Below are 57,671 nucleotides of genomic sequence, written 5' to 3'. Positions count from 1 at the left end.
GAAGAGAAAGAAAGGTTTATGGAAATTGCCGCAATACGCCAAGAGCAGCTAGATAATAACAAGCGCATTATGCTTGCAATGAAATAGCGACGACTAAATGGCAAAATATATTGGCCTGATGTCAGGTACTAGCATGGACGGCGTCGACGCCGTCCTGTGCGACATCTCGCAAACGTCTTGCACCACCCTCGCCGCCCATTCAATTCCTTATTCTGCCGAATTACTTACTGCACTCAATGCACTTTGTAGTGAAGGTCCTGATGAACTTAACAGTTTGGCCATCGCTGATAGACTGGTTGCTGAAACCTTTGCAAAGGTCACCTTAGCGCTGCTTGAGAAAAACAACCTACATCCTTCGGATATTACGGCTATTGGCTCGCACGGCCAAACCGTACGTCATCATCCGAATTCCGATGTATTGTCAGCACACTTTGCAGAATCATCCATACGCGGCTTCACCTGTCAAATAGGCGATCCTAATACCATCGCTGTTCTTACCGGCATTGATGTTATTGCCGACTTTAGGCGCAAAGATATTGCCCTTGGTGGTCAAGGAGCTCCCTTAGTGCCCGCTTTTCACAATGCAGTATTTGCCAGTGATGATAAACACCGAGCACTCGTTAACATTGGCGGTATAGCAAACGTTTCACTGCTTGCGCCAAAACAAGATGCTTCGCCACCTAAAGGGTTTGATACCGGACCCGGTAACACCTTGATGGATCAGTGGATAAGTCTTCATTTAAATAAAAGCTTTGATAAAGATGGAGCATGGGCTGCGTCAGGGCATTGTCACTCAGGTCTGTTAGACAGGCTCTTACTGGATGATTACTTCGCTTTGCCTGCGCCTAAAAGTACTGGCAGAGAGTATTTCAATATTAATTGGTTAAGCAATGCGCTCGCCGATTACTTCCCTTCTAGTGCAGAGCTGCAAAGCGAAGAAAAGAACAATAATTTAGCCCCTAAAGACGTGCAAGCATCCTTACTTTCGCTAACAGGTAGCACTATCGCTCAGGAAATTGTGAAGCATTTTCCTAAAACAAATAAAGAAGGCGCAAAAAGCGAAGTTATAGTGTGTGGCGGTGGCGCTTTCAATAAAGCATTAATGCATAACTTGAGCAATGCTTTAAGTGATTATGTAGTAACAGACAGCCATGCTCTGGGCATCCATCCACAGCACGTTGAAGGCGCAGCATTTGCGTGGTTTGCACATGCGTATATGAATGATATTCCAGGCAACGTGCCTGAAGTCACAGGGGCTTCGAAAGCCACGGTACTCGGAGCGTTATATAAAAAAGCATAAGGGCGACAGGCTATCACCCTCAAACGCTTTATTGGTTCTGTTTATAAAAGCAACGTCACCACCTTAACTTGCCGTAACAAACATATTCGCCATTACCAATACCAACGCGTAACCCACGCTATACGCTGCAAGAAGAAGCAACACGAACTTGCCGTATTTGGCGAACGTCAGGCCCTTAACCTTACTCATGGTAACAATACCTGCTGATGAGCCAATAATAAGTAACGAGCCCCCCACACCTACTGCATACGTGAACGCCATCCACTCAGCTGTCGACATGGCAATGTCCGCTTTTAACAACGCAGCTGTTAATGGCACATTATCTATCATGGAAGACAACACCCCCATCACAAAGTTGGCCCCTGTTGAAGGCATTACGCTATATACATGTAAAAGTGCGCCCAATGCGTCAATGTGATCGAGCATTCCGACAAGCAGCAACACCCCAAGGAAAAACAGAAGCGTGTCGAATTCTATTAGGCGAATATAGTCCAAGATAGGATCATCATATTTTTCTTCTCCCATAAAGGTTGCCACTAAAAACATAACCGCCATACCCGCTAAAAACGAAAGCATAGGTGGAATAGCAAAAAGCACATTGGCAATTAACGTCAGTACAATAGTGGACAGGAATATTCCCGCAATTACGTAATCAACCGGCCTAAGTTCATGGCGTGTTTTTTTTATTTTAACCTCCCCCTTCATACCTATACTCAACAGTAACGCTAGAAATAGTACTGCTGTGAGTGAAGGAATAATAAGTAAGAGCAGCTGAGTTATAGTGACCTTATCATCCAAGAAAATCATAAGAGTGGTGACATCCCCGGTTATTAGCGACACGCCCCCAGAGTTCACCGCAAATACCACTAGCACGGCAAATCGCATGGTTTGGTTAAAGGGCAAACCCAAGGATAAAACCATGGCAATAGACACCAAGGTCGCTGTGATGTTGTCAGCTAGCGAGGAGAAGCAAAAACTAAAAATAGCGGTAAAGAATATGAGTTTTTTGAGGGTTATTTTTTGCGGCATGATAATGTTTAACATGTTTTCAATCATGCCTTTGCGGTTAAGGTAAGCAACGAAAGTCATTGCCGCTACAAGGAATAACCAGAGGGTGGATATTTCGCTTATGTTTTCTATGAGGTGTTCATTGAGCTCTGCTAGGTGAGGGCCCCTATTCGCATCTATGAAAAGAAGGATCCATGCGAATGTTCCGAAAAATAATGTGGTTTTGGCTTTATTCACGTGTAGCACTTCTTCAAATACCACACCCAATAATGCCATTACCGCTATGCCAATGAGCACATAGTCCAGCATACGTTTTACTCCCAAATTGTCAGGGGTGAATTATACGATTGCTGTTCATGCTTTAGCAGGTGTTCTGCGCTATACAAGGGGAAAAATCAGTTATATTCAACATGCACTAAACTGATGAAAATACGGTGAAAAAATGCTGTTAACTAATTGAGTGCATTCATCAAAAAAGTGGAATACATAACGTATTCAATATACAAAAAAGGCCAGTGATAGAATCACTGGCCCCGTACACGTTTCTGAAGAAATACTATTTAGCTATTCCCATTTCCATCTTTTTAAGGGCATCTGCGTCTATATCGGACTGAGGCTTAGCGCTGCTCTTTTTAGCGCGCATATCGAAGTAGCCGTAGCCACCTACAAGCAAGAAGCAAATAGCTGGAACAATATATGATACAACAACACCTGCGCTATCAATAATGGCGGCTTGGAAGAGCGGCATAATGGCACCGCCGAGAATCGCCATCACAAGACCTGCTGCGCCTAGCTTGGTGTCTTCCCCCAGACCTTCAAGCGCAATGCCGTAAATCGTTGGAAACATGAGTGACAAACAGGCAGAGATAGATACCAATGCGATTACGCCTGCTAAATTAGGAGACTGTGTCATGAAGATACATAGCGCCATGGCAATCAGTGACATGATCATTAGCAGTCTAGCTGGATAGAGGTACTGCATAACCCACGTCATCACGAAGCGAGAAATTAGAAATACAATCATGCTGTATTGTAAAATTTCACCACCACTCACTTCGTTGCCACCTGTCGCTTTCATTGCATATTGGATGGTGAAGGTCCACACGCACGTTTGTGCTCCGACATTAAAAAACTGAGCCAAAACGCCAAAACGATAATGCTTGTTGGCTACTAACCGCTTAAGCGAAGCGCCCAACTTAACGTCTTCCACACTAGACTCAACCGATTCTTGAATTGGCGCTTTGATCAGGAAGATTGCAACCCAAACCAAAACGAGTACACATGCCATACCTACATAAGGAAGCATTACCGCATCAAGCTCAGCCCCTATCACGTTTTTAAGCTCGCTTACCGACATGGCGGCACGCTCTTGTGCAGATGCCTGATTCAGGTTTGGTAATATAAGCGTTGCAGCCAAAAACACACCTAAATTAGTACCAACGGGATTAAATGCTTGAGCTAGATTTAAACGGCGTGTCGCACTTTTTTGATTTCCCATCGCCATGACGTAAGGGTTCGCCGACGTTTCCAGAATGGATAATCCACCAGCCAATACAAAAAGTGCAGCAAGGAAAAAACCGTAAGTCATGGTTTGACTGGCTGGATAAAACAGAAATGCCCCCGCGGCCGCGCAGCCCAGTCCGGTCAATACACCTGTTTTATAAGAAAAGCGCTTGTTGATAAAAGCAGCAGGAATGGCTAAGCAAAAATACGCGCCATAATAGGCAAATTGAACCAATGCCGATTGCAAAGACGACATGGTAAATATTTTACTAAATACCTTTACCAAAGGGTCTGTCATGTTCGCAGCCACACCCCATGCAGCAAAGCAAATCGTTAACAATACAAAGGGAATCAATGTGTCTTTGGAAACCAAAGGGGCGTTGTTTTTCATAAGAACGGCCTTTCGCTTGTAAAAAATTAGTTAACCAATTTAAGCATTGCTCTTTACCCCTGTCAATAAATCAATTTGATTTACTTATTTCAAATTGCGTTAAAAATTAGACTTTATATGTAGACGACCGATAACAGACAATGCGTGACTGTTATTAAACGGATAAAACGTCCTTTGAAAATTTCTTAATAGACAATAATATAACCAAGATAGCAAGCCTCACTGAGCGCTTTCTACTCACCTTGAAATATTGCCATCGCACCTCCCCACTATTAACGAAAAACACACAAATGTAGCAAAAGAAATAAATAAACAAGGTTGATTTAATAACAAAGGTTAGTTAGATTTCGTTCAAAACAAGCATATGTTAACGCGTTGTAACGTTAGCTAACTCTGATTTATCTCGCGTCAACAAGGAGTTAGCAACAAATGCATAGATGTCATCAGTCACACGCTCATAACAAGCTGCGGTTGATAAACATTTTTAATTGAGAGAATAATGATGAAAACACCTACAATTACCCGTCGCTTTTCTGGATGTAAGACAGGCTTGCAAACAGCGCTCCTCGCAAGCACCGCCATTGTTGCCGCCACTGCGTCAGCATCACAAAGTAAGTTTCAAGACGCGTTTGACTTTCAAGCAAGTTATACGGGTGAGTCAGCCACCAATATTGACGGTGGTGAACGCAGAGGCAGTGCCTATGCTGGTCAGCTCTTTGTAGGTGGGGAATTAGATTTAAATACGCTAGCGGGCTGGAAAGACACCAAAATCCATATTGCCATGACAAACCGACACGGCAAAAACTTAGCCGAGCACTACATTGGGAACAGTACGTCCGTACAAGAAATCTTTGGCGGCCAAAATACCCGTCTTGCACGATTTACGATTTCTTCCTCGTTTTTAGATGGCGATTTAGAACTGGAAGGTGGCCGCACAGTAGCGAATATCAGCTTTTTAGGCTCTGAACTTTGTCAATATTTTCAAACCAATGCTGCTTGTGGGAACCCAACCTTTGTATTTAGAACCAGTAACTTTACTTGGTGGCCGGTTTCGAGTTGGGGTGGCCATGCGAAATACTGGCTTTCGCCAAAAACATATTTTCATACCGGCGTCTATGAAGATAACACCAGTCATCAAGACTTAGGCGATCACGGCTTCGATTGGGCGACTAATGAGGCTACAGGTGTTGTTGTGCCCTTCACTCTGGGCTATCAAACTACGTGGGACAATGACGAACTTCCAAGACGCTACGAAATTGGCGGTTGGTACGATGGCGCAGACTACACCGACCCAGTCTTTGATGAGGACGGCAACTATGCGGCGCAGTCAGGCAATGATTACGCTGTTAGAAACGGTCGTTCGGGTATATTCGCACGTTTTGAACAAACTGTTACTCGTCCTAACCCACTTACGAAAGAAGGGTTAACACTATTCGGTGCCGTGCTAACCGGTACTTCGGGCGAGCTGATTGAAGACTACTATATAAAAGCGGGCTTTGTATTGCGAGGCACACTGGCCTCACGCCCTGACGATACCATTGGCTTCGTATTTACCCGTCAACAGTACAGTGACGAAGCGCTAGAGGATCAGCGTATATTAAGAAGCATAAACGGCGGGGTTGGTACACCAGCAAGCAGCCAAACCATGTTAGAGCTAAGTTATGGTTATCAACTCAATGACCACGTAAGAATTCAGCCGAACGTTCACTACATTATCAACCCCGACCAATTCGCACAGCGCGACAGAGTCATGGCACTTGATGATGCGATTGTTCTGGGCCTAAGGTTCGACGTAAACCTAGCGGCTTTGATACTTTAAATCTCCCTGCAATACACTTTACAGCGCCTTCGGGCGCTTTTTTTCAAACCGATGCCATTCCCTGCCGTTGTGTTTAATTAGTTTCAAGGACAACTTTCCACAAATCCTACTTCTCGCTATCTCTGTATTCACTACTATCTTATAGCGTTTTGAGCACCAATACGCTTAGCGCTTCAACATCAATCTATTCTACGTTGAATAAGGAATAAGAATGACAGACTCAGTACTTTTTAGCTCGTTTGATTGGGCAGAGAATACATTGCAAAACCGCATGGTATTAGCCCCTATGACGAGAGGTAGAGCTGGCGCCGACCGCATACCCAATAAAATTATGGGCGATCACTATGTACAACGCGCAGATGCAGGGCTCATTATTACTGAAGCAACGGCCATTTCAGAAGAAGGCATAGGCTGGGTTGATACCCCTGGAATTTATACCGACAAAATGGTCGAGGGCTGGCGCTCGGTGGTCAATAGAGTGCACGAGGCAGGGGGAAAAATCGTTTTGCAGCTCTGGCATACTGGACGCGCATCACACAGCGATTTCCACAATGGAAATTTGCCCCTGTCTGCATCAGCAATAAAAATTGAAGGGGACGAAATTCACACGCCTAAAGGCAAGAAGCCCTACGAAGTGCCGAAGGCGATGACCTTTGACGATATAAAACGCACAGTGCAAGACTACAAAGAAGCGGCCGTTAACGCCAAGGCAGCCGGATTCGACGGTGTGGAAGTTCATGCTGCAAATGGCTATCTCATCAATCAATTTTTGGATAGCCGCAGCAATCAGCGCACCGATAATTATGGTGGTAGTGTCGATAACCGCTACCGCTTTTTGGCCGAGGTGATGGACGCAGTATTGAGCGTGTGGGATAAAGAGCACGTTGGCGTGAGATTATCGCCAAACGGGGTGTTTAACGATATGGGGGCCGATGATTTTCGTGAAACCTTTACCTTTGTTGCCCAACAGCTAAACAAATTGGAGATAGGTTATTTACACGTAATGGATGGCTTGGCCTTTGGCTTCCATGAACGAGGCGAAGCCATGACCCTTGCTGAATTTAGAGCACTATTCGACGGTATGATCATTGGAAACTGTGGCTACACCAAAGAAGAAGCCGAGAAACGTTTATCTGATGGCGATGGTGACATGATTGCGTTTGGAAGACCTTGGATCACGAATCCAGATCTTCCGACACGATTTAAGCATAATTACCCTCTCGAGTCCTTTGACGATCCATCATCGTGGTACGGAGGTGGTGTTGAAGGCTACAACGATTTTGAAACCTACCGCGAGAAGAGTGGGAAGGACGCGATGACTTCGCTGACCTGATTGTCTTTGGGCAGAGCCTAGCGCTCTGCCCTTTTCAAAAGCGTTATTTGAAATAACACGATGCGTAATGCTAACGCGTTCTCACTATTTAAATATGGCCTTAGTTAAACGACTTTTTCTTAGCGGCTAATACGGCAAGTTTTTCTAGGCACGACATCCACGCGTAGTTGTGCTGATCGCACTCTTGCTTATTGAGAAATCCTTGCTGAATGAGAACCAACCTTACATTCCCCTCTTCAGTCTTTTCGAAGTGAATGTCCACTGATGTCATCACCGACTCTTCCATATCATCTTCCCACGCCCAAGAGAACGACAGCTGCTCGTTCGCTAAAATAGTCACGTACTCACCAGTCAATGACATTTCAATACCGCTGGGATCCATCATCTTTATGCGATAGCGACCGCCTTCCTTGAAATCACTCATGATTTGTGTGACCGAACAATCGCCCGGCGCAAACCACTCACTAAGATATTCAGGCTCGTGAAATGCTGCAAAAACAAAGGGCAATGATGCATCTAGCGTTACATCAATTTTAAACTCGTGCATAAGGCTGCCTTAGATATTCTTTGACGTTAAAGATCTGTGTCTATCTTACCTTATAACAAAAGTTAGGCGCTCTAGCGTCATTTACCTTTGCTATAAATAAAAAAATCCCGAGCCCGCGTAAGGAAAGGCCCGGGAGAAGGAGAACATCCTCAGTATTTTTTATCGACAGCTCAAAGCAACTTCTTGAGCTAAAAAATGAACCTACGCACCTTTCATCAGTGAATCCATACTGGCCTTGCTGCCAAAGTGCTGTGAACTTACTCTTTCACTTACCGACAAATACAGATTGTCGATGTCGGCATTTGCCATAAACTTTTCACAAATTCCTGGAACATGAGGCTCGATAAAATGTTTGGCGGCTAGCATAAAGTGGGCAATGAGCTGTTTAACGTTGTCGGTACCCATGGCGATACGCATAGTGGTCAGTTCTATCCCTGCTTTCTTCTGCTCGTCTGAGCTGAGCTCAGAGTGAGAGGTCAGCGCCGGGCATAAAATTATCGTATTATTCTGGCCAATACTCACTTGGTGGCTGAATGCAGGCTCTAGGGCATCGAAGAACCGCACAAATACATCGCGAGGAAGGTTTGCCGGCGCCATATCAACCGTGAATAAAGTACACGGCCAGCCGTGTGTATGCTGCTTTTCACGCAAACCGGCATTACTGTGTTCAGGCAGTGCGTGACAGTTAACGCGAATTTGATCGTGGGCATTCAAAAATGCAGTAAACACTTGCGTATTGATGACCTTGGTCATCATGCGCTGCTCTAAGGTCTTCATGCCGTTTAATACATCAAAGGCCTTTTCAGAATCTAAGAACGCACCTTTGATGTAGTACACATCCCAAAACATGGTCTGTGACCAATCAACACCATTTGCTGAACTGCCTTTTGGCTGGAACATGCGGTGCCCTTCGCCAATAACTACGCCTGCTGTGGTAGCACCGCTACCACACAAATCTTTAGTGTAGCTGTGGATCACATAGTCAGGTCGTGCAGCTTTGTTTTTATGCTGAAGTGGCTGGTGCAGTACAGGTGTCGCAAGGGTGGAGTCCAACATTACCAACGCATCTTGTGCATGCGCTAATTCACAGATCCCAGGCACATCCAATACGTAACCATGTGGGTTACAAGGCGACTCTAAATACACGTGCATTTTCGCACCATTGCTTAAGCGTGATGCATGCTCGGCTTTAGTTTGCTGCATGAAAGCTGCAAAGCTCTGCACATCATAATCGTCAAACCACGCAATCTGTATGTCCATTCGGTTGCTGCGGGCGAAATAATCATGAAGTAGCTGGTACACTCCGCCGTACACGTTCCTCGAAACAATCAGTACATCGCCATGGCTAAGAACATTTGATAAACACGCATCAATGGCAGCCATGCCCGAGTTGAAGTTCCACGCTAGATATTCGGCGGCATACGGACCCGCTTCCATATCCACAATGGCGTTAGCAAGGGATATATTCGTAGGGTTTAATAGGCGCGAATAAATTTGGTGGGTAAATTCTTTGCCTTGAAACGCGTCGTCGACCCATTCAGTACAGGCATACACATAAGTCGCTGTTCTTACCACCACCGGTGTTGCAGAAAAAAGTGCCGTAACATTGTCGAACAGTGGATAGTGTCCTTGCGAGCCATTGCCACTCGACAAACTTTGGTACGTGGCACGAAATGGGTTTTGCAACGTATCCAGTATCTTGGCAATTTGAAAAGACAGAAACTTTTTAGCGTTGAAATAAGCCAGTCTGTCTTCTTTATCAAGTCCTTGTAGCGTATTACTCGTAATATCCCATAGCTGCATGACGCTGGCTTGAGCACCATATAAGTGATGAGCGGTGTTGGCGAGTGCCCTACCGTAGTCGCTCTCAGCATTTATACCGAAATGAGATAATTGTTCCTCAACCAAAGCTTGCGTGGTTTCCGCTTGGGTCGTGTTACGCTTAGGTGAAAGTACCTTGGCGTGCGTTACATCAACATCTGTTGAGTTTTGGAATTTGTTTTCTGACTGCATAGCGATTCCGTTGCAAATTGACTTCTGGTGCATGCACATGACACCAACACCGTTTGCAAAAATGTAAAACTTAAATCACATTTTTAGAACAATTAGCATTACAATTGTGCAGTCAGACAGAGGAAAGAAAAGTTTACTTTAGGAGTGTTAAGCGAATGACAATAAGGAGTTCAAAGAGAATTGAACTGACTATTTTAAGCGATGAGGCGAATGATATTGCCGAAGCGATTCGCCAAAGAATAGCGGATAACAACGACTTCATAGGCGCTGATGGTCTCCCGCTTTTAACGCTTAAACAAATTGCTCAATGCCCTGAAGATGTAAATTCAGAAGCCGTTACGGTACTGCTTGCAGACCCCGACCTTGCGTCTCGTATTATTGATACATGTTCAGCACTCACCTGGTGTCAGTCTACCTGGGCAGGCAATGCTCCCCTTCTAAATGCCGATAAGAAGAACTACGTACTTACCGGACTAAAGGGAATTTTTGGTAAGTTAATGCGGGAATATGTTTTTGCTTACTTGCTTGGGCATGCCAGAAACGTAAAGGCTTTTGAGCAAAACCAGCGTACCGCTCCGCCAATATGGGAAGCATCAAAGAGAATGCCGCTAAATAGTCAGACGCTTGGCATTGCTGGACTGGGCAGTATTGGGCAAGCATTGATCCCCGTTGCTCACGCATTGGGAATGAGCGTTGTGGGTTTAACCCGAAGCGGGCAAGCAGTGGAAGGTGCCGATGCTGTTTATACACCCGATACTATCGAAGCGTTTGCCAGAGCATGTGACCACGTGGTGAATTTAATGCCCGACACGCCATCTACGCAAAACATGCTTTCTCACGAATTTTTTAGTGCGCTGAAACCCCACAGTGTATTTATTAACGCAGGGCGAGGCAGTGCAGTTGACGACGATGCGCTCTTGCAAGCTTTAGACAACGGCGCATTGGCTCATGCAGTATTGGACGTCTTTCGTGACGAGCCTCTCGACCCAGCTCATTCGTTTTGGCAACACCCTCGTATTTCAGTAACCGCTCACACTGCCGCGGAATCACAGCCAAACGACGTAGCTGACGTGTTTTTAGAAAATGCGCTGCGTTACATCAACGGTGAATCGCTTAATTACCAGTTTGATTTTACAAAGGGCTATTAGCGTTTAAATAGCCCTTCTCGTCATCCATTCAAGGCTAAAATACAGCCTGTCTGTAGCGGGTTACGCTGACGCTTAAATTCTAGGGTCAGTTGCCGTTATCTCAATGCGATCATGGTGCTTTTCATGAAACGATAACAGCTGAGGATAATCCTTCATGCTGTGTAGCTCACGGAAAAGTACCCAGTCAATCATACTGTACAAACAGATTTCGGGATAAGTCCAACCACTAAATCCCCCCGCATCAAGCTGGTTTGACAGCGCATCTAACACAGCTTCAATTCGCTCGTTTTGAAGACGGTAATACATTTTGTCTTCGCTAATATCAAAGTCTGAACGTTTCAGCAGCATAAGCTGAACAAAGGAGTCGTTAGCTGCATCAATCAGCGTTAGTTGATTCTCTTCTTCCCAACTTAACCCTTCGTGATCAAGCTTATCGGCAAGGTAGCTATAAATAATGCGAGAGTCGAAAATCATTTGGCCGTCATCTTCAAGACAAGGCACTTTAAGCGTCGGGTTGCGAGAGGCGAGCAACTCGCGATCTTCACTTGAAAAAATTTGAAGATTCAGAAATTTATGTTCTGTAGACGCAAGTACGATGCGAATGCGGCGCACGTAGGGAGAAGTAGTTGAGCCATATAATTTCATAAACGCTGTCCTAAATCTTAGTCGTTCTATGAAATTAGTGTAGCCGGAATTTGAAAATAAAAGGAAGTGTTGAGAACAAGACAACCGACAGGCATACAAAATGATGCGATGTATGCCTATCGTATTAACATCAAGCGCTCAAAGCTGAGCGTTCAATGCTTAAAAAGCGTAGTAGCGCTTAGCTCAAGCCCTTAAACGCTAAAGCTTGCACCACAGCCACAAGTCGTCGTGGCATTTGGGTTTTGAACTAAAAACCGTGAACCTTCCAGACCATCTACATAATCGACAATGCCACCGACCAAGTATTGTAAGCTCATCGGGTCGACAACCATAGTTACGCTGTCTTTTTCAATGGTCATATCGCCTTCGTTCACCTTCTCATCAAACGTGAAACCATATTGGAAGCCAGAACAACCACCACCTGTTACGTATACACGTAATTTCAAATCAGGATTTTCTTCTTCTGAAACAAGGGCTTTCACTTTCGCTGCTGCAGCGTCTGAAAACTCAATTGGCAACGCCGTTTCTACAGACATACCCACCTCTACATTAACCTCGTGCTTTCGCACTTTGTGCTTGGTCGCAATTATCTAATACTTGCGGATAGTTAGCAATTATTGGGGCAAAACTTAACGATTCAAGTTACTGCACATTAACGGCATTTCTGTTAAGTGACACGTTGAGATAGAAAAGTTAAGTAAACTAGTTAACACTAACAGATAGAAAATAGCAGTGTGGTCAACGTATCTAAAATATTGACGATACACGAATAAAGGGGCGGCATATGAGTACAACCGACAACTCCCAATTACCTTCTTCTACCCCAGTGCTGTTTGACGATTTCGGACAGTCTCGCTTTACGAGCAAAGAAGAATACAAAGACGCGTTAGTGAAACAGCAAGAAAAACTCTTTCACGTTCAGCAATCTTACTTTCATCAGAAAAAACGAGCACTTATTGTGTTTGAAGGATGGGATGCGTCAGGGAAAGGCGGCGCTATAAGGCGTATTACTGAGAAATTAGACCCTCGTGGCGTGAGTGTATTTCCTGTGGCAAAGCCCGCAAAAGAAGACCAAGACAAACACTTTCTCTATCGCTTTTGGCAACACATCCCCTCCCCTGGCACACTTAAAATATTTGACCGCTCACATTACGGAAGAGTGCTTGTAGAAAGAGTAGATAAGTTGGTTGATGAAGAGGTATGGCAGCGCGGTTATGAAGAAATAAACGCATTTGAGAAAACGCTCAGTGACAGCGGGGTTCGTATTATCAAACTCTTTATGCATATTTCGTCAAGCGAGCAGCGCGAGCGATTTGAAGAGCGGCTGCACAATCCTTTCAAGCGCTGGAAGTTAACCGAAGAAGACTTGCATAACCGCAAGATGCGAAACGCCTACGTAGAAGCTACAAATGACATGTTCAAGCACACCCACACGCGTTATGCGCCATGGCATGTAATTAACGGAGAGTTTAAGTGGCAAGCAAGGGTTAACGTACTTGACGCCGTTATCGACAAACTCAGTGAAGGCGTAGATATCTCTCCGCCTCCACTTGATGAGCGTTTAATCGCGCTAGCCTCCAAACAACTAGATGTCGATGAAGATCTAATGAGCGGCTAAAGTGAAAGAACGCTGGCAGGCAGCCATAACTAATTAAGCGATTAAGCCTTAGTTATTGCTGTCTGGCAAAGTCACGTTCAATTCAAGTACGCTGCAATCATCGTTATTGTCTAGCTGTACTGATACTTGATCGTCAGCAATCGTCACGTATTTGCGAATTACCTGAATAATTTCCTGCTGCATCATTGGCAAGTAATCAGGCTCTGTCCGCTTTTTACGTTCGTGCGCAACAATGATTTGTAACCGCTCTTTGGCGACCGCTGCGGTGCTTGGCTTTTGCTTCTTTTTGAGCAGGTCGAAAATTCCCATTACTTCCCTCCTAGCAGACGCTTAAAGAACCCTTTCTTCTCTGCTTCTAGGAAACGATGTGGAACAGTTTCGCCTAGCAGACGTTTTACAGCGTCAGCATAAGCTTGTCCTGCATTAGCTTCTTCGTCAAGAATAACCGGCTGACCTTGGTTAGATGCTTTCAGCACCGATTCAGATTCTGGAATAACACCCAATAGTGGAATCGCCAAAATTTCTTCAACGTCTGCAACACTTAGCATTTCAGCACTTTCAACACGACTTGGGTTGTATCGGGTTAATAAAAGGTGTTCTTTAACCGGTTCGCCCTTTTCTGCGCGCATCGATTTACTTTGAAGAATACCCAAAATACGATCTGAATCACGTACAGACGACACTTCAGGGTTAGTAACCACAATGGCTTCATCAGCGAAATACAACGCCATCTGTGCGCCTTGCTCAATCCCCGCTGGCGAATCACAGATAATAAACTCAAAGTCTTTCTTAAGCTCATCTAATACGGCCTGCACACCATCAACGGTAAGCGCGTCTTTATCGCGAGTTTGTGATGCCGGAAGAATGAAAAGGTTTTCCGTTCTTTTGTCTTTAATTAGTGCCTGTTTAAGTGAAGCCTCTTTATTAATGACGTTTACAAAATCGTAAACAACGCGGCGTTCACATCCCATGATAAGGTCAAGGTTTCGCAAGCCCACATCGAAGTCGATCACTACCGTTTTATGGCCTGCTAACGCAAGTCCCGTACTTATTGCTGCACTCGATGTAGTTTTGCCTACACCACCTTTTCCTGAGGTTACTACGATAATCTTTGCCATCTATTCTTTCCTATTAGTGCGTACAAAGCATTAAGCCAACGGCTCTATACGTAATGTTTCTTCTTCTAAATATACTTGTGCAGGTTTCTTCCAGCATTCACCTTTCACGGTTTCGTGCATAATGAATTGCCCTGCAATTGAAATAAGCTCCGCGTCTAACGACTGGCAAAATACACGGGCTCCCGTATTGCCTTTTACGCCTGCCAGCGCGCGGCCGCGCAGGGTGCCGTAAACATGAATATTACCATCGGCAAGCAGCTCAGCCCCCTCGCTTACAGAAGCCGTTACCACCAAGTCTCCGCCTTCGGCATAGACTTGCTGACCAGAACGTACCGGACGGTTAATTACTTTGGCAGGTTTGAGCGTGGTTGCGGCTGCAGGAGCCGGTTCACTTTTTGGCGGCGCTGAAACGGTTTGATCTTGTTGTGCGGTTTGAGACGCGTTTTCGCCGCTACCATTATTGTTTTCACTTCCGCTCGCTTTGTTCGAACGAAGTGCGCTGTCTGTAAATTTGCTTTGGCTTACATCGGCTAACCCCAAATCATTGATAGTGGGCTTCAGCTCTGCCACCTCACCTTTCACGGCCATGGGCTGTAATTGCAATCGACGACATAGCGCCACCAGCAGCTCGAACTCTGTAGCAGATAAAGGCTTTATCAAATGTAAAATCAGTGAGGAACGGGTAAAGAACTGCGGCGCGCTCGCGACCTTCTGAGATAACTGAGCTTCAAAATTATCTGGCTCAAAATCTATTACTTCTAACACAATACTGGTGAGCGTAGTGCCCTTCATGCGAAAGCAAGTTTCTGTCATTTTTTCTTCCCGAAAAGGCGTCACTTTCCTCATAGCAATTAGCCATGACAATAAGCAAAACCTATTAGCGCTAGTGTCTGTTGCTGTCTTACGCAGCTATACAATTTATTTATTGTGTCACTGTATCAAAAATCCCGTTCGCATACAGCAACTGTATACCGGTTAAAACACGTTTTACCCTGATAATAACCCTAGAACAAGCCAAGAACGTGCCAATCATTGAGCAGTTTTTAATCAAGCGTGGATCATGCGAGTTTTTAGTGCGTCCTGTTTGTATAAAAACGTCTCTTTCACCACAAAAAAATGCGATCGTAGATCGCACTTTTTATCATCTTCGTTTTCTCACGGCGCTTAAGGTGTGGTAAGTTTTTTCGGGTCTAGTAGTGATTCTAGCTCGCCTCTGGGGATATCTGTCATCGCTTCAGCCACATCAATAACAGGCTTGTTTTCTTTGTAGGCTGTTTTTGCTATTTCTGCGGCTTTAGCATAGCCAATAACAGGGTTGAGCGCGGTGACGAGCACGGGGTTTCTGTAAAGCGCAGCTTCAATGTTATCTTGATTTACAGTAAAGCCCTCGATCGCCTGCTCGCCGATTAGCGTCGCACTGTTGGTCATTAGCGACAGACTTGAAAGCAAATTGCTGGCAATCATTGGTAGCATTACATTTAACTCAAAATTCCCAGACTGCCCACCTACAGTAATCGCCGTATCGTTACCTATTACCTGTGCTGAAGCCATCGCCACTGCTTCCGGAATAACCGGGTTTACCTTGCCGGGCATAATCGATGAACCTGGCTGTAGCGCAGGCAGCGCAATCTCACCTAAACCAGCCAAAGGCCCAGAATTCATCCAGCGCAAGTCATTAGCAATTTTCATAAGGGTGACGGCTAAACTTTTTGTCGCACCGGAAAGCGTCACTGCTGTGTCTTGAGAGCCAATCAATGCAAAGAAATTGTCAGCGGGCTTAAACGCAATGTCGGTCAGCTCCCCTAGCGCATCTGAAAATGTCGTAGCAAAATCCGCATGGGCGTTTACACCTGTTCCCACGGCAGTGCCTCCTTGGGCAAGGGTTTGAATAGCTGGCTGTACAGCGCGCAGGGTTTTAATCTGCTGCTTAAGCTGAGAAGCCCAAGCCAGTAAGCTTTGATCCATGCCTACAGGCATCGCATCCATGAGATGAGTGCGTCCGGTTTTGCAGTATTGCGCTACCGACTTTGCTTTAACTTCAATAGTACGAACTAAACTTTCAACGGCCGGTATAAGCTCGTTTGACAATGCAATAGCCGAGCTAACATGAATGGTGGTAGGGATCACATCATTTGAACTTTGCCCGTAATTTACATGATCATTCGGATGAACCTCTTCGCTGGAATAACGAGAGGCTAAGCGAGCAATGACCTCGTTGGCGTTCATGTTTGTGCTGGTGCCTGAACCAGTCTGAAATATATCAACGGGAAAATGCTGCATCACATCATCAAGTGCCAACAGCTCATCACAGGCTTTAACTATCGCTTGGCCGCGATCTTTATCCAGCACTTTGAGTTTCATGTTGGCTTGTGCTGCGGCTTTTTTTACTGTAATCAACGCGCGTACGAAGGCTTCGGGCATGCGCTGCCCGCTTACAGGGAAGTTTTGAATGGCACGCTGAGTTTGCGCGCCGTAGAGTGCATTTTCGGGGACCTGTAGCTCGCCCATACTGTCGCGTTCTGTGCGTGTTGCTGTCATGACTCGTATCCTTGTGTTGATATAGCTAGTTTTTCGGCGTGGTTGCCACGCTTTTATCAGAATTCTATTAGGGCTAGTGGCATTAGAAAACTAGGCCCTAGTAAGTGAATTATAAAAAATGGTGCACTAGCGCTTGCAGACCTTTGCTGTACATCAAAGATCAACAGGCTCTCTGGTGTTCATGTCTATTTTTATTCTCGCAAGCGCAATTCGATCACTCTCGTTACACGCGTAGCGCTCAGCTTTAAGTAACGGCTTGTACAAATGCTCTAAACAACTATGCCGCCATTGCTGACTGACCTGCGGATCGCACAGGGTTTCATAAAGCACCTCAACCGCATTTTTATAGATAGAAAATTTGTCTCTATCACTTGGCAATAAGTTGGCAACGAAAGTTACGCCATCTAGATAATTTCTTAAAAGCGTTGAGTTCAGCTCATTGTCGTTGTATCCAAATCGAACGTGTTGAACTGCATTTCGTATCGAAGACATGTGCATCCCTTGTGCGTGAAAAAACAAAAAAGCTCGATGTACATAAAAGCGCTTTCTTTATATACCACTCAATATAAATGATAATCGTTAGCATTTACAATGATCCAGTGCTATTCTTTTTCGTAAAGAAAATTGGATCTTCCAATTCCACCGATAGGTGAAGTTAACCAAAATTCAAAGGACATTATTTATGATCAAGAAGTTACTTGGTGGCACAGCCCTTTTTCTTATGGCCTCTGGTGCATTTGCTAACGAATGCGAAGTGACTGTGGAATCAAACGACGCCATGCAATTCAATACGTCGAACGTTGTTATCCCGGCGAGTTGTAGCGAGTTTACCGTGACCTTGAAGCACACAGGTCAGTTACCTAAACAAGCTATGGGCCATAACTGGGTGATGACAACAAAAGCCAACGGACAAGCAGTGGCAACAGACGGTATGAGTGCGGGTTTAGACAACAATTACGTTAAGCCAGACGATGAGCGTGTAATTGGCGCGACTGACATTATTGGCGGCGGTGAACAGACTTCTACGACCTTTTCTGTTGAAGGGTTAAGCAAAGATGAAGAATACATGTTTTTCTGCTCGTTCCCTGGTCACATCGGCATCATGAAAGGCACAGTTACGCTTTCGAGCTAAGGCGTTGCGAAAACTAGGCGTGCTTGACTAGGCACGCCTTAAACATGAATATCAGTAGGTCGAGGGTGTAGTTGTAATGGATACGGCGTCTCACACATCAAAAAGCGCTAAGGCGGTGGTCCGGTATAAGCACTTACCTTCTTTTACAAGCGCCCTATTAAAAAACGTTTTTTTTCCTCACTTAACCAATAAACGGCTGTTGATGCCGCTGTTTATAGCCATTCTTCTTACTTATAACAGCACCCGTGCGGTTACCTTATCGGTGTTGTCAGATGCATTTTTTCAAGTGGCAGCGTTTGTATATGCATCGCTTGCGCTTTATTACGTCGCCACGTTGCGCGTTTCGGCCGAAGCCATTGGTAATTATATGAAAGCGCACCCTGTACATGAGGTAGGATTATCTGCCCTACTTGGTGCTCTTCCAGGCTGCGGCGGTGCTATTATCGTTGTCACTCAGTACACACGAGGTGTGACAAGCTTTGGAGCTGTGGTAGCAGTGCTAACCAGCACTATGGGCGATGCCGCATTTCTGTTACTCGCCCAAGCACCGTTAGATGCCTTAACCGTAATGGCCGTCAGCGTCACGGTGGGTGCAATGACGGGGCTAGTGGTCAATAAATTTCATAATTACCAGGCTCCTAAAGCCGATGGTGCGCTCCAACAATCGCAAAACTGTGATAAACCCAAAACAGTAAGCCACAAAGCCATATCACTTTCTAAAGTATTCTGGATGATTGCGAGCTTACCCTCGTTGGCGATTGCGCTTGGTTTGGCCTTTCAACTTCCCGTACACAGTTACCTTGCTATCAGTGAAAATACACTAACGCTGATTGGTGCCGCGTTATGTATGTCGAGCCTTGGACTATGGTCTTTTTGTGGTTCGGGAAGCGGATACGCTTCGATTACGAAAGAGGATTTAATTCCGCCTCCGCCTAAATGGCAAGAGAAAGCCGCATTAGACACACAGTTTGTATTGGCATGGGTAGTACTCGCGTTTCTTATGTTCGAGCTGTCTGTTGTCTGGTTTGGGCTAGACATTACAGGGCTGCTTCAATCCATGGGCCCCGGCTTAGTTGGCCTGGCGATCATCATCGGGTTCTTACCTGGTTGCGGTCCGCAGATATTGGTAACCAGCTTATACCTTAATGGCGCAGTTCCGTTTTCAGCCCAACTTGGCAATGCAATAAGTAATGACGGCGACGCGTTGTTTCCCGCCATTGCGCTCTCACCCAAAGCAGCGCTTATTGCCACAGTGTACTCTGCTATTCCTGCGTTTCTTGTGGGTTATGGCTACTGGTATTTGTTTGAATAAAGCTTTCGATGCGTTAAAAGGTTGAATTAACGGATAGGCTAGCGCTGCCCCACAGCGATTACTCTATTTCGACAGAAAGCGCTTCATTCCACGGCACGCTTATCTCATAGTTGCCTTTACGGGTTTTGTATTGATAGACCGTTGTAGAAAAAGCAATGGATTCGGGGTTTATATCTTCCTCGATAGTGAGAGTTGCGTTCACCGCTTGGAAAAAGCGAAAGCGGTATTTGATATCTTCTGCCAGCAGGCTCGATTCGCCGGATTTCAGCGTGATCGCTTCACCGTTTCGCTCACCGACTACGGCAATATCTAAACTGCCATTTATCACTGCTTTTTGCTGTTTAGACTGCAGCAGAACCAACCTAAGTTGATAGGTATTGTCACTTAACTTAAAAACTTCTACCCCTTCAATGGCAAAACCTTCGTCGGTTTTCTCAGGCGCCACGACGCGTTCATAGAAACTCAGTAATTCTTGTTGCGCCTCAAGTTCTTTTTTCTGTTCGCCTAACGTATTGGTAATGCTCTCCGTCTCGAGCGTGGCAAGCTCCATGGCGACTTCCAGCTGATTCACTTTGGTAGTAAGCGCATGATTTTCTTCAGACAAAATAGCAATAGTTTCTTGCTGAGCCTGTACTTTCTTGCTGTCGCCCTCGTCAATAATTCGCGCTAGCTTATAGCCGAACCCAACCATGGCAAACATAATAAGCGCCACTAACAGTGTCCACTTGTAGTTGCCTAAAACTTCTTTTAACTGATCTGTCGTCATGATATCTACATCAACAAAAAACACCGTGCGCTAAGGCGCTCTAAACATTATGAATTTTAGGTGTTTATGGTAAGCTTCTTTTTACGTTAATCTACTGTACCACAACATGCGCTTGCAGGCTTTAAGAGAGGAAGTAGCTCATCCACGCACATCCATTCAGTTGTGCATGCTGGGCATTGTAGGGGGAACCTGCGCGGCGCTTATCATTATACTGTTTCGGCTGTGCGTAGAATGGCTACAAGAAACAGGCGTGTCGTCGCTTCAGTCGGTGCTTACCTATGACTGGTTGGTTTGGCTTATCATGCCATTTACCAGTGTAGGATTAATTCTATTTATCGCCTTTCTTACGGGCTTCAAGCACTACCGTTTAGGTATTCCCTTCGTTATTCATCGAGTGAAGTACTATTACGGTCATATTCCATTTAGAACCACCATTAACCAGTTCTTTGGGGGCATGCTAGCCCTGGCCGGCGGTTTCGTTGTTGGTCGAGAAGGCCCTTCCGTTCATTTAGGCGCGTCAGGCAGTAGTTTCTTAGGGCAATGGCTTCGCTTGCCCTACAACAGTATTCGAATACTTGCAGGCTGCGGCATTGCGGCAGGGATCTCCGCATCCTTCAACACCCCGTTTGCTGCCGTAATATTCGTGATGGAAGTGGTACTTAGGGAATACAAAATACATATTTTTGTTCCTGTCATGCTGGCTGCTGCCTGTGGCTCGGTGCTCACTCGCATTGTATTTGGAGAAGTAAACGAGCTTTCGTTTTTATCGTTTAATGCATTTAGCCAGTGGATGTATTTTTACTTGGTGCTGCTAGGCATTCTGTTGGGCATGCTGGCCGTTTTATTCAATAGCCAGCTCATGCGGGTGATGACGTGGTTCAGGCCGGTTTCCATGGTGTGGCGTTTAATACTTGCTGCGCTAATTACCGGTACCATTGGTATGTTTATACCTGAAGCCCTTGGCGCCAACTTTATCGATGTTGAGCACTTATTTGATAGCTCCCCCGGCGCGCTGCTGTTGGTTTCTACTTTGGTGTTTAAAGTTATCTTAGCGGTATTTGCTATTGGCCTCGGTATTCCAGGAGGGATCATTGGCCCTGTGATGGTTATTGGCATGCTCGCTGGCGCCGTACTTTTATTGCCACTGTCGTACTTTATTGACGTACCCGAATTTACCAACAGCTTCGCCCTGTTAGGCATAGCAGGCATGTTGACCGCAGTATTGCACGCGCCTCTTGCAGCGCTTTCCGCGGTTATGGAACTATCGTACAGCCCGCAAATTATTCTACCAGCCATGTTGGTAATTGTGCCTGCTTACGTGACTTCTACGCAGTTCTTTGGCAACCGCTCTATTTTCATACGCCAGCTTGATTATCAAAATCTCCCTTACGCTATCTCGTCTATTCGTGAAGCGCTTGAGAAAACGGGCGTACTTGCAGCGATGAATACTGAGTACAAGCTATTTCACGATGCGCCGGAGCAAGCGTTAATTAACTACTTAGAAAGCGATCCAACAAAAATTGTCATTCAGAAGTTAAAATTTGAAATAGATGTGCAGTATAAGCTGGTCCAATACAATGTGAGTTTGGAACACGATGCAACAGCGTTAAACTATTACGAAATGGAAGGTATTAGCGCGCAGTCTACGCTGCACGAAGTATACGAACACCTTAAAAACTCGCGATCTGGCGCAGTTTATATTTACGATCAGGAGCTAAACGATATTATTGGCGTAGTAACGTGGAATATCTTACAAAGCTTCTTACAAAAGGCTCATTATTAGTATGTACATTTTATGGTTTAAAGCGCTGCACATCTTTTTCATGCTGGCTTGGATGGCAGGACTTTTCTATTTACCGCGACTTTTCGTTTATCACGCGACAACGAAATCTCAAGTGGTAAAAGACGAATTTAAGGTCATGGAGCGCCGCCTGTGGTTCTTTGTTACTCCATTCGCCTTGTTAACTCTGGCATTCGGCGTTGCGCTTATTGTCAGCTATGGTGGAACTTGGTTTAAAATGTCGGGGTGGCTTCATATAAAGTTGCTGCTGCTTCTTGCTATTTACGGCTATCACTTCTATTTGTTTAAGTTAATGAAGCAATTTGCACGCGACGAAAATAGACACTCTCCGCGCTTTTATCGCTTTTTAAATGAAGCGCCGGTGCTTATCATTCTCGCCATCGTTTGCTTGGCTGTGGTAAAACCTTTATAAAAGTGTAAGCCAAACTAAATAGTAAAGGCGCACGTACAAAGTTATTGAAAATTCAGTACTCAAGGAACCAGTACTGCTGTGTAGTGTGAGAAGTAATTTTAAGCTTGTTGTTGAGAGTGTTGTAAGCATTGCACATAGTCGCCCAGAACCTGCTGTTTCTCGGGTTTAACAAATTGTTTTTATCGGAATGCTATACATGGATGACAGTAATCAACACCTCAAGCATTTGCTCAAACAGACAGATATTGCCTTTAAGGCGCTTATGAGGGAGCCTGCTTCACGGCTTCTTAACGAGCAATACGAAAAGGCGAAGCTTGAACTAGACAGCTATACCGCTTCGCTTAAACACACGTTGAATCAACGGCATCAACAACAAAGACAGCGCTAATTTTGAATTAGCGTTTTTGTTTTTTGCTTCTCCTGAAGCTCCCAGTTATCAAATTTTCCCCTAGGTTACTTTGTTAAAGGTTTCAAATTGATTGGGTAACGCGCCTGCTAGCTCTCCTGACAACTTAGTGTAATCTGCCAGCACCGAAGGAAGCTGTTTAACAAGCATGTTTATATTACTTTCAAGCTGAGCAGCTTGTTTGTCGTTTCTGTAAGACAAGGCTAATTCAATATTAGCAAGCGTTGAGAAAAGCTTTAAACATCGAGACAGGCGAGCTTCTGCAGGTTCTGTTTTCTCAGGCTCGTTATCGTCACAGTCTTTCTTGTTCGCCTTACTTTTTTCTAAATGCTTTTCCCAATGGTTCCACGCATTTTGCCACACAGGTTCTAATTGCTTATGCACGTGTAAAAGCCCATTTAGCCAGCTTTCGAGCTCTTTCGAAGGCCTCGTCGTTCCTTGCACCTCTATCGCAACGTTCAATTCACTAGGCATGGGCGACTTTTCCTGACGCATAAAATCCAAATGCGCCCGCAGGCCATTCATTAATGTATCAGCAAGCTTATCTACATCTTTGTCTACAAGGTGGCTGTCACTAGACTGTATGAGCCACGGCATCCACTGTTCGGGCATGGGAATTTCTGGTGCGGAGGCAACGGCAAAGATCATTCCATCTACGTAATAAGCATCCGGAAGCACATTTTCGAAACTGGGAAGCGAAACAATATCGCTGATTGTGTTTATTGGAAACCCACCTTTCACCATTACCATCCTATTTTAATTTGCGTTCTCTTTTATGAAACGGTAGTCTGCGCGGCCACTTTGTAGAGGGCATGTTTTGTAACCTTTTATCTACCCAAAATAATGGGAAATAAGGTAAAGAGTAAACAACAAACTTCTACACTGGGTACGCGACAATAGGTTTAAAACCAATCTGTTACTGTATTGGTTTAGCGGTACTGTTGCGTGCTCGCCTACCTATTGTCATGATAGCAAAACTTAACTAAGAGTCGTTGCAATGGCAAAAGATAAATCAGGATACATCATCGCGGCCGCCTTTATTGGCCCTGGAACAGTAACTACGGCAAGTCTGACAGGTGCAAACTTTGGCTTTCACCTAGTATGGGCGCTCCTTTTCTCCATATTCGCAACCATAGTATTGCAAGACATGGCTGCGCGTTTAGGTGTGGCCAGCGGCCAAGGCCTAGCCAGTGCAATGAAAAACATGGCTTACAAGCCATGGCTAAAGAATCTTTTTATCGTGCTTATTGTCAGTGCTATCGGCATTGGCAACGCAGCCTATGAATCGGGCAACCTAACCGGCGCTGCAATCGGGCTAGACGCTTTTATCAGTATAGGCATTGGCCCCTGGGCCAGTATTTTGGGCACGATCGCTATAGTTTTACTCTGGTCGGGCAGCTACAAGTGGATAGAGACAGTACTGGTTTATCTCGTCTTTATTATGGCTGGCGTATTTCTTATCACGCTGTTGGTAGCCAAACCTGATATCGCCGCGATGTTTAGTCAGTTAATGTCTCCGCGGCTGGACGCTGACGCCATTACCACGGTGCTGGCGCTTATTGGTACCACCATCGTGCCTTACAACTTGTTTCTTCACGCGAGCCTAGTTGCAAAATCATCGAAAGGCCAAGATAAACAAGACGCGGTCGTCGCGTGCCGAAACCAGTCTGCTAGAGCTATTAGTATGGGTGGGCTTATTACGCTTATCGTAATGGCAACAGCAATGATGGCGTTCTTCAATCAAGCTGCCACTATGGACGCTTCGAACATGGGCGAGCAGCTTAAACCGGTTTTAGGTGACAAAGCTCAGTGGTTCTTTGCACTAGGGTTATTCGCCGCAGGCTTAACCAGTGCTATCACTGCGCCGCTAGCAGCCGCTTATGCGGTAACAGGAGCGCTGGGGCTTTCTGACGATATGCAAAGCAAGAGCTTTAAAGCGGTATGGTTTATCATCATTGTAGTGGGTGTCAGCGTTGCAGCACTTGGCTTTAAGCCCCTACCCGCCATCCTGTTTGCTCAAGCGACTAATGCTCTTTTACTGCCAATTATTGCCATATTTCTATTGGTCGTTATGAATAAAAGCACCGCACTGGGGGAGTTAAGAAACACATGGAAAAGTAACCTGGCAGGCTTTCTAGTAGTGGGTACTGTGATTGGTTTAGGCCTGTATAAACTAATCGGCGTATTTAGCTAATCTCCAAAATGGCAAAAATGGGGTCAGAGTAATTTTCTCCCTTTGTATGTCATTATAGTGTGCACTCGCAGATAGCAATGAAATTACGTGACTAACAAACTTACTGCATATGAGAAGGGCCAAAGTAATACTTTGGCCTTTTTTAATAGAGAGCGTAGCTGCAAAAAGTACTCTGCCCCCATTTTGGGGCTGAAAAAGTACTCTGACCCCTATTTTTAGCTGGCGAGGCGTTGCAGAATATCCTGGAGCATCGCTTTACTGCAGCCAAAGTTAATTCTGAAATGATCCGCCTTGTGAAAATCGATGCCTGGTGACGGGCCTACGCCTTTCTCTTCGGCCCACTGCTGGACGTTCTCTACACCTAGTCCACTGGCGTCTACCCACGCAAGGAACGTCGCATCGGCTTTGAGCATTTTAAGCCCGTCAATGCTGTTTACTGTGTTAAACACCATATCTCTGTTTTCACGCAAGTAGGTAAGTTGCTGCTGATGCCACTCATCACATTGAGTGAATGCTGCTTCTGTAGCCGCTAAGCCCAATACAGTAACCCAAGGTACGATGCCCGCTGCGGCATTGGTAAATGCCTGACGCAGCTGGCGATTAGGGATGATGGCAAAAGACGTTCCCAAACCAGCAATATTAAATGTTTTACTGGCAGCCATTAGCGTAACGCTATTTTCAGCAAGGTTGGACTCGCGGCCCGCCGGTATGTGCTGCTTGCCATCTTCTAGAATAAGGTCGCAGTGGATTTCATCAGAACATAGCTTAACGTTGTTCGCGTTACAGATCTCGGCAATGCGATCTAATTCAGCTTTAGTAAGCACCGAACCTACCGGGTTCATTGGGTTACAAAGAATAAACAGCTTACATTTAGGATCAGCCGCTTCTCTTTCTAATGCTTCAAAATCTAACGTATAGCGCGCACCTTCAACACTCGAGATAGTTTCAGAACTTGTGCCGTCGTCATTTTGCACTACCGTGCCTATATCTACCCGTTCGAGACCATTTAGCTTTGGGGCAGCCAGTAGAGGCGGATAATTAGGTGTTTGAATAAGTACTTTATCACCGGGTTCACAATAGGCTTTACACGCTACGTTAAACGCTGGCACAACGCCTGGTGTCCACACTAGCCACTCGGGTTGAATTTCCCAATTATGCTTATCTTTAAGCCATCTCACTACAGCCTGAATGGCGCCTTCGTGATGTGCAGGCAGTATGTAACCCATGTTGCCATGCTCAACCTGACCCGAAATGGCGTCTAGAATTGGCTGCGCGCAACGAAACTCAGTATCGGCAACCCACGCAGGAATGATGTCTTTCCCTTTGTACTTTTGCCATTTGAACGAAAACGTGTCTTTTCTGGGAGGGGTATTATCGAATAAGGCGCTCACATTACATCCTGTTGCATAAAAACTTATGCCACCAGTGTAGAATTTTAGCGCCTCATAAACTAGGGGCGTGAGATGAATTAACCCGAATTTTCTATATCGAAATGTACTTTAATAGAGATAAATTAACACGTTAAAGCCAAAGGTAAATTGCGCTTTGCTGTCCTAACCTGTTTTACGTTGTCATCGTTAACCACGAAGTAGATTTTTGGCTCTCATGCACACCTTTAGCGTGCGATACATAAAATGAAAAACAACCTACAGGCTTAGCTGGCCTGCGACACCGCCTCTCTCGATTTTTGAACTAGCTCTTCCATATTGAGTGGCTTAGCAAGAAAACCGGTAACCTGAAGTTTACGCGCTTCTATCACTAACTCTTTGTTAGGGTCGGCAGTAATGAGTAAAAATGGAACGTCCAACCCCGAAGACTGACAGGTTTTTAGAAGACTTAGTCCATCATAATCCGGCATTACTTGGTCACTGATGATCAAGCTGATAGATTCTGCGGTTTGTTGCAGCAAAAAATCCCTTGCAAATTTACTACGTGTAAATGGATACACGGTGGCGTCTAACTGCGTTTCCAACGCGTCAGTAATAAGGTCAAGCGTGATAGGATCATCTTCAACTACTGCTACAGAAAACACTACCCTTCCCCTTTTTGTTAGGTCATTAGCCGTAAATATTACAACGACTTAGCTCACGTGTTAAGGCATCAGTCTATTGTACCAATCCGCATAGATTAATGCTCGCTGGGTATTGATCTATGCGGACTGATTTTCCAAGCATAGAATCTCTGAACGCTTTTGACCACTAACCTTTGGTCGATATTTAAACTTTTTCTAACGTTTTAGTGATAATGCTAGAAAGCAGCTTTTTTGATGGGAAGTGACGGTGTGTAAGTTGAGACACGAGTTGAAAGATTGCAGGCCAAACTCATCGGCAAAATGGAAAAAAAATGCCAGCTGACGCTGGCATTTTCAAAATCAATGTAAGTCTTAGAAGCTATTAAGACTTAGGTGCACGTGATGCACGCTTACGCTCGTTTTCTGTAAGAAGCTTCTTACGAATACGGATAGATTCAGGCGTTACTTCTACTAGTTCGTCGTCATCGATGAACTCAAGCGCTTGCTCAAGTGACATTCTGATTGGTGGAACTAGTGTTTGCGCTTCGTCAGTACCTGATGCACGAACGTTAGTAAGCTGCTTACCTTTAAGGGCGTTTACAGTAAGGTCGTTGTCACGGCTGTGAATACCGATAACCATACCTTCGTACACTTCAACACCGTGACCGATGAATAGACGACCGCGTTCTTGAAGGTTAAACAGAGCGTTAGTTAGTGCTTTACCGTTTGCATTAGCGATTAGAACACCGTTCTTACGCTTACCGATGATACCGCCTTTGTACGGACCATAGTGATCGAACGTGTGATATAGCAAGCCAGAACCCGACGTTAACGTCATGAACTCTGTTTGGAAACCAATTAGGCCACGGCTTGGAATGATAAAGTCGATACGTACACGACCTTTACCATCTGGAGACATGTCAGTCATTTCTGCTTTACGCAGACCAAGCTGTTCCATGATTGAACCCTGGTGCTGTTCTTCACAGTCGATAGTCAGGGTTTCGTATGGTTCTTGCGTTGCGCCGTCAACTTCTTTCAGAATTACTTCTGGACGTGACACTGCAAGCTCGTAACCTTCACGACGCATGTTTTCGATAAGAATACCTAGGTGAAGTTCACCACGACCAGATACGCGGAACTTGTCCGGATCAGGCATTTCTTCAACGCGCAGTGCAACGTTGTGTACTAGTTCGTCTTTAAGGCGCTCTAGAATGTTACGTGACGTTACATACTTACCTTCTTTACCTGCAAACGGCGAGGTGTTTACCTGGAACGTCATGGTTACTGTAGGCTCGTCAACCGTAAGTGGAGGAAGTGCTTCTACAGTGTTGACGTCACAAATGGTGTCAGAGATCTTAAGTTCGCCAAGACCTGTGATTGCAATGATGTCGCCCGCGTGCGCAGATTCAACTTCGTGACGAGCAAGGCCAAGGTAGCCGTAAACTAAGCCTACTTTGCCGTTGCGCTTTTTGCCATCAGCAGTAACAACCGTTACTTGTTGATTTGGCTTAACAGAACCACGCTTAACACGACCTACGCCGATAACACCCACGTATGAGTTGTAGTCAAGCTGAGAGATCTGCATTTGGAATGCGCCGTCGATATCTGCATCAGGAGGAGAAACCTGGTCAACGATAGTTTGGAACAATGCCGTCATATCGTCTTCTTTAGTATCTGCATCTAGTGATGCCCAACCGTTAAGTGCAGACGCATAAACAACTTGGAAATCTAGCTGTTCGTCAGTTGCACCTAGGTTGTCGAATAGGTCGAAAACTTGATCCATAACCCAATCAGGACGCGCACCAGGCTTGTCGATTTTGTTGATAACAACAATTGGCTTAAGACCTTGAGCAAATGCCTTTTGCGTAACGAAACGGGTTTGTGGCATCGGGCCTTCTTGCGCATCTACAAGTAGAAGTACAGAGTCAGCCATCGACATTACACGCTCTACTTCACCACCGAAGTCAGCGTGTCCTGGAGTGTCTACGATGTTGATACGGTAGTCGTTCCAGTTAATCGCTGTGTTCTTAGCTAGGATGGTAATGCCACGTTCTTTCTCGATGTCGTTCGAGTCCATTACGCGCTCTTCTTGCTCGCCTCGAGATTCAAGGGTGCCAGACTGCTGTAACAGTTTGTCTACCAGGGTGGTCTTACCGTGGTCAACGTGGGCGATGATTGCGATGTTACGCAATTTATTAATATCAGTGGTATTCATGCTTATATAGAGCCTGTGTAAATCAACGTCTACTTCAATTCAGTGGAAAGGAGTATGCGTTAGATTTGTTGCAAAAAAATGCAGATAGAAAAATTTGCGCGGATTGTACAGAAAAACCACGACGTTTGCGCATCTTTTTTTTGATGGAAACGAGTTTTATTGGTTTTCAAACACTTGTTCAACAAATAACCAGCCCCGTTGCACCTAATTGATCATATTTGGTGGCTATACGCTACAAAGTAATCTAGGCTGATTGACGTACAAATGAGCACAAAACGCCATATTGGTGCAACATTGCACCAATATAATGCAATTTAATTCAAACGGAAGTGATAGATGCCCGTCTATGCCACAGAAATCGGTATACATATAGATGGCATGATAATCGCTTTCACTTTTGCCACTGTTGGAGTGAAGCTGATCATTCCGCATTTTTACATTAAACCTGGAGGACACGATGTCAGTAGAAAAGGCATTAGAGCTGATTAAAGAAAGTGAAGCGAAGTTTGTAGATTTACGTTTTACCGATACAAAGGGTAAAGAACAACACGTATCTATTCCTGCGAGCGTTGTTGATGAAGAGTTTTTCGAAGAAGGTAAAATGTTCGATGGTTCTTCAATCGCTGGCTGGAAAGGCATCAACGAATCAGACATGGTTCTTCTTCCAGACGCAACAAGCTGCGTAGTTGACCCTTTCGCTGAAGAGACACAAGTAAACATCCGTTGTGACATCGTTGAACCTTCAACAATGGAAGGTTATGAGCGTGACCCTCGTTCAGTTGCTCGTCGTGCAGAAGAATTCCTAAAATCAACTGGCATCGGTGACACATGTTTCTTCGGCCCAGAGCCAGAGTTTTTCCTTTTTGATGACGTACGCTTCCACACTGACATGGCGGGTTCTTTCTACAAGATTGACTCTTCTGAAGCAAAGTGGAACTCTGGCGAAGAGTTTGAAGGCGGCAACATGGCACACCGCCCTGGCGTTAAAGGCGGTTACTTCCCAGTACCACCAGTGGACTCTGCTCACGATATCCGTGCTGCAATGTGTCTAGTTATGGAAGAGATGGGCCTTGTTATCGAAGCGCACCACCACGAAGTAGCAACTGCTGGCCAAAACGAAATTGCTTGCCAATTCAATACGCTAGTTAAGAAAGCTGACGAAATTCAAGTTTACAAGTATGTTGTTCACAACGTTGCACACGCATACGGTCAAACAGCTACCTTTATGCCTAAGCCGCTTGTTGGCGATAATGGTTCTGGTATGCACTGTCACCAATCTATCTCTAAAGATGGCGTAAACATCTTTGCAGGTGACAAGTACGCAGGTCTTTCTGAGGAAGCACTTTACTACATTGGTGGTATCATCAAGCACGCGCGCGCAATCAACGCGTTTGCTAACGCTTCTACTAACTCATACAAGCGTCTGGTTCCTGGATTCGAAGCACCGGTAATGCTTGCATACTCTGCACGTAACCGTTCTGCATCTATTCGTATTCCTCACGTAACTAGCGATAAAGCACGTCGTATTGAAGTACGTTTCCCTGACCCAACAGCTAACCCATACCTAGCGTTCACTGCTATGCTTATGGCGGGTATCGACGGTATTAAGAACAAGATCCACCCTGGTGATTCAATGGATAAAGACTTGTACGACCTACCGCCAGAAGAAGCTGCTGAAATTCCAACAGTTGCAAGCTCGCTAGAAATGGCACTTGAAGCTCTTGATAACGACCGTGACTTCCTTAAAGCTGGTGGCGTTATGACTGACGACATGATTGATGCATACATCGATCTTAAGTCTGAAGAAGTAACGAAACTTAACATGACTACTCACCCTGTTGAGTTCGACATGTACTACAGCTTGTAAATTCGCACTGTATAGTAATTTATACTAAAGCCCGCTCTGCGGGCTTTTTTTATGCGTACAATTTATCTACTATGTTTTTATAGCTATGCTAACGAATACTCTTTCATACTGCATCAACTGCGCACAGGGCTTTGCCCGCTTGCATCTGCATACAACTAGAAAGATTATCCATAAGCCAAACATAGCAAGCTATATGAATTAGCCAGCTAGCCAAAACCACATTGATTAGGTAACGACACGTGCACTACATGACGCGACACATTTGCTTAATTTCGCTATTACTAAGTAGCGGCAATGGCTTACTGCCTGTGCAAGCGGAAATGCTGAGCCAAGAAAGTACCCAGCAAGAAGCACAAGAAAGCGAAACCGGACAAAGCAGCAATGCAACATCAGCCGCAGCTACCTCTCCAATGACCATATACAAGGTGGTAGGTAAAGACGGCTCTGTGACTTACACCGACAAGCCGCAGCAAAACGCAGAACCCCTAGCTTTCGATGTAAAAACGCAAAACGTAGTAACCGCGGCAAAGGTTACCCCACCTCCCCCTGCGAAGCCGGCTGCCCCCAAGCCCAACTATCGCGTAGTCATTAAGTCACCTGCACCAGAAGCGACAATTCGCAATAACTTGGGCGAATTCACTATTTCTGCCGCACAACCTGGTGCACCCAAAGCGCCAATCTACCGATTAATCTTTGACGACGCCCCATTAGCTAGCAATAGTTCAGGCGTCTTTAAGCTTACTGGTATCCATCGTGGGGCACATACTTATAAAGTTGAACTCACGAACAATACGGGCAAGACTCTTGCATCGTCTCCACTACAAACCCTTTACCTGCATCAGGCATCGGCGTTAATTAATAACTAATAGCGTGCAACCACTGTTATGTATGCGCACCATAGAGGTTCAGTGAACATTTCTTCTTGAGCTCTTTATTCGCGCAACGCATCATTGCAAGCTACAATGCACAATTATGGTGCAAAGGAGACGAGCTCGGATGCATTCCACCGAGTTAGAAACACAACAGCTAATCAATAGCCTAAATACCGCACTGGTAATGGTAGACAACAAACTTACGATTGTTTATGCCAACCACGCTGGTGAAGCTTTGTTTGAGACTGGATTAAAACAACTTATTGGGCATCCACTTCAAGATTTTTTCTTGCCGGGCACAATAGAAACCACCCGACTTAAAGCTGCCATCAGAAAAGGTGAAGATTTCACCGAAAACGAAATTAAGTTGGCTTTTCGAGATAACCGCTATGTATCTGCCGACCTAACCGTTACCAACTTGCACTTCGAAGACGGCCCACGACTGCTATTTGAAGTTAAAAAGATTGACCAGCAAAAGCGAATTTCTCGAGAAACTTTACAAAACGCGCAGCATTACGCAGCACGGGAATTGGTTCGCGGCCTTGCACACGAAATCAAAAATCCTCTTGGTGGTATTCGCGGTGCAGCACAGCTATTAGAAAAAGAGCTGATTGACGAGCATAAAGAATTTACAAGCATGATCATAGAGCAGTCTGACCGTCTGCGAAACTTAGTTGATCGATTGCTTGGACCAAATTCACTACCTCGATTTGAAGAAAGCAACGTGCATCAAGCGCTTGAAAAAATACGCAGCTTAATGCGCTTTGACTCAGACAATCCCATTACCATAGTTCGCGACTATGACCCCAGCATTCCACCGCTTATGTTAGACCCTGACATGATTCAGCAAGCGGTGCTCAATATTGTGCGCAACAGCGTTCAGGCATTAACCGAGAGCCAAACCCCCAACCCACAAATTAGGTTAATTACGCGAATAGAGCGCCAAATGACAATTCAAACGAAGCGTCACGCGCTGGTAGCAAAAATAAAAATTATTGATAACGGCCCGGGTATTCCGGCTGAAGTAAAAGACACACTTTTCTACCCTATGGTCACAAGCAAGCAAAATGGCTCTGGGTTGGGTTTGTCTATTTCACAGACCCTTATAAACCACCACGGCGGCAAAATAGATGTAGATAGCTACCCTGGTCACACTGAGTTCGTAATTTACATACCAATAGATCGTAAGGAGACAGACGATGACGAATGAGTCTGTGTGGATTGTCGATGATGACAGTTCTATTCGTTGGGTGCTGCAAAAGGCCTTACAAGCAGCAGATATCAGCTGCTTAAGTTTTGAAAACCCTGAAGATTTATTGCTTCAACTTCAAAGCGGCCAAGCCCCTGAAGTCATCATTTCAGATATAAGAATGCCACAAATGGACGGCATGACGTTACTGAACGAAGTACATGCTTCGCACCCTATGCTCCCCGTTATCATTATGACGGCGCATTCGGATTTAGACAGCGCAGTTAACGCATATCAAAAAGGTGCCTTTGAGTATTTGCCAAAGCCATTTGATATCGACGAGGCTGTCACCTTAACCCAGCGGGCGCTGGCACATTCCAGAGAGCAGTCCACCGTATCTAAAGCGCAAGTTGAAGACGTAGTAACGGAAATTATTGGCGAAGCACCTGCCATGCAGGAAGTATTTCGTGCCATAGGTCGCCTGTCGCGCTCTTCAATTAGCGTGCTTATTAACGGGCAATCGGGTACGGGTAAAGAACTTGTCGCGCACGCCCTTCACAGGCACAGCCCAAGAGCAAGTAAACCTTTCATCGCCCTCAATATGGCCGCCATTCCTGCCGACCTTGTAGAGTCAGAACTATTTGGCCATGAAAAGGGCGCGTTTACCGGAGCCCAGGCAGCTCGCCAAGGCCGCTTCGAGCAAGCCGACGGCGGTACACTGTTTTTAGATGAAATAGGTGATATGCCGTTAGATGTACAAACCCGCCTTTTACGCGTGCTTGCAGACGGTCAGTTTTATCGTGTCGGTGGCCATCAATCAGTGAGTGTGGACGTACGCATCATCGCTGCAACTCACCAGAATTTAGAACAAAGGGTTGCTGAAGGTAAGTTTAGGGAAGATTTGTTCCACCGCTTAAACGTTATTCGAGTACACCTTCCATCGCTCAACGAGCGCCGCGAAGATATTCCGTTACTGACCCGTCACTTCTTGCGCCGAGCAGCCAAAGAACTTGATGTAGAAGCTAAAAGCATATCGAAAGACGCTGAGCGCGTAATGTCTCAGCTACCATGGCCTGGAAACGTAAGGCAGCTAGAAAACGTGTGTCGCTGGTTAACGGTAATGGCGAGTGGTCAAGAAGTGCTGCCCAGCGATCTGCCACCGGAAATTCACAGCGATAGCAGTATCGAAAAACCTAGCGCTGAATCGGGTGAATGGCCAGATTTGTTGGCAAGCTGGACCGATAAACAGCTTCGCGACGGCCATCACAATATTCTTAACGACGCGATGCTGACGTTTGAGCGTATTATGCTTGAGCGAGCACTTCAGCACACTCATGGCCACAAACAAGATGCGGCTAAACGCTTGGGTTGGGGAAGAAATACCCTAACAAGAAAGTTAAAAGAATTGGGTGTGAACTAACCCTAGTGATTACGCCGTAAGCTAGCAGGGAACTCACTGCTAGCTTATGAGCGGCTTGCTACCTAATGTCCTTTCGTCAGTAGCGCCGTCATTCCCTGATTGAAATGCCTTACCCACTTCATACTAAACTGGCCTTTGGCGCTTCGATTTATTTCTATCACCGCCTCTTTTTTGGAAAGTACGTTATCTTCATTGTGCGCTCTTGGGTGTGTCATTGCATCGTAGGTATCAACAATGGCAAGTAACTTCGCACCTTCACATATATCGTCTTCTTTTAGCCCCAATGGATAACCTGTTCCATCAGTGCGTTCATGGTGCTGCATCACAATTTTGCGCGCCATATCCCATTGATCTAGGTGCTCTAACAAACGGGCACTTTTATACACATGAGAGCGCATAAGATTAAATTCGATATCGCTTAGCGCATCGCCTTTGTGCAGAAGCTTCAATGGCATGAAGGCCATTCCGAAGTCATGTACATAGCTGGCTACGGCAAGCTGATCTTCGTCGATAGGGTTTTCGGCCACATCGTTAATATACATAGCGAGTTTGGCAATGCGATCACCACGACCAGACCAGTAGTTAGAGCGGCGTTCAATGGTTTGCATTAAGTCGCGGAAAAATAGAATATCTTGCTTCTTTTCACTACTAATATCTTTAGGGATACCTGTAGCCGCTAACGTAGGGGGCTTTATCTGAACGTTTTGTGGGTCGTCTTCATCCGCAACAATATCTAACGCTGGGTTAAGTAATAAGACCGCTTCGGTAAGGCGTTTTTCATGCTCAGCAGTATTTTCAGGTGTCACACGACCGATAGCTAAAACCAGCTGATTGTGAAGATTGTCATCGTACTCGGCTTTGCCATTGGCCATTACAGCCTCTACGAAGGCTTTTACTCTGTCCATTGTAAGCAATACCAAGTCACTCATAGTACTCGTGTACGCCACCTGCCCTTTGCGCAAATAATCTAGCAAGTCCTCTACATGCTGCAAAAGCGGGATCATGGGAGAGAAGTTAACGAGGCCTAAATCACCTTTAATGGTGTGGATTGAGCGAAACAGAGCACGCTGCAATTCGTTGTCTTCCGGACGAAGCTCTAATTCAATCAAGGTTTGTTCACTTGATTCATAGAGTTCGTTTATTTCCTCCATAAGGTCAGCAAGAATATCTTCTTCTAGGTCGTCTGGAGTAAATGTCTGCATATAGTGGTTACCGAGTTAGGTTCGATTGCGCTTTTTATTATTGTAATTGGGTATCGGCAAAATTTCCTCATACTAAAGGTGAGAAACATAGCCACTTTTCCAACTTATTGCTCAACTATACCTTCCGCACTGTAAAAACTCATCGGACAAGTGTACGCTGAAACTTCATCTATACTGCGCGCGTCAATTGTATCTAGGAGTTGTTTTGATCGCTTTATTCCGCATTCCGGCACTTTTTATCGCTTTTTTAGTCATTAACATTGTTCTGCTAATTGTTTGTATCGCACGACCTTTTCACAAAGATAACGTGCATATTGCGGGTAGTATGTATTCACTTATGGCTAAGGTCGTAGGTCTCAAAATTATTATAAAGAAAGATCCTGCGGTTAAAATTAACGAACCCTACGTTTTCATTGCCAATCACCAAAACAGTTTCGACGTTATCACTATCTGTAAAGCTGCACTGCCTGGCGTGGTAACCATTGGCAAAAAGAGCTTAAAGTGGATCCCTATTTTCGGCCAAATTTATTGGTTGTCAGGCAATATCATGATTGATAGAAAGAATTCCGGTAAAGCCCGTAATACACTTGATATTGCTGCAAAACGCATTGCGAAAAAGAAAACGTCGGTATGGCTATTCCCAGAAGGTACACGAAGCTATGGCAGAGGCATATTACCTTTTAAGCAAGGTGCGTTTCGACTAGCTAAGACCACCAACGAACCCGTTGTCATGGTAACCGCCAGCAATTTGCACAATAAAGTAAAATGGAACCGTTGGAATAACGGCATTGTGCTTATTGATATAGCTGCCCCTCAGGCTTTGAGCGAAGACAAGACAATTAAAGAGTGGATGGTGCATTTTAACGATGAAATGAAACAAAAGTTTGATGCGCTTAATACACAGGTCGATGAACTGGAAAAAAGCAGGTAAACTTGCGTCAAAATTGCTAACGAGTGTTTATTATGACCCAGTTCGATGAAAGAGAAGAGTGGTACGAGTTTAACCAAGAAACTATTGATGCCCTTCTAGAAGACGGCAGCCAAGCCGATGCCGACTATACCATTGAGCACCACTTCGCCAGCACTGACTTCGACGTGCTAGAAAAGGCAGCTGTTGATGCGTTTAAAGCTGGTTTTGAAGTCACCGACGCAGAAGAGCTTATTCTTGATGATGGCGAAACCATTTTCTGCTTCGACGCAGTTGCAGAGCGAAAGCTAGATATTGAAAAGCTTAATGCGGACTCTGACACCTTGCTTAAAATTGCCGACAAGCATGATGTAACCTACGACGGTTGGGGTACTTACTTCGAGCCGCGTGAAGAAGGTGAATACGAAGAAGAAGATCACTACTTCGACGACTGATCTCTAAGGCACCCTCACCGTTTTAACTGAGAAGGCGTTAAGTTCCCCTTCAGCTTTTGTTCATCTTTTTCCGTCAACAATGACTCTGTCATTATCGATTGGAAAAGGATGGACAGATGAAAAAGCTACTTTTCTCACTTACTACATATTCTGCTATTGCAACATTACAGCTTGCGCTTATGTCACCTGTGCATGCCAGTACCGAAAATAGCGCACAAAACAAAAACGTTACCTCTAACGAATACCGTTACGACAAACCATTTGTTGCCGCTGAATCGCTGCTGCCTAAAACCTCAGGTGCATTGACAAGCGAAGAAACAATCTCTCAATCTGTTGATGACGTTGAGACTAATCAACAGTCCCTTCCCAAGGCGGGTAAGCATCAACAGCATTTAGCCGTGAGTAAGTCCTCTAGCGATATCGTAGTCAGCAGTATTAATGAGTTTTGGATTTATGAAAGCTGGGTAACACTTGAGCAAGACATTGATTACGATGGTTATCACTCTACGTTTTCGATTGAGTTTGACGCCGACACCATTTTCACTCGCGCGCCAGTATACGCGGTCTTGTATTTGGGCAAAAACGACGTGTACGAGTCTATTCACGTGTCGTCTGAATTTTACATTTACTCAGAAGACTCAACAGATACCTTTACCATTGAAAGCACATTAGTTTCTGGCTATCCGCCGGGTGAGTACGACATTCTATTAGAGCTTTATGATGCAGATACCGAAATGCTTGTGGCGTATACCGATGCCTATGATGACAGTGCACTCGCCTATCTTCCCCTTGAAAGTGAAAATAATGAATATGTGGTTGAAGATACGGTAGTCATAGTAGAAGAGCATGGCGGAGCATGGTCTTTACTCCCACTGTGTCTATTAGGTGGCATTGTACTTGTTAGACGCAGAATCAAGCGGAATATCTAAGCCTTAGCTAGTGACGATCATATCGAAAAGATAGCTGATACCCTGCTATTTCGCGTTCAGTTATCTTTTTGAGTGGAGTCTATTTCTTCAACCTCGACTACCACTTTTTCTACCAGCTTCACTCTTCCCTGCTTCACTAGCGCTTGTCTTAATACATACTCTATTTGCGCATTTACACTGCGCAAGTCATCGGCAGCCCATCGCTCCATGGCGGCAAGTACATTTTCATTTATCCTAAGTGGATACGCTTTTTTCTTTGCCAAAATTACAAACCTTATGTGCCGCAGTGCATTGCTGCGGCACTACAATTTCAAACTTAAATTAAAAAAACGAGCTAGTAGATTGTACCTGTATTAATAACCGGTTGCGTCGACTTATCACCACACAGCACAACTAATAAATTGCTGATCATCGTCGCCTTACGCTCTTCATCAAGCTCTACTACACCCTTTTCATTTAATCGCTGAAGTGCCATTTCTACGGTTCCCACAGCACCATCTACAATTTGCTTCCGGGCAGCCACAATAGCTGATGCTTGTTGACGCTGAAGCATGGCACTTGCGATTTCTTGCGCGTAGGCAAGGTGGCTGATACGAGACTCCAAAATTGTGATCCCAGCTTTCGCAAGGCGAGCTTGGATCTCTTCTTGTAAACGCGCTGATATCTCTATTGGGTGGCTACGAAGTGCGACTTCCGCTTGCTCGTCGTCACGCGGATCGTAAGGAAAGCTACTTGCCATATTGCGGATCGCGGACTCACTTTGAATTCGCACAAAACTTTCGTAATCGTCTACGTCAAACATTGCTTCAGCAGTATCGCTCACTTTCCACACGACAATAGAGGCTATTTCAATGGGGTTTCCTTGATTGTCGTTAACTTTAATTCTGGCACTTTCAAAGTTTCTTATGCGCAAAGAAATATTAGCTCTACGGAACAAAGGAATTGTCCAGCGTAATCCAACATCAGAGACAGTACCTACATAGCTGCCGAAAAACGTCATGACCTTAGCTTGGTTGGGTTGCACCATGAAATAGCCCAACCACAAACTTCCCACTAAAACGCTTAGAATTACACCAGCTTCGGGGTTACCCGACACTGCATAGAAAAACGTAGCAACCTGTGCGACTAGCAAAACACAGATCATCAAATAACCATTTACCGAAAACCCTTTCTTTTCTTTCATACCACTCACCTTTGATATCATTTTGATATCTTTATAATACAAAATTTAACTACTCGCTAATTTTGATGTGTTACCAAATATGTCAAAGCAACATTTTATTTTTAACTATGGGGTAACATTTTTTGGTAACTCTATGAAATAGATGCCAGAATAATGGAGGGTCATCGTTTACTATGGACGTACGTTAATGCCTTCAAACTCAGATAAAAACGTCGCTTCTTCTTTCCAGCGCCGTACCTTGTTAAAGGGCGGTCTCGCCTTTGGTCTTACTGCGGGCATTACCCCTTTTTCAATCGGAAAAGAAAAACCGACGCTGCGCGTATTAGGCACCCATGTCACGCTTCAGGAAGCCATTCGTCAGCGCGCCATGGAAGACTTAGGCATTAATATTGAGTTTGAGCCAGGTGGCAGTGCAACCGTTCTTCAAAAGGCGTCGATGAACCCCACGTCATTCGACCTTTATGAGCAGTGGTCTAATAGCATTAATGTATTGTGGCGCGCTCACGCTATTCAGCCCATAGAGAAGAAACGCCTTCAGTATTGGGAAGAAATAAACGATTTAAGCAAGACCGGAAAACTTACCGAGAACGCGCGAATGGGCGCTGGCGACGCACCGCATAAAATTATTAATGTACAGGACGACGGCACTCTGGGCGCAAACCATACTGACACAATTAGTTTTTTACCTTATGTGCACAATGTTGACTCTTTTGGCTATGACACATCAAAGTTACCCAACGAACTGCAAGGGCAAGAAGAAAGCTGGGGCTGGCTTTTAGACAGTCGCTATTCAGGAAAAGTGGGCATAGTTAACGACCCCACTATCGGACTTTTCGATTTAGCACTTGCCGCACAAGCTAAAGGGTTCATTCAATTCCAAGATATCGGTGCCATGACCGAGTATGAACTTGATGATTTGTTTAGCTTACTTATAGAGTTGACTCAGTTAAACCATTTCAATGGATTCTGGACCTCGGTCCCTGAGTCTGTTGAGTTCATGAAAAGTGGACGGGTTGCAATCGAAAGCATGTTCTCGCCTGCGGTCTCTGCGCTGAACGGTCAAGATATTCCGGTTACGTTTGCAGCACCGAAAGAAGGCTACCGCGGATGGCACGGTGTAATGTGCATGTCCTCTGCCACACAAGGTAGAATAAAGGACGTGGCTTATGAGTATATGAATTGGTGGCTGTCGGGGTGGCCTGGCGCATTTATTGCCAGACAAGGCTACTATATTTCCAACCCTAAACGTTCAGCTCAATATCTTTCAGACGCCGAATGGAATTACTGGTACAAAGGGCAAGTAGCATCAGAGCCGCTAAAAGGGCCCGACGGAAATATTAGTGTTAGACAAGGCGCCCAGCGCACTGGTGGGAGTTATGAAGAGCGTTTTAGTAATGTTGCCGTATGGAATACCGTTATGCCAACCTACGAATACAGTTTGCAGAAGTGGTACGAATTCATCACTGCATAATGTTGCGTTAAGTAAAAACCCATAACGTAAATGGAATAAGGCTTTTTTAGTTCACATGTTATCGTCAATTCGAATTCAGCTTATCACCGTGCTACTCGCTCTTATAGCGCTTATATTGGCACAGGGGTTTATTGCTAGAGAAAACCAAGAAGTCCTAAACAAAGGCGTGGCATCAGCGTCAAAGGCAGTAGTTGATGTTGCACTTGTTAAGGAACTTGAACGGGATGTGCTGGACTTACAGCGCAACGTGCTCATATTCAAAGAGAATGCGAGTAAATCAGCCATTACTCGCTTCAGTCGACTCATGGTGACTATTAACACCAAACTCGACAAGTTAGCCCTGGTAGACGAAGACAAGGAAATACAGGAAGACAACCATATCCTTTCAAGAATGAAGGAGCACCTTAACGCCTATCAGGAGAATTTTACCCAAGTTGTCGATGCGCGCTCTGAAAGAGATAACCTTATAGCAAGAGGCACCCTATCTGATATTACGTTACTGGAAAAGATACTGAGTGACGCTAAAACAAACGGAGATATCTCTGCTGCCTCTGAAGAACAGGCAAAGACGCTTCTTATTCGGGCAGAAAATGCGATGTTGAAATATCTGATGAAACCCGACATGGGTTTTATCCGAGCATTCAACGAAGCCGCAGATTCACTACGAAAATTAACGCTAACGAAAAATACATCCCTTCAGGAAAGAGTGGAGCGATTGTCGGAAAAAATTAAAGCCGATTTCGTTAAGCTAACCCAGATAACCCAAGGTAATTTATTCTTGGTTAACGTAGTCATGGCGGGGTCTGCCAATGAATTTCTCTATTTAAGCGGTGAGCTGGCCAAAAAAGTAACCACAGACTCTGAAATTGCGACTCAACGCACCTACACACTGGCTGAAAGCACACAGCGTAACGGAGAGTTATTTTCTCTTGTTGCCATTCTACTCGCCCTCTCAGCAGCGCTGTTTGCCATGTTTCGCATATTGGGCCCTATCCGCTCTATCACTCAAGTTTTCAACAAACTTGCCCAAGGCGTACAAATTTCCAATATTCCTGGCAGCAGCCGAAAAGATGAGATTGGCAAGCTAGCAAAAGCGGCGCTTGTTTTTAGTGATAAAAACCGAGAGACAGAAAAACTGCTAGATGAAGCAAGAACCATGAACTCTCAGCTTGAAAGCTTAAATAAAGCGATTACTGAGGCGAAAATAAAAGCGGAGCAAGCAACCGCGTCAAAGAGTATGTTTTTAGCCAATATGAGTCATGAAATCCGCACGCCGATGAATGGCATTATCGGGCTAATAGAACTGGCGCAACAGCAAGAGCTGTCCACTACTGTTAAAGGGTATCTCGACAAGGCAGCGTATTCTGGGCAAATATTATTGAGCGTAATTAACGATATTCTCGACTTCTCAAAAATTGAAGCGGGTAAATTGAAGATTGAGGAAGTGAGTTTTTCTTTGCATTCACTGTTCGACAACCTCATTGCAGTCATTGCACTACGCGCAAAAGAAAAGAACTTATCGGTGCACTTTACGGTAAATCCAAAGATACCTCCGCAAGTAATTGGCGACCCACTGCGTATCGCGCAAATAATTATGAATATAGGCAACAATGCTGTGAAGTTCACCGAGCAAGGGCGTATAGATATTGAGTTTGACGGCAACTTGAACGAAAAAGGGAACGTGTTAAACCTTACCATGCGAATCACCGATTCCGGCATAGGTATGAGTACAGCCCAGCTAGATAGAATATTTAATCCTTTCACTCAAGCAGACGGTTCAACCAACAGAAAATATGGCGGTACCGGCCTAGGCCTTGCGATTGTAAGCCAGCTTACTGAACTTATGAACGGCCGCCTTGATGCCACTTCTACTATGGGAAAAGGCAGTACGTTTGAAGTTGAACTACCGCTGAAAGCATTCAAAAACCAACCAGGCGTGCTTGAACAAACACCTCAGCTACCTGTTGATAGCCTTTATGTTACTGAAGTAGCATTGCTGCCTGCGGCGTATTGCAACCAGATACAGCTGCCGACTAAATCAACGCTATCAATAGAAGAAGCCAAAAATATCGCCGCTTTACCTGAACATATCATTGTAGATATCCATGAGTTCAGTGAGTTCAGACAGAATATTGCTTGGTTAAACGCCTTACTAGAAAAAGGGAAGTCGGTAGGCCTGGTAATGGAGAGTGCAGGCAGCGCGCTACAAGCTAAATATGACACGCTATGGAGAGGCCCACTTATCATGCATCCATTCACACCTGCGCAATTTGAGCGTTTTGTTCATCAGGTGATATCTAAAGATGCAAGTTATGATGGACTTCATTTTAGTGAAGAAGCGGAAGCAACGTCGCTAGAAGGCCACGTTCTATTAGTGGAAGACAATAATATAAATCAACTCGTCACCGGAGAAATGCTTACCAATCTTGGGCTTACTTTCGATATTGCAGAAGACGGCAAGCAAGCCGTGCAAAAAGTAGAAAATGCCCCGCAGTACGACCTAATATTGATGGATGTACAAATGCCGGTGATGGACGGTTATGAAGCAACCAAACAACTCCGCGAAAAAGGCTTTACTGGCGTACCTATTATCGGCCTTTCGGCTAATGCAATGAAGGAAGATAAACAAAGCGCGATAGACGCGGGTATGAACGACTACCTCACCAAGCCAATAAAGCAAAAATCATTGATAGGCATGTTAAAACAGTACTTAGGCAAACAGCTCTAAACGCCAACGTAAAGATAGGCTCGTATACCAATTCGCATAAATAGTTACCCGCTCAGTAGGCGCTGGCAAGCTTCATAGCGAAGAGTGAGAATGCAGGAACGGCTTTCGAACAAACCCGCTATTTTTAGGGCCGGTTTAATCGCGAATAAAAAAGGGCCACCTTTCGGTAACCCTTCTAATTTGTATCGATCCCCCCCATTCTAGGGGCTGCCCTTAAAGCGCTTTAATGGTCTCGAACTGCTCTTTAAGTTTGGCTAGGGCTTTTTCACCCTCTTCCAACTTAGCGCGTTCCTTTTCAATTACCGCTTCTGGCGCATTACTTACGAACTTCTCATTACCCAACTTGCCACGAGTACGAGATACGTCTTTCTCGATTTTCTCCATGGCTTTAGTAATACGAGCTAGCTCTGCGTCTTTATCGATAAGCCCTGCCATTGGGATAAGAATTTCCATCTCACCCACAAGTGCTGTTGCGCTGGCTGGCGCTTCTTCACCGTCTTTCAATATAGTCACGGTTTCAAGCTTCGAAAGCTTATCGAGGAATGCCTTAGCCGCATCAAGACGACGCGCGTCTTCGTCGCTTACGTTTTTAAGTAGCGCATTAAGTGGTTTGTTTGGCGAGATATCCATTTCACCACGGATATTACGAATACCCACGATAAACTTCTTCACCCACTCGATATCAGCAAGCACTTTGTCGTCTTGTTTCGCTGCATCAACTTCAGGGAATGCCTGAACCATAATGCTTGCGCCCTCTTCCACTTTAAGTGCACTTAGTGGCACAACGCGCTGCCAAATAGTGTCGGTGATAAATGGCATTAGCGGGTGCAACAAGCGAAGCAAGCTTTCAAGCACGTTAATAAGCGTATGACGAGTACCACGCTTTTCAGCTTCAGTGCTGGCGTCATTGTTAAGCACAGGTTTAGTAAGTTCTAGATACCAGTCACAGAACTGGTTCCAGGTGAACTCGTAAACGGTTTGCGCAGCAATGTCGAAACGGTAGTCTTCAAGCGCTTTTTCAAACTCAACCAGCGTTTGTTGGAACTTAGCCCAAATCCAGCGATCGGCCATGCTAAGTACCATTTCGCCACCGTCACGACCTGTATCGTGCTCTTCTGCGTTCATCAATACGAAACGCGATGCATTCCAAATTTTGTTGCAGAAATTGCGGTAGCCTTCAACACGCGCCATATCAAAGTTGATATCGCGGCTGGTTGACGCCATAGCTGCAAAGGTAAAGCGCAATGCGTCTGTACCGTACGCCTGAATACCATCAGGGAATTGCTTGCGAGTACGCTTGGCAATCTTCTCAGCAAGCTGAGGCTGCATCATGCCAGCAGTGCGTTTAGCGACTAGCGACTCAATATCGATACCGTCAATCAAGTCGATTGGGTCAAGCACGTTGCCCTTCGACTTTGACATTTTATCGCCGTTCTCATCGCGGATAAGACCAGTAATGTAAATGTCTTTAAACGGAATTTTGCCAGTAAACTTCTTGGTCATCATGATCATTCTGGCAACCCAGAAGAAGATGATGTCAAAGCCGGTGACTAGCACTGAAGACGGCACGAAGGTTTCTAGATCTGGCGTTTCTTCTGGCCACCCCATGGTGGCGAACGGCCATAGTGCACTTGAGAACCAGGTATCTAGTACATCGTCGTCCTGTGAAAGCGTTACGTCACTGCCAAGGCCGTGTTTTTCACGCACTTCTTCTTCGGTGCGGCCAACAAAAACGTTGCCGTTTTCATCGTACCACGCAGGAATGCGGTGTCCCCACCACAGCTGACGCGAAATACACCAATCTTGAATGTTGTGCATCCACTGGTAGTAGGTTTTGTTCCAGTTCTCTGGCACAAAGCGAATTTCGCCACTTTCCACCGCTTCAATAGCTGGTTTAGCAAGAGACTCAACCGCTACATACCACTGGTCAGTTAGGTAGGGTTCAATTACCGCACCTGTTCTGTCGCCACGCGGCACTTTAAGCTTGTGCGGCTCAATCTTAACCAAAGCGCCTTGCGCGTCTAAATCGGATACAATTTGCTTACGGGCGTCGAAGCGATCTAAACCGCGATATGCTTCTGGCGCATCATCATTAATTTTCGCATCGTCGGTAAGAATGTTGATCATAGGCAAGTTATGACGCTTACCCATATCGTAGTCGTTAAAATCGTGAGCAGGGGTAATTTTAACGCAGCCTGTACCGAATTCTTGATCGACATAGTCATCGGCGATAACTGGAATTAAACGGCCAGTAATCGGTAGCTTAATTTCTTTGCCGATAAAGCCTTGATAACGCTCGTCATCTGGGTGTACCGCAACCGCTGTATCACCAAGCATGGTTTCAGGGCGCGTTGTCGCAACCACTAGCTCACCGCTACCATCTGCAAGTGGGTAGCGCATGTGCCACATGTGGCCGTCTTCTTCTTCATTTAGTACTTCAAGATCAGATACTGCTGTGTGAAGCACTGGATCCCAGTTAACCAAACGCTTACCGCGGTAAATAAGGCCTTCTTCGTGTAGCTTAACGAACACTTCAGTTACGGCTTTAGACAGGTCTTCGTCCATGGTGAACACTTCACGAGACCAGTCAGGAGACGTACCTAGACGGCGCATTTGACCGGTGATCGTTCCGCCGCTGTGCTCTTTCCATTCCCACACTTTTTTGATGAAGTCTTCGCGACCTAAATCGTGGCGCGTCTTGCCTTGTGCGTTAAGTTGGCGTTCTACCACCATCTGGGTTGCAATACCGGCGTGGTCAGTACCCACTTGCCATAGCGTATTGTCGCCCTTCATGCGGTGATAACGGGTTAAGGCGTCCATAATGGTTTGTTGGAAACCATGGCCCATGTGAAGGCTACCGGTAACGTTTGGTGGCGGAAGCAAAATACAATAAGGGTCGCCGCTACCTGAAGCTTTAAATAAACCCGCCTCTTCCCATGACTTGTAGCATTGCTGCTCGATGGACTGCGGTTCGAAGGTTTTATCCATTACACACTCTCAAATTGAAGCTAAACGCGAATGACTTATGCAGATTTAAACTGCATATTGCATCCAGCTTGCTGATAGTTTTTGTATCTTACCCGCGCGGCCTGTTTGGCGTTCTCGTCCACGGGTACAAAGTCGATGATTTGACGATGCTGGTTGGGTGTAGGCACCATACCGGACCCCACATTAACCACCATTTGTCGTCTGGCTACCTGCTCTGGCCGCCAACAAATTTCCACCGGCGTTCCCGATTGCGGCCCTTCACCATAAAGGTTATGGGGCACAAAGCGGTCAGCCGGCAGCTGCCACAACAATTCATCAACTTCTTCAGCCTGCGCCTGTGTATCGCACAGCACGCTAATTTTTTGCTTATTGGCAAACGCTGATGCAATGACTTCACTGGCGCGGCCTGCCACACCATTGTCACTGCTGGTAAGTTGATAAAATATCACTTGTGGCATGAATGATTAGTCCTCTAACTTGATATCAGCGCGGTTCATTAGGAACTGAGACAGCATAGGCACTGGACGGCCTGTTGCGCCTTTGTTCTTACCACTGCGCCATGCCGTACCGGCAATATCAAGGTGAGCCCAGTTGTACTTCTTAGTGAAGCGCGACAAGAAACAACCCGCAGTAATTGACCCTGCTGGGCGACCACCAAGGTTCGTCATGTCGGCAAACGGGCTTTCAAGCTGCTCTTGGTAATCGTCCCATAGCGGTAGACGCCATGCGCGATCTGAGCTTTGCTCTGACGCATTAAGTAGTTCGTGAGCAAGCGGATTGTGCGTACTCATTACCGCTGTTGCATGGTGACCAAGTGCAATAATCGCTGCGCCAGTTAGCGTGGCTACGTCAATTACTAGCTCTGGGTCGAAGCGCTCTACATAGGTTAGCGCGTCGCATAATACTAAACGGCCTTCGGCATCAGTGTTTAGCACTTCAACGGTTTGACCCGACATAGTCGTTAGAATGTCACCCGGACGGTACGCTTTGCCATCTGGCATGTTTTCACAGCCTGCCAATACACCAATAACGTTAATGGGCAGATTCAGCGCCGCGATAGTGTGCATGGTACCCAGTACGCCTGCAGCACCACCCATGTCGTACTTCATTTCATCCATGGCTTCGCCTGGCTTAATTGAAATGCCGCCTGAATCGAACGTAAGGCCTTTACCTACAAGCACAATTGGGGCTTGATCAGCTGGGCCACCGCGATGATGCATAATACTCATCATACTTTCATTGTCTGAACCACGGCCAACAGCCAAATACGCTTGCATACCAAGCTCGGCCATTTGGGTTTCATCAACGACTTCAGCGGTTACGCTGTCGTACTGGCTGGCAAGCTCCTGCGCTTGCTGCCACAGATACGCTGGGTTACAGATGTTTGGCGGCATGTTAGCCACGTCTTTGGTCACTTTCGCACCGCGAGCAACCGCTAAACCGTGTTCAACTGCACGTTCACCCACAGTAAGTTCACGGCGTGTTGGTACGTTAAATACAATTTTACGCAGTGGGCGACGTGGTTCGCCTTTCTTGGTTTTAAGCTGCATAAAGGTGTAAAGCGTGTCTTCAGTTGCTTCTACTGCCTGACGTACTTTCCAGTAGGTATCGCGACCTTTAACGTGAAGTTCGGTAAGGAAACATACCGCTTCCATTGAGCCTGTTTCATTCAATGTTTGAATGGTTTTGGCAATAATGTTTTTGTACTGACGCTCGTCTAATTCGCGCTCTTTACCACAACCGACTAGAAGCACGCGCTCGCTTAGTACATTTGGCACATTGTGTAGCAACAACATTTGGCCGGCTTTACCTTCAAGGTCGCCACGGCGTAACAAGTTGCTGATATAACCTTCACTGATTTCGTCTAGCTGTTCAGCCACTGCCGTTAGGCGGCGCGGCTCGAAGACACCCACAACAATACATGCGCTGCGTTGCTTTTCAGGACTGCCACTTTTTACACTAAACTCCACGATATCACCTCGCTTTTCGTCGTTTATGGTTTGCACGATGACTAAAATCACGTAACGTTTCGCGCTGCTTTATGTTTTAATACGCAGCATAACTTTTTAGTTCGCTGCAATTTACGCTTAAAGACCTATTGAATATAGGTTAAATTTGCGTCAAAACACCATGCAAACGGTTTATGATTGCAGGCAAAACTTGTAAAAACGGTAAGTTTAAACAAAATTGTGCTTTCTTTCACTAAAATTCCTAATTTTCCGGAAGGGCTGAGATGCTGATATTCCGCTATTTACTTAAGGAAACGCTGAAATCTCAGTTAGCGATTTTCTTTATCCTAATGGCAATTTTTGTCACCTTGCGATTTGTGCGCGTTTTGGGCGACGCCTCAGACGGTGATATTCCCGCTGGGCTAGTGCTTGGCTTCCTAGGTTTATATGCCCCTATCCTCTCTTCACTAGTGCTGCCTATCAGCGCCTATTTGGGCATTATGCTGGCACATGGCAGGCTGTATGTAGACAGTGAAATGACCGTAATGCGAGCCTGTGGTATCAGTGAATGGTATGTAACGCGGGTAATGCTGTTCTTGTCTGTACTTATCATGATAGTCACAGGCGCAATTACCCTTTATTTCGCGCCAATGGCTGCAGAGAACGAATATCAGCTGCGAGAAAAAGCCAGAAATGAGGCGGGAATATCAGCGTTAATGCCAGGTAGATTCCAGCAAACCGGTAACGAAAAAGCGGTTATTTTTGTTCACGATGTAGACAACAACGATAAGCTACAACGTGTGTTTTTATCGCAAAATCAAACGGACGATAGCGAAGGCGACGTGCGCGTTGTTTATGCACAAACTGGTGAAGTGGCCAATAACCCTGACGGCACGCGAAACCTTGTGTTGAAAGAAGGGGTACAGTACGAAGGAAAGCAATCTGAAAAGGCTTTCCGCAAAGTAGAATTTGACGAATACCAAATTCAGATTGCCGATAAACCTGCCGACGAAACTCGTCGTAAGGTAAGCGTACTGCCTACTAACGAACTGTGGGAAGACGACAGTATTGAAGCTAGAGCAGAACTTCAGTGGCGTATTGCCATACCGCTTTCCATTCCGTTTTTAGTACTAATTGCTGTGCCGCTAAGCGCAGTCGACCCGCGTCAGGGGCGCTTTGGTAAAATGTTCCCTGCCATCCTGCTTTACTTGGGATACTTCTTGCTGCTGCTTGCGAGTAGACGAGTGTTAGAAGACGGCAAAATGCCACCTCAGCTTGGCTTATGGTGGGTGCATACCATCATGCTGATTATTGGTGTCATGTTGATTGTGCGAGACAGAAAAACCGGCACTGAGCTTCGCGCTTGGATATTGGGGAAAAAGTAGATGTTTAAGATCCTCGATTTATATATCGCCCGTACGCTGTTAGGCACTATTACCGTTACGCTTAGTGTACTAATTGGCTTAAGCGCGCTTATTAAATTTGTAGAACAGCTGCGAAAAATTGGCGAAGGCGACTATGACATGCTGGTCGCTTTTATCTACGTATTGCTAAGCTTGCCTCGCGACTTAGAGCAGTTCTTCCCTATGGCAACATTGCTGGGCGGCCTTATTGGCATGGGCGTACTGGCTAGCAATAGCGAATTGGTAGTGATGCAGGCCGCAGGTATGAGCCGCTGGAACATCATAAACTCAGCCATGAAGTCGACCCTTGTAATGATCTTATTAGTGATGGCCGTTGGCGAGTGGGTCACCCCGTACAGTGAAACCAAGGCAAAACAGATAAGAACTGAAGCCATTTCAGGCGGTAGTTTATTTTCTTCCGATAAGCTGGTGTGGGCAAAGGATGGCGACCGATTCGTAAGCATAGGTCAGGTGTTAAGCCAAGACTCTCTCAAAGATGTGAGCATATTTAGCTTTAACCCTGACTTGTCGCTAGAGAGCATTACTCACGCTAAAAATGGGGCCTTCGACGGCGACGGTTGGTGGCTAAGCGACGTTGAAGTAACCAAGTTTACTGAAACGAATGTTACGGTAGATGAAAATAACCGCATGCGTTGGAATTCAACACTGACGCCGGACAAATTAGGCATTGTTGCAGTTAAGCCAGAGGCTTTATCTATTACTGGGCTGCTGGATTACGTGAACTACCTAGAAAATAACGATCAAGACCCTTCTCGTTATCAACTCGCCTTGTGGCGCAAGGTATTCCAACCTATTTCGGTAGGCGTAATGCTGTTAATGGCATTGTCGTTCATCTTTGGCCCGCTGCGTAGCGTTACAATGGGCGCTCGCGTGATCATGGGCGTACTGACAGGCTTCGGTTTCTTTATTCTTAACGAAGTATTTGGGCCAGTGAGTTTAGTCTATCAGCTGCCACCATTCCTTGGCGCCTTACTGCCTAGTTTACTGTTTGCGGCCATTGCAGGGGTAATGTTGAGGCGTTGATCAAGCTATCAGCATTCATCTAATTCAATAGTCAAAACTAATAAAAAAAAGAGGCCTTACAGCCTCTTTTTTTGCGATTTTTTAGCGCCTTACAAAGCACCTTTACCAGCTCTTGTGGTCGTTCGCTTCTTTGGTCAGCTTCAGCACTTCGGTCTTTGCCAGTCGGTCTTGCAGTGATTGTTTATTTTTAAAATCAAACAAAACAAGTAAGGTGCCTAGACCACCTAACGATGCTATTAGGCGAATGAACAAGCGTGGCCAGGTCATTGGCTCTTCAACCGTGCTGTAAATTCGCAAACGCCATGCACGCATGCCTAGGGTTTGCCCGCCCCTGCGCCAGAACCACAAGAAAAACCCAGCTATCCACAAGCCCACCCACGTTTGAATAAGCAGCTTATAACCAAAAGAGGCCTGAATCAGATCGGCAGGTTCAGCATAGCCTTGTAGGTCAAGCGCGCCATTTTTCAGCATAACCACCAGCGTTACTATCATGACCATAGCAGCACACATCCCTACGGCAGTAGCCACGAGCGTATCGTAAATCATTGCCAACAAGCGTCGCACAAACCCCGCTCGCTCAAGTGATGAACTACCTGATTCTGAGTTGGGCGTGTTTTTATCATCCTTCGTTTTTAGAGGATTTGATGATGGGGACTTCTTCTTGGCTTTTCTGTCGTGTCTCGCCACGGGCTTCTCTTCACTTCATTAACAACAGCGTTTATTTTGACACAAGCGCCACAACGCTTAAACAACATAAGCCTTAGTTAACGGCATTTAATAGCGCAATAAGCAAAGAAAAATGATTTCCACCTTTTTGCATCCATTAACCATTGTTAATCGTTATTGCTATTACAAACGGATAATGGACGTAAATACGGTGACAGCAAAAACTCTGGTAACAACACTTCTCGCTAGCTCATTTTCGCTTGGTATGGGCGCTGCAATGGCGTTAGACGACCCCGAAGGTGATATTGAGCATATTCGAGTACGTGGTGACTCATCTGTAAAAGACGGAGAGTTTATCTCGGCTTCGCAGGGATGGGTGTCTGGTGACACCTTGATTGAACGCCCAATGTTGCGCGCCGGTGAAATACTCGAATTCATCCCGGGCATGATGGTGACCCAACACAGTGGTTCGGGAAAAGCCAACCAGTACTTCCTGCGCGGTTTTAACCTCGACCATGGCACGGATTTCACGGTGAGTGTAGACGGTATGCCTGTGAACATGCGAAGCCACGGACATGGCCAAGGCTACAGTGACCTTAACTTTATTATTCCCGAATTTATCGACAATCTAAGCTACTTCAAAGGCACCTATTATGCCAACATCGGCGATTTTTCTAGCGCTGGCGGGGCATTCTTCAATTTAAGAGATTCACTTGAGCAAAACCAGTTGTTCTTAGGTTTAGGAGAATATGGGTTCAAGCGCGCTGTTGCATTAAATCACTTTGAAGCAGGAGAGAACCGCGTTGTTACAGCGTTGGAATATCAAACCTATGACGGCCCGTGGACTGACGTTGACGAAGATGTAAAAAAGAAAAACGCCCATATTCGTTATATTACGCCTTTGTTAGACGGCCAACTCACCATTACAGGAATGGCCTATGATAATAGCTGGAACGGTGCTGACCAAGTACCTGAGCGCGCTATTGAAAGCGGCTTAATAGACCGTCTTGGCTCTATCGACACCCAAGTTGGCGGCGATTCGTCTCGCTATAGTCTCTCCGCAAACTATACCAGTGATACATGGAATGCTTCACTGTATGCCATAGATACAACGCTTAGCCTTTTTTCTAATTTCACTTACTTCCTTGATAACCCAGAGAGAGGCGATCAATTCGAACAGGCCGACGACCGAAAAATTTATGGTGGTGAAATATTCACTACCCTTCCCTTGGCGCTTACGGATGGAAGCAGTATTACCTTAGGCGGCCAGTGGCGTTTCGACGATATTGAAAACGTGGGTTTGTATCGCACCCAAAACTTAACCCGCTTTGGCACTATTCGAGAAGACGAAATAGACAGTAACAGCTATGCACTTTTTGCCCAGTCAAACATTGTGCTAAGTGACGCATTAAGCCTTTCATTAGGAGGCAGATACGATTACTTAGATGTGGACGTTACCAGTAATCTTGGTGCTAATTCAGGAAGCGAAAGTGACGGTTTATTTACCCTTAAAGCAGGCTTGAAGTACAGTGTATCAGACCAACTTACCGCATTTGCCAACGTTGGGCAGGGCTTTCATTCCAACGATGCACGGGGAGCCACCATTAATATAGACCCGGTAAGTGGTGACGCCACCGAAGCTGCTCCCTTGTTAGTAAAGAGCCTTGGCTATGAAGCGGGCGTTAACTATACCGATAACAAAACCTATAACCTGTCTGCTGCCTTGTGGCGCCTAGAGCTTGATAGCGAGCTGGTATATGTTGGTGATGCAGGCTTTACTGAAGCCAGTCGCCCCTCCGAGAGACACGGCATTGAAGTGAGTGCCTACTACTGGATAAGCCATCACCTAACAACAGACATTGAAGCTGCGTGGACCAAAGCCCGATTTAGCGACAGCGTTGAAGGCGAAGGTCGCCACATCGATGGCACCGTGCCAGGTGTGGTGAGTGCAGGGCTAACCTACTATCAAAGAAGTAACCAACTAGGGTTCAGCTATACCTTACGAAGCCGCTACCTAAGCTCTCGCACCGTAGAAAGCTTCGATGAAATTTCACCGCCGTCAACATTTTTAGTGAATGCTCAAGTTGCCTATCGCCAGCCAACTTGGGACGTAACGTTAGAAGTACTCAATGCCCTAGACAGTGACGATCACGATATTGATTATTTTTACGCATCTAGGCTGCCCGGAGAGCCAGAGGAAGGGATTGAGGATTTGCATTATCACCCTGTAGAGCCAAGAAATGTTCGCCTTACCTTTTCAGTAAAGTATTAATACATAAACGCTTTACTGTTTGGGGTCTGTCTATTGATTAGGTAACCATTCAGGCAGTTGTATATAAAACATGCTACTTTAAAAAGTAGCCGCCAAATAGTTAGAGCAATAAACAAATGGCCGCGCTACAACGATAAAAATAGGAGCAACAATGGAACACGAAACTCTGTTTCCTCTGCTGTGTAAAACCGCAGACGGCGACAAAAAAGCGTTCGCAGAGCTTTATAAGATAACCAGTCCACAGCTCTACGCTGTTGCTTTAAGGCTTTTGAAACGCCCTGAACTCGCTGACGAAGCCACACAAGACGCCTATATAAAAATTTGGCATAACGCCGGTAATTATCAACGAGGCAAAGGTACGGTACTTACCTGGATGGTCAGTATAGCTCGCTATCGTGCGCTCGATTTAATCCGCTATCACAACGTAAGAAATGAAGTCGAATTAAATGATGACGCACCGTCAGGTATGGAAACCACGCAATCAATAAAGTTAGAGGCAGAGCAAGCAAAATTGGCCTCTTGTTTAGATGAACTTGATGGACCGCAGCGTCAGGCTATCCATTTAGCCTATGTGAATGGTATGTCGCATCAAGAGGTGGTAACTCACTTGGCGTCACCACTTGGAACCATTAAAAGCTGGATAAGACGAGGCTTGCAAAGCTTGCAGAGGTGCCTATCACTATGAATTATTTAAAAGAAGAGCGATTAAACGCCCTCGCCGCTGAATATGTAGTTGGAACGCTGCGCGGCAAAGCGCGTACGCGCTATCAAAAGTTAATGATGCAGTATCAGGCTGTTAGCGATGCAACCGCACAATGGGAGCAATACCTTACTGGATTTGCTGAAACCTTGCCTCCGGTGACACCACCTGACAGCGTGTGGGAGAGCATACAAGTGAAGCTTGGCCACAAAGCGGCCAATGATACAGAGTTTGTCGGTCAGACTACTAATAGTATACCCAGTAGCGACAATGTAGTTGATCTTGAAAAAGAAAAGCAGAAACGCTGGAAGAACTTATCGTTCATATCCACAGCTGCTGCATTGGTGTTAGCCGTATTGCTTTTCCTGATGCAACCTGTGCCTACCCCAGAGGTTTCCCATATTGCCGTAGTCAATAATGCTGATAACACGCCATTGTGGGTAATAGAAGTATCTGACACAACCATGAATGTTAAGGTCACCGATGCATTTGTGGCGTTAGCAGACAAAGACTATGAGCTTTGGATGGTGCCGGCAAACGGCGAAGCACCAATTTCTCTCGGCTTGATGCCTGAAGTTAATGGCGACACGCGCGCGACACCAGATATCTTGCTAGATCAAAGTATCGCGGCGTTAGCAGTGAGCTTAGAAGCACCAGGCGGCTCGGTAACAGGCGCACCAACGGAAGTGCTATATATAGCGCCGATTGTTTCCGTGTAATTTTACGCACAAAGCAGCACACCAAAAGGCCACGAAACGTGGCCTTTTACTTTTTATAAAAACTTTATTTTAATTTTTTAAATATTTTTGCATCTAAGGTGAAACCTCAGTCGTTTGGTCTCTTGAACTCATAAAAAAGCAGAGAGACTCGACATGATCCAATTCAAACGCAAAACTTTGTCACTGGCTGTCGCCGTGACATGTGCAGCCGTAACTGCTGGCGCAATAGCGTCAAGTCACCGAGAAGCACCTAATATCACTCGCCACCCAGCGTTAGATAGCACCGACTTTTATGCTTTCAATAGCTATGAACAAGGCCGTGAAGATTATGTGACTTTCATAGCAAATTATATTCCACTGCAAGATGCCTATGGTGGCCCTAACTACTTTGCAATGGACCCGAATGCGCACTACGCGATTCATATTGATAGCGATGGCGACGCGGTTGAAGACTTAAGCTTTGTTTTTAAGTTTAACAATATGCTTGCTGCCGATAACGAAGGTATCGCCTTGCCTATAGGCCCTGAAGGCGAACAGAAAATGGTGAAAGTACCGCTTAAAAATGTAGGCGGTATCAGCGCAGACGATTCAAGCGCAGCAAACTTCTCGGAAATGTACAGCCTTACTATGGTGAGTGGCGACATGCAGACAGGCACGCGCACTACTCTTAATCCCGCCATGGGCGATATGTTTAAAAAGCCGCTTGATTACATTGGTAATAAAACCTTTACCAGTGAAGCGGAATACGTACGCTATGCTGAAAGCTTTATTTATTCGTTCAGCATCCCTGGTTGCGATGACATGGCCAAAGTGTTTGTTGGTCAGCGTAAAGACCCCTTCGTTGTTAACTTGGGCAAAACATTCGACCTGGTAAATTATGTACCTGTTGAGGGCGACAGCGCACCGGGCGCAGGCGATGGTGAAGGTTTTCCTGGCGGTATAACGCAAAGTGCCATGAATGATGACTTAGCCGATAAAAACGTGACAGCGTTATCTATTGAAGTACCTAAGGCGTGTGTTACAGGTGAAGGTAATGGCGTAATTGGTAGTTGGACCACGGCAAGCTTGCCGCAAGCGCGTATCCTAAACCCAGATGCTACTTTTGCGAAACCTGAGACTAATGGTGGTGCGATGACTCAAGTGTCTCGTTTAGGTAGCCCGCTAGTAAATGAGCTTGTTATCGGTATTGGCGATAAAGACAAATTCTCTACTTCTCATCCAAGTGCAGACGGTCAATTCGCTGATTATGTAACCCACCCTTCTTTACCAGAACTACTGAACATTCTGTTTAAAGATGCAGTGAATACTACGCTGGGTACGGATATTGAGACCCTTGCGCCGACGAATTTCCCGCGTATGGACTTAGTAACAGCGTTCCTTACAGGTTTCCCTGGCGTTAACCAGCAAGCAACTGTAACAGCATCAGAAATGCTGCGCCTAAACACAGGGATCCCAGCAACGCCAGCCGAATCGCAGTCAGCATTTGGTGTGGCAGGCGATGACTTAGCAGGATTCCCGAACGGTCGCCGCCCAGGTGATGACGTGGTTGATATTGCCCTTCGCGTTGTTATGGGCCGTTTGTGTTATCCCATCCCGGTAGCAGGTGAAGATACAGACCTTGGCCTTTGTACACCAGAGGACGCCAGCGTAGGTAATGTACCTTTCACTGATGGTGCACCTGTAGATGCAAGCATGATTGATTCATCGTTTCCTTACCTAAAAACACCACTTGCTGGCTCTGAATAAGGAGATCCATCATGTCTATGAAGATTAGGTTATTTAACAAGAATCCAAATGCCCCCGCGTTTGTTAAGTCGGGTCAAGCCCCTTTGCAGAAACATAAGTTGTGGGTCATTTCTGGATTGGTGCTAGCGCTAACTGGTTGTTTCGATAGTGATGACGATAACGATTATCAAGCGCCAGAAGAAAATGCAGCGCCCGTAGCCATTGATGAAATGCTAACGACGCAAGCAGATATTGCGTTTGATGGCACGCTGACAGCAACCGATGACGATGGTGATGCACTTACCTTCGGGCTTGGTGAAAACGGTACGTTAGGTAATGCAGAAGTTAATGCTGATGGCAGCTTTACCTACACACCTAACGCTCAGGTAACAGGTAGCGATAGCTTCACATTCATCGTTTCTGACGGCGTAAATCCAGAAGTTACCGCTACTGTTAGCGTTACGATTGAGGCACAGCAGGTATCGTTCTCTAGCTATACCCGTGACGCCTTTAATCAAGCACCAACCGATGAACCTCTGCCAATTAACGGGCGCGAGTTCACCCAAGATGCTGACGACACCACGTTCGATGATTTATTGATTGGTCAATAACGAGCGGTCAGTACACAGTGTCAACCGTAAAGCCAAGGACGGCTTTTATAAAGGAAGTTCTGATGAAGTTGATGAGAAGCAGTACTCTCATACTCCCTATAATGAGCGTATTGTCAGCCCTAACAGTCTGTTCGGTATCTG

General features: G+C 45.6%; 52 protein-coding genes (2 of these 52 cut by a window edge). 29 read left to right on the top strand and 23 right to left on the bottom strand.

Features of this window, described 5'->3' with window-relative positions:
- Both QME20_RS06440 and QME20_RS06435 read left to right on the top strand, forming a co-directional pair.
- Window positions 1-87 carry the 3' end of a peptidoglycan DD-metalloendopeptidase family protein gene (locus QME20_RS06440; protein ID WP_014950560.1) on the top strand. It extends 1,239 nt beyond the left edge of the window, so the window shows 87 of its 1,326 coding nt (coding positions 1,240-1,326); its start codon lies beyond the left edge, outside the window; it ends in the stop codon at window positions 85-87.
- A 10-nt stretch (window positions 88-97) separates the two neighbouring features.
- A complete protein-coding gene (locus QME20_RS06435) occupies window positions 98-1,300 on the top strand; it encodes an anhydro-N-acetylmuramic acid kinase (RefSeq protein ID WP_075176841.1) in 1,203 nt (400 codons plus the stop codon).
- A gap of 63 nt (window positions 1,301-1,363) precedes the next feature.
- On the opposite strand, the gene QME20_RS06430 is transcribed toward QME20_RS06435, so the two are convergent.
- Window positions 1,364-2,617 (bottom strand): SLC13 family permease, encoded by a 1,254-nt coding sequence (locus QME20_RS06430; RefSeq protein ID WP_014950562.1) that lies wholly within the window; start codon window positions 2,615-2,617, stop codon window positions 1,364-1,366.
- A 247-nt stretch (window positions 2,618-2,864) separates the two neighbouring features.
- The gene (fucP, locus tag QME20_RS06425; RefSeq protein ID WP_014950563.1) at window positions 2,865-4,202 is read right to left on the bottom strand and encodes an L-fucose:H+ symporter permease; all 1,338 of its coding nucleotides are present in this window, start codon (window positions 4,200-4,202) and stop codon (window positions 2,865-2,867) included.
- 499 nt (window positions 4,203-4,701) lie between these two features.
- Here fucP and QME20_RS06420 point away from each other — a divergent pair, with 499 nt between their 5' ends.
- Both QME20_RS06420 and QME20_RS06415 read left to right on the top strand, forming a co-directional pair.
- Window positions 4,702-6,021: a carbohydrate porin gene (locus QME20_RS06420; protein WP_171337877.1), complete on the top strand. Its 1,320-nt coding sequence runs from the start codon at window positions 4,702-4,704 to the stop codon at window positions 6,019-6,021.
- Between the two features lie 211 nt (window positions 6,022-6,232).
- The gene (locus QME20_RS06415; RefSeq protein ID WP_239241706.1) at window positions 6,233-7,354 is read left to right on the top strand and encodes an alkene reductase; all 1,122 of its coding nucleotides are present in this window, start codon (window positions 6,233-6,235) and stop codon (window positions 7,352-7,354) included.
- A 100-nt stretch (window positions 7,355-7,454) separates the two neighbouring features.
- On the opposite strand, the gene QME20_RS06410 is transcribed toward QME20_RS06415, so the two are convergent.
- Both QME20_RS06410 and QME20_RS06405 read right to left on the bottom strand, forming a co-directional pair.
- The gene (locus QME20_RS06410) at window positions 7,455-7,901 is read right to left on the bottom strand and encodes an SRPBCC domain-containing protein (protein WP_014950566.1); all 447 of its coding nucleotides are present in this window, start codon (window positions 7,899-7,901) and stop codon (window positions 7,455-7,457) included.
- A 201-nt stretch (window positions 7,902-8,102) separates the two neighbouring features.
- Window positions 8,103-9,914 (bottom strand): PLP-dependent transferase, encoded by a 1,812-nt coding sequence (locus QME20_RS06405; RefSeq protein ID WP_281715642.1) that lies wholly within the window; start codon window positions 9,912-9,914, stop codon window positions 8,103-8,105.
- Window positions 9,915-10,069: 155 nt separating this feature from the next.
- Here QME20_RS06405 and QME20_RS06400 point away from each other — a divergent pair, with 155 nt between their 5' ends.
- Window positions 10,070-11,062 (top strand): D-2-hydroxyacid dehydrogenase, encoded by a 993-nt coding sequence (locus QME20_RS06400; RefSeq protein ID WP_281715641.1) that lies wholly within the window; start codon window positions 10,070-10,072, stop codon window positions 11,060-11,062.
- A gap of 72 nt (window positions 11,063-11,134) precedes the next feature.
- Here the strand turns inward: QME20_RS06400 and QME20_RS06395 are convergent, their stop codons facing one another.
- Both QME20_RS06395 and erpA read right to left on the bottom strand, forming a co-directional pair.
- Window positions 11,135-11,707, bottom strand: a complete 573-nt coding sequence (locus QME20_RS06395; protein ID WP_281715640.1) for a glutathione S-transferase family protein — start codon at window positions 11,705-11,707, stop codon at window positions 11,135-11,137.
- Window positions 11,708-11,898: 191 nt separating this feature from the next.
- Complete coding sequence (gene erpA / locus QME20_RS06390) at window positions 11,899-12,243, bottom strand: iron-sulfur cluster insertion protein ErpA (protein ID WP_014950570.1); 345 nt, start codon at window positions 12,241-12,243, stop codon at window positions 11,899-11,901.
- Window positions 12,244-12,491: 248 nt separating this feature from the next.
- Here erpA and QME20_RS06385 point away from each other — a divergent pair, with 248 nt between their 5' ends.
- Window positions 12,492-13,325: a UDP-galactose-lipid carrier transferase MED92 gene (locus QME20_RS06385; protein ID WP_014950571.1), complete on the top strand. Its 834-nt coding sequence runs from the start codon at window positions 12,492-12,494 to the stop codon at window positions 13,323-13,325.
- A gap of 48 nt (window positions 13,326-13,373) precedes the next feature.
- Here the strand turns inward: QME20_RS06385 and minE are convergent, their stop codons facing one another.
- The 5 genes from minE to QME20_RS06360 form a co-directional block, all read right to left on the bottom strand.
- Window positions 13,374-13,634, bottom strand: coding sequence for a cell division topological specificity factor MinE (minE, locus tag QME20_RS06380; RefSeq protein ID WP_014950572.1), 261 nt, complete (start codon window positions 13,632-13,634; stop codon window positions 13,374-13,376).
- Complete coding sequence (gene minD / locus QME20_RS06375) at window positions 13,634-14,443, bottom strand: septum site-determining protein MinD (RefSeq protein WP_014977272.1); 810 nt, start codon at window positions 14,441-14,443, stop codon at window positions 13,634-13,636. Before minD ends, minE begins: the two co-directional genes overlap by 1 nt.
- A 30-nt stretch (window positions 14,444-14,473) precedes the next feature.
- Window positions 14,474-15,256: a septum site-determining protein MinC gene (gene minC, locus QME20_RS06370; RefSeq protein ID WP_039218971.1), complete on the bottom strand. Its 783-nt coding sequence runs from the start codon at window positions 15,254-15,256 to the stop codon at window positions 14,474-14,476.
- Window positions 15,257-15,607: 351 nt separating this feature from the next.
- Window positions 15,608-16,981, bottom strand: coding sequence for a class II fumarate hydratase (locus QME20_RS06365; protein ID WP_239218456.1), 1,374 nt, complete (start codon window positions 16,979-16,981; stop codon window positions 15,608-15,610).
- Between the two features lie 153 nt (window positions 16,982-17,134).
- Window positions 17,135-17,473, bottom strand: a complete 339-nt coding sequence (locus tag QME20_RS06360; RefSeq protein ID WP_014980170.1) for a hypothetical protein — start codon at window positions 17,471-17,473, stop codon at window positions 17,135-17,137.
- A gap of 190 nt (window positions 17,474-17,663) precedes the next feature.
- Between QME20_RS06360 and azu the strand changes: the two genes are divergently transcribed.
- Together azu and QME20_RS06350 are read left to right on the top strand one after the other, a co-directional pair.
- Window positions 17,664-18,113, top strand: a complete 450-nt coding sequence (gene azu / locus QME20_RS06355; RefSeq protein ID WP_014950577.1) for an azurin — start codon at window positions 17,664-17,666, stop codon at window positions 18,111-18,113.
- 202 nt (window positions 18,114-18,315) lie between these two features.
- Window positions 18,316-19,425, top strand: coding sequence for a putative manganese transporter (locus QME20_RS06350; RefSeq protein WP_281715639.1), 1,110 nt, complete (start codon window positions 18,316-18,318; stop codon window positions 19,423-19,425).
- A gap of 58 nt (window positions 19,426-19,483) precedes the next feature.
- Here QME20_RS06350 and QME20_RS06345 read toward each other — a convergent pair whose 3' ends face one another.
- Window positions 19,484-20,191 (bottom strand): DUF6776 family protein, encoded by a 708-nt coding sequence (locus QME20_RS06345; RefSeq protein WP_239258442.1) that lies wholly within the window; start codon window positions 20,189-20,191, stop codon window positions 19,484-19,486.
- A 106-nt stretch (window positions 20,192-20,297) separates the two neighbouring features.
- Between QME20_RS06345 and QME20_RS06340 the strand changes: the two genes are divergently transcribed.
- The 3 genes from QME20_RS06340 to QME20_RS06330 all read left to right on the top strand — a co-directional run bounded on the left by QME20_RS06340 (window position 20,298) and on the right by QME20_RS06330 (window position 22,792).
- Window positions 20,298-21,974: a chloride channel protein gene (locus QME20_RS06340; protein ID WP_014980173.1), complete on the top strand. Its 1,677-nt coding sequence runs from the start codon at window positions 20,298-20,300 to the stop codon at window positions 21,972-21,974.
- Between the two features lies 1 nt (window position 21,975).
- Window positions 21,976-22,404 (top strand): CopD family protein, encoded by a 429-nt coding sequence (locus QME20_RS06335; protein WP_014950581.1) that lies wholly within the window; start codon window positions 21,976-21,978, stop codon window positions 22,402-22,404.
- Between the two features lie 196 nt (window positions 22,405-22,600).
- Window positions 22,601-22,792, top strand: coding sequence for a hypothetical protein (locus QME20_RS06330; RefSeq protein ID WP_014950582.1), 192 nt, complete (start codon window positions 22,601-22,603; stop codon window positions 22,790-22,792).
- A gap of 60 nt (window positions 22,793-22,852) precedes the next feature.
- Here the strand turns inward: QME20_RS06330 and QME20_RS06325 are convergent, their stop codons facing one another.
- A complete protein-coding gene (locus QME20_RS06325) occupies window positions 22,853-23,554 on the bottom strand; it encodes a UPF0149 family protein (RefSeq protein ID WP_239241801.1) in 702 nt (233 codons plus the stop codon).
- A gap of 253 nt (window positions 23,555-23,807) precedes the next feature.
- Here QME20_RS06325 and QME20_RS06320 point away from each other — a divergent pair, with 253 nt between their 5' ends.
- Window positions 23,808-25,004, top strand: coding sequence for an Nramp family divalent metal transporter (locus QME20_RS06320; protein ID WP_281715638.1), 1,197 nt, complete (start codon window positions 23,808-23,810; stop codon window positions 25,002-25,004).
- Between the two features lie 215 nt (window positions 25,005-25,219).
- On the opposite strand, the gene QME20_RS06315 is transcribed toward QME20_RS06320, so the two are convergent.
- From QME20_RS06315 to typA, 3 genes are all read right to left on the bottom strand, one after another.
- Complete coding sequence (locus QME20_RS06315) at window positions 25,220-26,395, bottom strand: PatB family C-S lyase (protein WP_039226147.1); 1,176 nt, start codon at window positions 26,393-26,395, stop codon at window positions 25,220-25,222.
- A gap of 263 nt (window positions 26,396-26,658) precedes the next feature.
- A complete protein-coding gene (locus QME20_RS06310; protein ID WP_014950586.1) occupies window positions 26,659-27,036 on the bottom strand; it encodes a response regulator in 378 nt (125 codons plus the stop codon).
- A gap of 361 nt (window positions 27,037-27,397) precedes the next feature.
- The gene (gene typA / locus QME20_RS06305) at window positions 27,398-29,230 is read right to left on the bottom strand and encodes a translational GTPase TypA (RefSeq protein WP_049588246.1); all 1,833 of its coding nucleotides are present in this window, start codon (window positions 29,228-29,230) and stop codon (window positions 27,398-27,400) included.
- 457 nt (window positions 29,231-29,687) lie between these two features.
- Between typA and glnA the strand changes: the two genes are divergently transcribed.
- The 4 genes from glnA to glnG all read left to right on the top strand — a co-directional run bounded on the left by glnA (window position 29,688) and on the right by glnG (window position 34,578).
- Window positions 29,688-31,097 (top strand): glutamate--ammonia ligase, encoded by a 1,410-nt coding sequence (glnA, locus tag QME20_RS06300; RefSeq protein ID WP_168462823.1) that lies wholly within the window; start codon window positions 29,688-29,690, stop codon window positions 31,095-31,097.
- Window positions 31,098-31,345: 248 nt separating this feature from the next.
- Window positions 31,346-31,963 (top strand): DUF4124 domain-containing protein, encoded by a 618-nt coding sequence (locus QME20_RS06295; protein WP_231506564.1) that lies wholly within the window; start codon window positions 31,346-31,348, stop codon window positions 31,961-31,963.
- 130 nt (window positions 31,964-32,093) lie between these two features.
- Window positions 32,094-33,179, top strand: a complete 1,086-nt coding sequence (gene glnL, locus QME20_RS06290; protein ID WP_014950590.1) for a nitrogen regulation protein NR(II) — start codon at window positions 32,094-32,096, stop codon at window positions 33,177-33,179.
- Window positions 33,169-34,578: a nitrogen regulation protein NR(I) gene (glnG, locus tag QME20_RS06285; RefSeq protein ID WP_187447669.1), complete on the top strand. Its 1,410-nt coding sequence runs from the start codon at window positions 33,169-33,171 to the stop codon at window positions 34,576-34,578. The genes glnL and glnG overlap by 11 nt, the downstream gene beginning before the upstream one ends.
- A gap of 62 nt (window positions 34,579-34,640) precedes the next feature.
- On the opposite strand, the gene QME20_RS06280 is transcribed toward glnG, so the two are convergent.
- Window positions 34,641-35,780 carry an HD domain-containing phosphohydrolase gene (locus tag QME20_RS06280; RefSeq protein WP_075176830.1) on the bottom strand — a complete coding sequence of 380 codons (1,140 nt, stop codon included), beginning with the start codon at window positions 35,778-35,780 and terminating at the stop codon, window positions 34,641-34,643.
- Between the two features lie 205 nt (window positions 35,781-35,985).
- Between QME20_RS06280 and QME20_RS06275 the strand changes: the two genes are divergently transcribed.
- The 3 genes from QME20_RS06275 to QME20_RS06265 all read left to right on the top strand — a co-directional run bounded on the left by QME20_RS06275 (window position 35,986) and on the right by QME20_RS06265 (window position 38,071).
- Window positions 35,986-36,711 carry a 1-acylglycerol-3-phosphate O-acyltransferase gene (locus QME20_RS06275; RefSeq protein ID WP_281715637.1) on the top strand — a complete coding sequence of 242 codons (726 nt, stop codon included), beginning with the start codon at window positions 35,986-35,988 and terminating at the stop codon, window positions 36,709-36,711.
- Window positions 36,712-36,743: 32 nt separating this feature from the next.
- Window positions 36,744-37,142 (top strand): ribonuclease E inhibitor RraB, encoded by a 399-nt coding sequence (gene rraB / locus QME20_RS06270; RefSeq protein ID WP_014950594.1) that lies wholly within the window; start codon window positions 36,744-36,746, stop codon window positions 37,140-37,142.
- A 116-nt stretch (window positions 37,143-37,258) separates the two neighbouring features.
- The gene (locus QME20_RS06265; protein ID WP_239241170.1) at window positions 37,259-38,071 is read left to right on the top strand and encodes a choice-of-anchor H family protein; all 813 of its coding nucleotides are present in this window, start codon (window positions 37,259-37,261) and stop codon (window positions 38,069-38,071) included.
- Between the two features lie 56 nt (window positions 38,072-38,127).
- Here the strand turns inward: QME20_RS06265 and QME20_RS06260 are convergent, their stop codons facing one another.
- Entirely contained in the window at window positions 38,128-38,334 is a 207-nt protein-coding gene (locus QME20_RS06260; RefSeq protein WP_039235341.1) for a hypothetical protein, read from the bottom strand.
- A 71-nt stretch (window positions 38,335-38,405) separates the two neighbouring features.
- Window positions 38,406-39,254 carry an SPFH domain-containing protein gene (locus QME20_RS06255; protein WP_014950598.1) on the bottom strand — a complete coding sequence of 283 codons (849 nt, stop codon included), beginning with the start codon at window positions 39,252-39,254 and terminating at the stop codon, window positions 38,406-38,408.
- A gap of 187 nt (window positions 39,255-39,441) precedes the next feature.
- Between QME20_RS06255 and QME20_RS06250 the strand changes: the two genes are divergently transcribed.
- Window positions 39,442-40,725 (top strand): extracellular solute-binding protein, encoded by a 1,284-nt coding sequence (locus tag QME20_RS06250; protein ID WP_014977289.1) that lies wholly within the window; start codon window positions 39,442-39,444, stop codon window positions 40,723-40,725.
- Window positions 40,726-40,780: 55 nt separating this feature from the next.
- A complete protein-coding gene (locus QME20_RS06245; protein WP_239241169.1) occupies window positions 40,781-43,453 on the top strand; it encodes an ATP-binding protein in 2,673 nt (890 codons plus the stop codon).
- 213 nt (window positions 43,454-43,666) lie between these two features.
- On the opposite strand, the gene QME20_RS06240 is transcribed toward QME20_RS06245, so the two are convergent.
- Genes QME20_RS06240 through pepA form a run of 3 tightly spaced genes read right to left on the bottom strand, consistent with a single transcriptional unit; the run spans window position 43,667 to window position 48,411 of the window.
- Window positions 43,667-46,441 (bottom strand): valine--tRNA ligase, encoded by a 2,775-nt coding sequence (locus QME20_RS06240; protein ID WP_239241167.1) that lies wholly within the window; start codon window positions 46,439-46,441, stop codon window positions 43,667-43,669.
- 35 nt (window positions 46,442-46,476) lie between these two features.
- On the bottom strand, window positions 46,477-46,899 hold the full coding sequence (locus QME20_RS06235) for a DNA polymerase III subunit chi (protein WP_039226120.1): 423 nt from the start codon (window positions 46,897-46,899) through the stop codon (window positions 46,477-46,479).
- A gap of 6 nt (window positions 46,900-46,905) precedes the next feature.
- A complete protein-coding gene (pepA, locus tag QME20_RS06230; RefSeq protein WP_014950602.1) occupies window positions 46,906-48,411 on the bottom strand; it encodes a leucyl aminopeptidase in 1,506 nt (501 codons plus the stop codon).
- A 263-nt stretch (window positions 48,412-48,674) separates the two neighbouring features.
- Here pepA and lptF point away from each other — a divergent pair, with 263 nt between their 5' ends.
- Both lptF and lptG read left to right on the top strand, forming a co-directional pair.
- Window positions 48,675-49,775: an LPS export ABC transporter permease LptF gene (gene lptF / locus QME20_RS06225; RefSeq protein ID WP_049588260.1), complete on the top strand. Its 1,101-nt coding sequence runs from the start codon at window positions 48,675-48,677 to the stop codon at window positions 49,773-49,775.
- Complete coding sequence (lptG, locus tag QME20_RS06220) at window positions 49,776-50,837, top strand: LPS export ABC transporter permease LptG (RefSeq protein ID WP_014977294.1); 1,062 nt, start codon at window positions 49,776-49,778, stop codon at window positions 50,835-50,837.
- A gap of 102 nt (window positions 50,838-50,939) precedes the next feature.
- On the opposite strand, the gene QME20_RS06215 is transcribed toward lptG, so the two are convergent.
- Window positions 50,940-51,524: an RDD family protein gene (locus QME20_RS06215; RefSeq protein WP_080986437.1), complete on the bottom strand. Its 585-nt coding sequence runs from the start codon at window positions 51,522-51,524 to the stop codon at window positions 50,940-50,942.
- A 175-nt stretch (window positions 51,525-51,699) separates the two neighbouring features.
- Here QME20_RS06215 and QME20_RS06210 point away from each other — a divergent pair, with 175 nt between their 5' ends.
- The 6 genes from QME20_RS06210 to QME20_RS06185 all read left to right on the top strand — a co-directional run.
- Window positions 51,700-53,775 carry a TonB-dependent receptor gene (locus QME20_RS06210; RefSeq protein ID WP_343300029.1) on the top strand — a complete coding sequence of 692 codons (2,076 nt, stop codon included), beginning with the start codon at window positions 51,700-51,702 and terminating at the stop codon, window positions 53,773-53,775.
- Window positions 53,776-53,926: 151 nt separating this feature from the next.
- Window positions 53,927-54,460, top strand: a complete 534-nt coding sequence (locus tag QME20_RS06205) for a sigma-70 family RNA polymerase sigma factor (protein ID WP_014977297.1) — start codon at window positions 53,927-53,929, stop codon at window positions 54,458-54,460.
- On the top strand, window positions 54,457-55,194 hold the full coding sequence (locus QME20_RS06200; protein WP_049588265.1) for an anti-sigma factor: 738 nt from the start codon (window positions 54,457-54,459) through the stop codon (window positions 55,192-55,194). The genes QME20_RS06205 and QME20_RS06200 overlap by 4 nt, the downstream gene beginning before the upstream one ends.
- A 153-nt stretch (window positions 55,195-55,347) precedes the next feature.
- On the top strand, window positions 55,348-56,940 hold the full coding sequence (locus QME20_RS06195; RefSeq protein WP_239241163.1) for a DUF4331 domain-containing protein: 1,593 nt from the start codon (window positions 55,348-55,350) through the stop codon (window positions 56,938-56,940).
- A gap of 11 nt (window positions 56,941-56,951) precedes the next feature.
- A complete protein-coding gene (locus QME20_RS06190; protein ID WP_281715636.1) occupies window positions 56,952-57,530 on the top strand; it encodes an Ig-like domain-containing protein in 579 nt (192 codons plus the stop codon).
- Window positions 57,531-57,592: 62 nt separating this feature from the next.
- Window positions 57,593-57,671, top strand: partial view of a hypothetical protein gene (locus QME20_RS06185; protein ID WP_239241161.1) — the beginning only. It continues 992 nt past the right edge of the window; the window shows 79 of its 1,071 coding nt (coding positions 1-79); its start codon is at window positions 57,593-57,595; its stop codon lies beyond the right edge, outside the window.

This window comes from Alteromonas sp. CyTr2 (assembly GCF_947311905.1).
Lineage (GTDB): Bacteria > Pseudomonadota > Gammaproteobacteria > Enterobacterales > Alteromonadaceae > Alteromonas > Alteromonas macleodii.
This window is presented reverse-complemented; position numbering and strand designations above follow the sequence as displayed.

What these genes read in the sequence shown, in the direction of transcription:
- QME20_RS06435 (WP_075176841.1), top strand. Translation starts at nt 98, where the DNA reads ATGGCAAAATATATTGGCCTGATGTCAGGTACTAGCATGGACGGCGTC.
- QME20_RS06430 (WP_014950562.1), bottom strand. Translation starts at nt 2,617, where the DNA reads ATGCTGGACTATGTGCTCATTGGCATAGCGGTAATGGCATTATTGGGT.
- fucP (WP_014950563.1), bottom strand. Translation starts at nt 4,202, where the DNA reads ATGAAAAACAACGCCCCTTTGGTTTCCAAAGACACATTGATTCCCTTT.
- QME20_RS06420 (WP_171337877.1), top strand. Translation starts at nt 4,702, where the DNA reads ATGATGAAAACACCTACAATTACCCGTCGCTTTTCTGGATGTAAGACA.
- QME20_RS06415 (WP_239241706.1), top strand. Translation starts at nt 6,233, where the DNA reads ATGACAGACTCAGTACTTTTTAGCTCGTTTGATTGGGCAGAGAATACA.
- QME20_RS06410 (WP_014950566.1), bottom strand. Translation starts at nt 7,901, where the DNA reads ATGCACGAGTTTAAAATTGATGTAACGCTAGATGCATCATTGCCCTTT.
- QME20_RS06405 (WP_281715642.1), bottom strand. Translation starts at nt 9,914, where the DNA reads ATGCAGTCAGAAAACAAATTCCAAAACTCAACAGATGTTGATGTAACG.
- QME20_RS06400 (WP_281715641.1), top strand. Translation starts at nt 10,070, where the DNA reads ATGACAATAAGGAGTTCAAAGAGAATTGAACTGACTATTTTAAGCGAT.
- QME20_RS06395 (WP_281715640.1), bottom strand. Translation starts at nt 11,707, where the DNA reads ATGAAATTATATGGCTCAACTACTTCTCCCTACGTGCGCCGCATTCGC.
- erpA (WP_014950570.1), bottom strand. Translation starts at nt 12,243, where the DNA reads ATGTCTGTAGAAACGGCGTTGCCAATTGAGTTTTCAGACGCTGCAGCA.
- QME20_RS06385 (WP_014950571.1), top strand. Translation starts at nt 12,492, where the DNA reads ATGAGTACAACCGACAACTCCCAATTACCTTCTTCTACCCCAGTGCTG.
- minE (WP_014950572.1), bottom strand. Translation starts at nt 13,634, where the DNA reads ATGGGAATTTTCGACCTGCTCAAAAAGAAGCAAAAGCCAAGCACCGCA.
- minD (WP_014977272.1), bottom strand. Translation starts at nt 14,443, where the DNA reads ATGGCAAAGATTATCGTAGTAACCTCAGGAAAAGGTGGTGTAGGCAAA.
- minC (WP_039218971.1), bottom strand. Translation starts at nt 15,256, where the DNA reads ATGACAGAAACTTGCTTTCGCATGAAGGGCACTACGCTCACCAGTATT.
- QME20_RS06365 (WP_239218456.1), bottom strand. Translation starts at nt 16,981, where the DNA reads ATGACAGCAACACGCACAGAACGCGACAGTATGGGCGAGCTACAGGTC.
- QME20_RS06360 (WP_014980170.1), bottom strand. Translation starts at nt 17,473, where the DNA reads ATGTCTTCGATACGAAATGCAGTTCAACACGTTCGATTTGGATACAAC.
- azu (WP_014950577.1), top strand. Translation starts at nt 17,664, where the DNA reads ATGATCAAGAAGTTACTTGGTGGCACAGCCCTTTTTCTTATGGCCTCT.
- QME20_RS06350 (WP_281715639.1), top strand. Translation starts at nt 18,316, where the DNA reads ATGCCGCTGTTTATAGCCATTCTTCTTACTTATAACAGCACCCGTGCG.
- QME20_RS06345 (WP_239258442.1), bottom strand. Translation starts at nt 20,191, where the DNA reads ATGACGACAGATCAGTTAAAAGAAGTTTTAGGCAACTACAAGTGGACA.
- QME20_RS06340 (WP_014980173.1), top strand. Translation starts at nt 20,298, where the DNA reads ATGCGCTTGCAGGCTTTAAGAGAGGAAGTAGCTCATCCACGCACATCC.
- QME20_RS06335 (WP_014950581.1), top strand. Translation starts at nt 21,976, where the DNA reads ATGTACATTTTATGGTTTAAAGCGCTGCACATCTTTTTCATGCTGGCT.
- QME20_RS06330 (WP_014950582.1), top strand. Translation starts at nt 22,601, where the DNA reads ATGGATGACAGTAATCAACACCTCAAGCATTTGCTCAAACAGACAGAT.
- QME20_RS06325 (WP_239241801.1), bottom strand. Translation starts at nt 23,554, where the DNA reads ATGGTGAAAGGTGGGTTTCCAATAAACACAATCAGCGATATTGTTTCG.
- QME20_RS06320 (WP_281715638.1), top strand. Translation starts at nt 23,808, where the DNA reads ATGGCAAAAGATAAATCAGGATACATCATCGCGGCCGCCTTTATTGGC.
- typA (WP_049588246.1), bottom strand. Translation starts at nt 29,230, where the DNA reads ATGAATACCACTGATATTAATAAATTGCGTAACATCGCAATCATCGCC.
- glnA (WP_168462823.1), top strand. Translation starts at nt 29,688, where the DNA reads ATGTCAGTAGAAAAGGCATTAGAGCTGATTAAAGAAAGTGAAGCGAAG.
- QME20_RS06295 (WP_231506564.1), top strand. Translation starts at nt 31,346, where the DNA reads ATGACGCGACACATTTGCTTAATTTCGCTATTACTAAGTAGCGGCAAT.
- glnL (WP_014950590.1), top strand. Translation starts at nt 32,094, where the DNA reads ATGCATTCCACCGAGTTAGAAACACAACAGCTAATCAATAGCCTAAAT.
- glnG (WP_187447669.1), top strand. Translation starts at nt 33,169, where the DNA reads ATGACGAATGAGTCTGTGTGGATTGTCGATGATGACAGTTCTATTCGT.
- QME20_RS06280 (WP_075176830.1), bottom strand. Translation starts at nt 35,780, where the DNA reads ATGCAGACATTTACTCCAGACGACCTAGAAGAAGATATTCTTGCTGAC.
- rraB (WP_014950594.1), top strand. Translation starts at nt 36,744, where the DNA reads ATGACCCAGTTCGATGAAAGAGAAGAGTGGTACGAGTTTAACCAAGAA.
- QME20_RS06265 (WP_239241170.1), top strand. Translation starts at nt 37,259, where the DNA reads ATGAAAAAGCTACTTTTCTCACTTACTACATATTCTGCTATTGCAACA.
- QME20_RS06255 (WP_014950598.1), bottom strand. Translation starts at nt 39,254, where the DNA reads ATGAAAGAAAAGAAAGGGTTTTCGGTAAATGGTTATTTGATGATCTGT.
- QME20_RS06250 (WP_014977289.1), top strand. Translation starts at nt 39,442, where the DNA reads ATGCCTTCAAACTCAGATAAAAACGTCGCTTCTTCTTTCCAGCGCCGT.
- QME20_RS06245 (WP_239241169.1), top strand. Translation starts at nt 40,781, where the DNA reads ATGTTATCGTCAATTCGAATTCAGCTTATCACCGTGCTACTCGCTCTT.
- QME20_RS06240 (WP_239241167.1), bottom strand. Translation starts at nt 46,441, where the DNA reads ATGGATAAAACCTTCGAACCGCAGTCCATCGAGCAGCAATGCTACAAG.
- QME20_RS06235 (WP_039226120.1), bottom strand. Translation starts at nt 46,899, where the DNA reads ATGCCACAAGTGATATTTTATCAACTTACCAGCAGTGACAATGGTGTG.
- lptF (WP_049588260.1), top strand. Translation starts at nt 48,675, where the DNA reads ATGCTGATATTCCGCTATTTACTTAAGGAAACGCTGAAATCTCAGTTA.
- lptG (WP_014977294.1), top strand. Translation starts at nt 49,776, where the DNA reads ATGTTTAAGATCCTCGATTTATATATCGCCCGTACGCTGTTAGGCACT.
- QME20_RS06210 (WP_343300029.1), top strand. Translation starts at nt 51,700, where the DNA reads ATGGACGTAAATACGGTGACAGCAAAAACTCTGGTAACAACACTTCTC.
- QME20_RS06205 (WP_014977297.1), top strand. Translation starts at nt 53,927, where the DNA reads ATGGAACACGAAACTCTGTTTCCTCTGCTGTGTAAAACCGCAGACGGC.
- QME20_RS06200 (WP_049588265.1), top strand. Translation starts at nt 54,457, where the DNA reads ATGAATTATTTAAAAGAAGAGCGATTAAACGCCCTCGCCGCTGAATAT.
- QME20_RS06195 (WP_239241163.1), top strand. Translation starts at nt 55,348, where the DNA reads ATGATCCAATTCAAACGCAAAACTTTGTCACTGGCTGTCGCCGTGACA.
- QME20_RS06190 (WP_281715636.1), top strand. Translation starts at nt 56,952, where the DNA reads ATGTCTATGAAGATTAGGTTATTTAACAAGAATCCAAATGCCCCCGCG.